This is a genomic window from Robiginitalea sp. (assembly GCF_982776155.1).
Genome location: NZ_CEXZKX010000005.1, coordinates 171,013 through 228,683 on the forward strand (window position 1 = coordinate 171,013; position 57,671 = coordinate 228,683).

At 57.3% G+C, this 57,671-nt stretch carries 37 protein-coding genes and 1 tRNA gene (1 of these 38 running past the window's edge); 21 read left to right on the forward strand and 17 right to left on the reverse strand.

Annotated features, from left to right (window positions below; genetic code table 11):
• The first annotated feature begins 195 nt into the window (after positions 1-195).
• Positions 196-618 (forward strand): DoxX family protein, encoded by a 423-nt coding sequence (locus AC3DKS_RS10350; protein WP_015753393.1) that lies wholly within the window; start codon positions 196-198, stop codon positions 616-618.
• Positions 619-730: 112 nt separating this feature from the next.
• On the opposite strand, the gene mce is transcribed toward AC3DKS_RS10350, so the two are convergent.
• Positions 731-1,132, reverse strand: coding sequence for a methylmalonyl-CoA epimerase (mce, locus tag AC3DKS_RS10355; protein ID WP_474731667.1), 402 nt, complete (start codon positions 1,130-1,132; stop codon positions 731-733).
• A gap of 51 nt (positions 1,133-1,183) precedes the next feature.
• Here mce and rbfA point away from each other — a divergent pair, with 51 nt between their 5' ends.
• Both rbfA and AC3DKS_RS10365 read left to right on the forward strand, forming a co-directional pair.
• Complete coding sequence (rbfA, locus tag AC3DKS_RS10360; RefSeq protein WP_041326951.1) at positions 1,184-1,576, forward strand: 30S ribosome-binding factor RbfA; 393 nt, start codon at positions 1,184-1,186, stop codon at positions 1,574-1,576.
• 2 nt (positions 1,577-1,578) lie between these two features.
• Entirely contained in the window at positions 1,579-2,787 is a 1,209-nt protein-coding gene (locus AC3DKS_RS10365) for an ABC transporter permease (RefSeq protein WP_474731665.1), read from the forward strand.
• Between the two features lie 30 nt (positions 2,788-2,817).
• On the opposite strand, the gene dusB is transcribed toward AC3DKS_RS10365, so the two are convergent.
• From dusB to AC3DKS_RS10380, 3 genes are all read right to left on the reverse strand, one after another.
• Positions 2,818-3,810, reverse strand: a complete 993-nt coding sequence (gene dusB, locus AC3DKS_RS10370) for a tRNA dihydrouridine synthase DusB (RefSeq protein ID WP_474731664.1) — start codon at positions 3,808-3,810, stop codon at positions 2,818-2,820.
• Positions 3,811-3,863: 53 nt separating this feature from the next.
• Positions 3,864-6,269 carry an outer membrane beta-barrel protein gene (locus AC3DKS_RS10375; protein WP_474731662.1) on the reverse strand — a complete coding sequence of 802 codons (2,406 nt, stop codon included), beginning with the start codon at positions 6,267-6,269 and terminating at the stop codon, positions 3,864-3,866.
• A 110-nt stretch (positions 6,270-6,379) separates the two neighbouring features.
• Positions 6,380-7,642, reverse strand: coding sequence for a M28 family peptidase (locus tag AC3DKS_RS10380; RefSeq protein ID WP_474731660.1), 1,263 nt, complete (start codon positions 7,640-7,642; stop codon positions 6,380-6,382).
• Between the two features lie 36 nt (positions 7,643-7,678).
• On the opposite strand from AC3DKS_RS10380, the gene AC3DKS_RS10385 reads away from it, so the two are divergent.
• Together AC3DKS_RS10385 and lepA are read left to right on the forward strand one after the other, a co-directional pair.
• Entirely contained in the window at positions 7,679-8,824 is a 1,146-nt protein-coding gene (locus AC3DKS_RS10385) for a TolB family protein (protein ID WP_041326949.1), read from the forward strand.
• 82 nt (positions 8,825-8,906) lie between these two features.
• Positions 8,907-10,703, forward strand: coding sequence for a translation elongation factor 4 (lepA, locus tag AC3DKS_RS10390; protein WP_015753384.1), 1,797 nt, complete (start codon positions 8,907-8,909; stop codon positions 10,701-10,703).
• Here the strand turns inward: lepA and AC3DKS_RS10395 are convergent.
• Positions 10,700-12,616, reverse strand: coding sequence for a cation:proton antiporter (locus tag AC3DKS_RS10395; RefSeq protein WP_015753383.1), 1,917 nt, complete (start codon positions 12,614-12,616; stop codon positions 10,700-10,702). The genes lepA and AC3DKS_RS10395 overlap by 4 nt on opposite strands.
• Before the next feature lie 156 nt (positions 12,617-12,772).
• On the opposite strand from AC3DKS_RS10395, the gene AC3DKS_RS10400 reads away from it, so the two are divergent.
• The 4 genes from AC3DKS_RS10400 to AC3DKS_RS10415 are packed head-to-tail and all read left to right on the forward strand — an operon-like array spanning position 12,773 to position 18,082.
• Positions 12,773-13,630, forward strand: a complete 858-nt coding sequence (locus tag AC3DKS_RS10400; protein WP_272606955.1) for an MBL fold metallo-hydrolase — start codon at positions 12,773-12,775, stop codon at positions 13,628-13,630.
• The gene (locus AC3DKS_RS10405; protein WP_272606954.1) at positions 13,617-14,570 is read left to right on the forward strand and encodes an SMP-30/gluconolactonase/LRE family protein; all 954 of its coding nucleotides are present in this window, start codon (positions 13,617-13,619) and stop codon (positions 14,568-14,570) included. Before AC3DKS_RS10400 ends, AC3DKS_RS10405 begins: the two co-directional genes overlap by 14 nt.
• 15 nt (positions 14,571-14,585) lie before the next feature.
• A complete protein-coding gene (locus tag AC3DKS_RS10410) occupies positions 14,586-16,223 on the forward strand; it encodes a S8 family peptidase (protein WP_015753380.1) in 1,638 nt (545 codons plus the stop codon).
• Between the two features lie 14 nt (positions 16,224-16,237).
• Entirely contained in the window at positions 16,238-18,082 is a 1,845-nt protein-coding gene (locus AC3DKS_RS10415; RefSeq protein ID WP_272606953.1) for a M1 family metallopeptidase, read from the forward strand.
• Positions 18,083-18,127: 45 nt separating this feature from the next.
• On the opposite strand, the gene AC3DKS_RS10420 is transcribed toward AC3DKS_RS10415, so the two are convergent.
• Both AC3DKS_RS10420 and AC3DKS_RS10425 read right to left on the reverse strand, forming a co-directional pair.
• Positions 18,128-19,360 carry a succinylglutamate desuccinylase/aspartoacylase family protein gene (locus tag AC3DKS_RS10420; RefSeq protein WP_272606952.1) on the reverse strand — a complete coding sequence of 411 codons (1,233 nt, stop codon included), beginning with the start codon at positions 19,358-19,360 and terminating at the stop codon, positions 18,128-18,130.
• Positions 19,344-21,209: a CBS domain-containing protein gene (locus AC3DKS_RS10425; RefSeq protein WP_272606951.1), complete on the reverse strand. Its 1,866-nt coding sequence runs from the start codon at positions 21,207-21,209 to the stop codon at positions 19,344-19,346. The genes AC3DKS_RS10420 and AC3DKS_RS10425 overlap by 17 nt, the downstream gene beginning before the upstream one ends.
• Positions 21,210-21,349: 140 nt before the next feature.
• On the opposite strand from AC3DKS_RS10425, the gene rnpA reads away from it, so the two are divergent.
• The 7 genes from rnpA to AC3DKS_RS10460 all read left to right on the forward strand — a co-directional run bounded on the left by rnpA (position 21,350) and on the right by AC3DKS_RS10460 (position 29,020).
• Entirely contained in the window at positions 21,350-21,736 is a 387-nt protein-coding gene (gene rnpA / locus AC3DKS_RS10430; RefSeq protein WP_015753376.1) for a ribonuclease P protein component, read from the forward strand.
• Positions 21,714-23,348, forward strand: a complete 1,635-nt coding sequence (locus AC3DKS_RS10435) for a S41 family peptidase (RefSeq protein WP_272606950.1) — start codon at positions 21,714-21,716, stop codon at positions 23,346-23,348. The genes rnpA and AC3DKS_RS10435 overlap by 23 nt, the downstream gene beginning before the upstream one ends.
• Positions 23,345-24,292 carry an MBL fold metallo-hydrolase gene (locus AC3DKS_RS10440; protein ID WP_272606949.1) on the forward strand — a complete coding sequence of 316 codons (948 nt, stop codon included), beginning with the start codon at positions 23,345-23,347 and terminating at the stop codon, positions 24,290-24,292. Before AC3DKS_RS10435 ends, AC3DKS_RS10440 begins: the two co-directional genes overlap by 4 nt.
• On the forward strand, positions 24,292-25,167 hold the full coding sequence (locus AC3DKS_RS10445; RefSeq protein WP_272606948.1) for a fructosamine kinase family protein: 876 nt from the start codon (positions 24,292-24,294) through the stop codon (positions 25,165-25,167). Before AC3DKS_RS10440 ends, AC3DKS_RS10445 begins: the two co-directional genes overlap by 1 nt.
• Before the next feature lie 64 nt (positions 25,168-25,231).
• Positions 25,232-27,463, forward strand: coding sequence for an outer membrane protein assembly factor BamB family protein (locus tag AC3DKS_RS10450; protein WP_272606947.1), 2,232 nt, complete (start codon positions 25,232-25,234; stop codon positions 27,461-27,463).
• A gap of 11 nt (positions 27,464-27,474) precedes the next feature.
• Positions 27,475-28,560 carry a Gfo/Idh/MocA family protein gene (locus tag AC3DKS_RS10455; RefSeq protein ID WP_272606946.1) on the forward strand — a complete coding sequence of 362 codons (1,086 nt, stop codon included), beginning with the start codon at positions 27,475-27,477 and terminating at the stop codon, positions 28,558-28,560.
• A gap of 82 nt (positions 28,561-28,642) precedes the next feature.
• Positions 28,643-29,020, forward strand: coding sequence for a hypothetical protein (locus tag AC3DKS_RS10460; RefSeq protein WP_015753370.1), 378 nt, complete (start codon positions 28,643-28,645; stop codon positions 29,018-29,020).
• Positions 29,021-29,036: 16 nt separating this feature from the next.
• Here AC3DKS_RS10460 and AC3DKS_RS10465 read toward each other — a convergent pair whose 3' ends face one another.
• From AC3DKS_RS10465 to AC3DKS_RS10480, 4 genes are read right to left on the reverse strand one after another with little or no spacing between them, the layout of a single operon-like run.
• Positions 29,037-29,489, reverse strand: coding sequence for a GNAT family N-acetyltransferase (locus AC3DKS_RS10465; protein ID WP_272606945.1), 453 nt, complete (start codon positions 29,487-29,489; stop codon positions 29,037-29,039).
• A 1-nt stretch (position 29,490) separates the two neighbouring features.
• On the reverse strand, positions 29,491-30,402 hold the full coding sequence (locus AC3DKS_RS10470; RefSeq protein ID WP_272606943.1) for a cation diffusion facilitator family transporter: 912 nt from the start codon (positions 30,400-30,402) through the stop codon (positions 29,491-29,493).
• A 42-nt stretch (positions 30,403-30,444) separates the two neighbouring features.
• The gene (locus tag AC3DKS_RS10475; RefSeq protein ID WP_015753367.1) at positions 30,445-30,876 is read right to left on the reverse strand and encodes an RpiB/LacA/LacB family sugar-phosphate isomerase; all 432 of its coding nucleotides are present in this window, start codon (positions 30,874-30,876) and stop codon (positions 30,445-30,447) included.
• Between the two features lie 38 nt (positions 30,877-30,914).
• Entirely contained in the window at positions 30,915-31,370 is a 456-nt protein-coding gene (locus AC3DKS_RS10480; RefSeq protein WP_015753366.1) for a nuclear transport factor 2 family protein, read from the reverse strand.
• A gap of 742 nt (positions 31,371-32,112) precedes the next feature.
• Here AC3DKS_RS10480 and rnr point away from each other — a divergent pair.
• Genes rnr through AC3DKS_RS10495 form a run of 3 tightly spaced genes read left to right on the forward strand, consistent with a single transcriptional unit; the run spans position 32,113 to position 35,695 of the window.
• Positions 32,113-34,296 carry a ribonuclease R gene (rnr, locus tag AC3DKS_RS10485; RefSeq protein WP_272606942.1) on the forward strand — a complete coding sequence of 728 codons (2,184 nt, stop codon included), beginning with the start codon at positions 32,113-32,115 and terminating at the stop codon, positions 34,294-34,296.
• 34 nt (positions 34,297-34,330) lie between these two features.
• A complete protein-coding gene (locus tag AC3DKS_RS10490; protein ID WP_049764830.1) occupies positions 34,331-35,023 on the forward strand; it encodes a head GIN domain-containing protein in 693 nt (230 codons plus the stop codon).
• 6 nt (positions 35,024-35,029) lie between these two features.
• On the forward strand, positions 35,030-35,695 hold the full coding sequence (locus tag AC3DKS_RS10495; RefSeq protein WP_041327461.1) for a LysE family translocator: 666 nt from the start codon (positions 35,030-35,032) through the stop codon (positions 35,693-35,695).
• Positions 35,696-35,741: 46 nt separating this feature from the next.
• On the opposite strand, the gene AC3DKS_RS10500 is transcribed toward AC3DKS_RS10495, so the two are convergent.
• The 6 genes from AC3DKS_RS10500 to AC3DKS_RS10525 all read right to left on the reverse strand — a co-directional run bounded on the left by AC3DKS_RS10500 (position 35,742) and on the right by AC3DKS_RS10525 (position 55,167).
• A tRNA-Cys gene (locus AC3DKS_RS10500) sits at positions 35,742-35,812 on the reverse strand.
• 42 nt (positions 35,813-35,854) lie between these two features.
• Positions 35,855-36,214: a dihydroneopterin aldolase gene (gene folB / locus AC3DKS_RS10505; protein ID WP_041327459.1), complete on the reverse strand. Its 360-nt coding sequence runs from the start codon at positions 36,212-36,214 to the stop codon at positions 35,855-35,857.
• Positions 36,215-36,330: 116 nt separating this feature from the next.
• Positions 36,331-37,293, reverse strand: a complete 963-nt coding sequence (locus AC3DKS_RS10510; RefSeq protein ID WP_041326945.1) for a PorP/SprF family type IX secretion system membrane protein — start codon at positions 37,291-37,293, stop codon at positions 36,331-36,333.
• Between the two features lie 17 nt (positions 37,294-37,310).
• Entirely contained in the window at positions 37,311-50,765 is a 13,455-nt protein-coding gene (locus AC3DKS_RS10515; protein WP_272606941.1) for a T9SS type B sorting domain-containing protein, read from the reverse strand.
• Entirely contained in the window at positions 50,766-52,907 is a 2,142-nt protein-coding gene (locus tag AC3DKS_RS10520) for a PorP/SprF family type IX secretion system membrane protein (RefSeq protein WP_272606940.1), read from the reverse strand.
• 7 nt (positions 52,908-52,914) lie between these two features.
• Complete coding sequence (locus AC3DKS_RS10525) at positions 52,915-55,167, reverse strand: T9SS type B sorting domain-containing protein (protein ID WP_272606939.1); 2,253 nt, start codon at positions 55,165-55,167, stop codon at positions 52,915-52,917.
• Between the two features lie 289 nt (positions 55,168-55,456).
• Between AC3DKS_RS10525 and AC3DKS_RS10530 the strand changes: the two genes are divergently transcribed.
• Positions 55,457-57,145: a glutamine--tRNA ligase/YqeY domain fusion protein gene (locus tag AC3DKS_RS10530; RefSeq protein WP_041327457.1), complete on the forward strand. Its 1,689-nt coding sequence runs from the start codon at positions 55,457-55,459 to the stop codon at positions 57,143-57,145.
• Positions 57,146-57,485: 340 nt separating this feature from the next.
• Positions 57,486-57,671 carry the 5' end (the start) of a YtxH domain-containing protein gene (locus AC3DKS_RS10535; protein WP_272606938.1) on the forward strand. It continues 195 nt past the right edge of the window, so only the first 186 of its 381 coding nucleotides appear in the window; its start codon is at positions 57,486-57,488; its stop codon lies beyond the right edge, outside the window.

Consider the following 57,671-nt stretch of genomic DNA (forward strand, 5'->3'; position numbering starts at 1 on the left):
GAAAATCCATTTGGGGACGGTGATTCCGGCTGGGGTCCGCGAGCGAGAACCGACGGTTTCACACGGGTGGATCAGACGCGCTCCTGGGGCGGGATCCTGGCTGTGGTCGGACCTGGTCAGCCGGGGCCGGCGCTTAATTATATTTTTTTATCTCCCTAAACTTCAGTAATTTAAGTAGGTTAAAACAACGTAGCCATGGGAACAATCAAAACTTGGGACAAGTGGGCGGACGCCCACTCCTATTACGGTTTGGATGTGCTTCGGGTGGCCCTGGGGGTATTCCTGTTTGTGAAAGGGGTGAGCTTTATGTCCAACCTGGACCTGTTCATGAGCATGATGCGGCCCTACCAGGACCTGCCGGGAAGCTGGATCATCCTGCACTATGTGGCCGCGGCGCATTTTGTCGGCGGCTTTTTTATCATTATCGGCCTGCTCACGCGATGGGCCGTAGGGTTTCAGATCCCCATCCTTTTCGGGGCGATTATGACGAATTTCCTGGGCGAGATGATTCCCGCCAACCTGATCACGGCCATCATCGTGCTGCTGGTCTGCGTCTTCTTCTTTGTATACGGTTCCGGGAGGTTTTCGCTGGATGCCTACCTGAAGAAGTACCAGTAGGGAGTTCATCCCTAGTTATAACGGATGGAACCCGGCAACCGGATGGAACCTGTAGGTTTGGAACTGCCTCCGGATGTGCCGGTTTGTGCCGGAAGCTTGCACAGGCGAAGCCCTAGCCCATATCCTGGCAGAGTTCCACCAGGACGCCGTGGGTGCCTTTCGGGTGGAGGAAGGCCACCAGTTTGTTGTCTGCCCCTTTTTTGGGCTCCTCATTGAGTACGGTAAACCCCTCGGCCCGGAGACGGGCCATCTCGGATCGGATATCTTCCACGTCGAAGGCGATGTGGTGGATGCCCTCGCCCCGCTTTTCGAGGTATTTGGCAATCGGGCTGTCCGGGGAAGTGGCTTCGAGCAGTTCCACCTTGTTGGGGCCGGAGCGGAAAAATGCGGTGCGCACCCCTTCCGAGGCAACCTCCTCCGTCTTGTAGGCCGGGCTGCCCAGGAGTTTTTCATACAAGTCGCCGGCTGCTTTCAGATCATTTACCGCGATCCCAATATGTTCGATTTTGCGCATTCCCGGGGCGTTTTCCTACGAAAATAAGCCATTTGTGTGTACTTTTGGGCTGTGGAAACGCAACGACAGAAAAAAATCGCCGGCCTCCTCCAGCAGGACCTGGCAGAAATGCTCCAACGGGCGGCCGTCGACGGCGGGCTCCAGGGGATTATCCTTTCGGTGACCAAAGTCCACGTCACCTCAGACCTGTCCATTGCCAAAGTATATGTGAGTATCTTCCCGGTCAAAGAGGCCACGGGCCTGATCAAGGGGATCCAGGCGCAAAAGGCACAATTCCGTCACGAACTGGCCCGGCGCACGCGCAACCAGCTCCGGCGCGTTCCCGAACTGCAATTCTACCTGGACGATTCCCTGGAATACATCGAGAATATCGAAAAGTCGCTCAAGGAAGGGGAAGACCCCATCGAGAACCCGGACCTGCTGCCCCGCCGCAAAAAATCCTGAGCGTGAACTTCCCGCTGTACATCGCCCGGCGCTATGTCCGTTCCAAAAGCAGCCAGAACGCGGTCAATATCATCAATGCAGTCACTTTCGGCGTCATTGTCATCGGCTCCGCTGCCCTGTTTATCGTCCTCTCCGGTTTTGCGGGGTTAAAAACCTTCAGCCTGTCTTTCAGCAACACGTTCGACCCGGACATGCGCATTGTCCCGGCCAGCGGGAAGACCTTTGCCTTTGGCCCGGAACAAACTGCGGGGTTGCGGGACATCCCGGGGATCGCCTCGTATTCCAGGGAACTGGAAGAACGCGTTTACCTCACCCACGACCAGCGCAGCATGATTGCCTATATCAAAGGGGTGGATTCCGCCTACAACCGCACCACGGGCATCGACAGCACCATCTATATGGGGCTCTGGGACCTCAGCGCCCAACAGGCGGTTTCCGGGATCTCCATCGCCTCCCAGCTCTCGCTGAGCGTTCAGAATTACCGCTCCCCCCTCATCGTACTGGTCCCGAAACCCGGAACGGGCAACCTCTCCCCCCAGGGCCTGGGCGACCAGCCCTACAACCAGATGGCGGTGATCCTCTCCGGAATCTACCAGATTGAGGAGGGGCTGGATAAAAAATACCTGTTTGCAGACCTCGGGCTGGTGCAGGCGCTGCTGGAGCGCGACAGCCTGCAGGTATCCGGGGTGAACCTGAGACTCACACCGGAGGCCGATGAAGCAGCCGTGCTGTCGGCCGTGCGTGATACCCTGGGTAGCGGCGTGGAAGTCCGTACCCGTCGCCAGCTCAACCAGACGCTCTACCGGATGCTGAATACCGAAAACCTCGCAACCTACCTGATCTTTACGCTGGTGTTAATCATTGCGCTCTTTAACGTGGTGGGGGCCATCATCATGATGATCCTGGACAAGCAGCTCCATACCCGCACCCTCTATTCGCTGGGGCTCACCGTTAGGCAGCTCCGCCGGATCTATTTCCTGCAGGGGGTACTGGTTACCTGTGCAGGCGGGGTAATCGGGGTATTGATCGGGGTGGCGCTGATCGGGTCGCAACTCGCCTTTGGCTGGCTGATGATCACCCCGTCCCTGGCCTACCCGGTGGCCCTGAGCTGGGCGAATGTGGGGATTGTTCTGGCCACCATAGCCGTGTTGGGGGTCATCGCCGCCCGCATTGCGAGCAACCGCATAAACAAAAAGATGCTGAGCCTGTAGCGGTCCAATCCGGGAACGGGGATCGGGAATTCAGGCAAACTCGTGGGTGGCAAATGCCTCCAGGGCCTCGTCGAAGGCGGCAAATACGTCGGCCGAGTCGTCGCTGGTAACCATCTTCATCCGGTAGGGCTTAAAATTCGGGATCCCTTTGAAGTAGTTCGTGTAGTGCCGGCGGGTTTCAAATACGCCGAGCTTTTCCCCCTTCCAGTCGATGGCCATCTGCAGGTGGCGGCGCGCTGCTGCCACGCGTGCCTCCATGTCCGGCGGCGGCAGGTGCTCCCCGGTTTCGAAATAGTGCTTTACCTCCCGGAAAAACCACGGGTAGCCAATGGATGCCCGGCCAATCATCGCCCCGTCCAGGCCGAATTCGTCCCGCATGCGAACCGCTGCCTCCGGGGTGTCCACATCCCCGTTCCCAAACACCGGAATGTGCATCCGCGGGTTGTTCTTTACCTCGGCAATGGGTCGCCAGTCTGCCTCCCCTTTGTACATCTGCACCCGGGTCCGGCCGTGGATGGCGATGGACTGGATGCCCACGTCCTGGAGCCGTTCGGCCACCTCGACGATCTTAATGGAATTGTGATCCCAGCCCAGGCGGGTCTTCACCGTCACGGGCAGGTGGGTCCGTTTCACCATCGCCTCGGTGAGTTTTACCATCAGCGGGATGTCGCGCAGGATCCCGGCCCCGGCATTCTTGCAAACCACTTTTTTAACCGGGCAGCCAAAATTGATATCGATAATGTCCGGCCCGGTCTCGGTAACGATATCCACAGCCTGGAGCATGGAGTCCAGTTCGGCCCCGAAGATCTGGATGCCGATGGGCCGCTCCTTTTCATAGATGTCCAGCTTCACCACGCTTTTGGCGGCATCCCGGATCAGACCCTCGGACGAAATGAATTCCGTGTACATCACATCGGCCCCCTGTTCCTTGCAGAGCGTGCGGAAGGGCGGGTCGCTCACATCCTCCATCGGGGCGAGCAGCAACGGGAAATCCGGGAGTTCCACTGGGCCGATACGTACCATAAATTGCTGTTTTTGCGCTACAAAGCTACGAATAAGGTGGATTTCCGGGCAAATCAATCCTCCACGATCCGGTCCCGCTCCGTATTCCGCAGGTCGGCTCGCCGGCTTTGCAGGCGGTAATTCCCGAAATTATAGGTGAATCCCAGCCGGATAAAACGGGTTTCGGGGCGGGAGTAAAACGCATTGTCCTGGTTGGCGTACCGGGAGGTGTACGTGGCATTGGCCCGTCCGAGCAGGTCCTCGGCCACCAGGCTCAGGGAGGCCCGGCCCTGCCAGAGCGATTGGCGGAGACCGGCGCTCAGGGCAATCGTTTCCGATCGCTTAAACGACCCGTGGAGGAAGCCGCTCAGGTACAGCAGGGAGACATCCCCGGTAAGCGTGCCGTCCCCCGAAAGCGTCAGTGAATTGTTGAGGTAGCCGTAATACCCGCTGACGCGGTTGGTGTAGGTTTCCTGCTCGCTCAATACGGCGAGCAGCGTCTCCTCCTCGTAAAAAAGAGAATTGTAGGCGTAAACCTGCCACCAATCCAACAGGGCTTTGGATACTGTGAAGTCCAGCCCGTAGGAAATGCTCCCCAGCGTGTTCTGCTTAATTTGCAGTAGGGTCTGGTTTTCGTTGTCCTGGAAGCTGAGCGTACTGATGTACCGGCCGTTATCCCGGTAATACAGGTCTATAAAATACGTGTTGTCCAGGGAGAGGTTCAGGTTGAAGTTGTGGCTGAAATTCGGGACGAGGTTCGGGTTGCCCTCATTGTAGTCGTTTTCATTCAGGAAGAACCGGAAAGGGTTCAGGTCCTGGTAATTTGGCCGCGTCAGCCGCCGGTTGTAGGTTAGCGCCATGCTGTGCTTTTCCCCCAGGGAGCGGCCGAGGTACAGCGTGGGAAACCACTCCAGGTAGTCCTGGTTGTTGATCTCGTCCAGGGTTTCCGAACGGGCCCGCACCTGTGTCTGCTCGGCGCGCAGCCCCAGGCGGAGCGACCAGGCCGACCATTCCTGGTACAGGCTCGTGTAGGCGGCGTAAACTTCCTCGTCATAGGAAAACCGGTCCGTCACGGCAATGTCAAAAGGCGGCTCCATATTTACGTCCAGGTAGTCGATGGCGTTCCGGGATTCGATAAACGAGCCCCGCACCCCGGTTTCCAGGTTCCCCTTGCCGATTGGAACGTCCAGGTCCAGCTGGCCCGTGTAGATATCGATTTGCTGGTCCGCATCCGTGGCAAAGGGAAAGTCCCGGAGAAAGGCCCCGGAAGGGTCAAAGTACCGGCTGTTCCCCTCCTGGACCCGGTCCAGTTCGTAGTACGTATAGTGCGCATTGGCCTTCAGGGAAGCCCCCTTCTCCCCCAGGCTGCGGCGGTAATTCAGTTCAACCGAGGCGTTGAGCCGGTCCTCGTCCAGGACGGAACGGGTTACCAGGGTGGAGTCCGGGCTTCCCTGTCCGTTGCGCATCTCGGTGCCCAGGGTATACGCATGCTCCTGGTCCGGGGAATACAACAGGTTTGCCGTCAGGTTCAGCTCGTCCCGGTCCGAAGGGGTAAAGTCCAGGATCAGGTTGCCCTGCTGCGCCTGGGAACGCGTTATCCGGTCCATCCGGGTTTCCCAGTTGGCAAAGACCGCGTTGCCGGCGTCGATAAAGTTGATGTAGCTGTCCGAGACCTTCAGTTCCTTGCGGGGGGCGATGGAATAGCTGGCGAGCAACCCGAATTTTTCGGTCTTGAAGAACTGGCTGGTGCCCAGGCTGTATTTGGGGAATACCGCCTGGGTATACTCCCCCCGAACACTGCCCTTATACCCGGGGAGGATGTTTTGCCGGGTGCGGATATTCAGCACCGGGCCGTCGCTCGCTTCAAAGCTCGCCGGGGGTAATGGGATGACCTCAACGGACAGGATCATATCCCCCGACAACCCCCGGAGCAATTCCAGCACCTCGTCCTGCCCGAGCTGGACCTTGCGGCCGTTCAGGTAGATGGTGGCCGGTTGCCCCCGCACCTCAAGGGATTCCGGGCCGGCAATGACCCCCGGGGCATTCCTGAGGATGTCCCAGGTGCTGCCGGAACTCAGGACGGTGTTTTCCACCTTAAAGACCACCCGGTCTGCCTGCCGCTCAATGACCGGTCGCTTCCGGGTCACTACCACCTCGTCGAGCTGTTCGGCATCTTCCGACAGGATCAGGGCCCCGAGCCGCAGGTCCGAGCGGACCTCTACGGGGACAGGGCGGGCCGAATATCCAAAGTACTGGGGCTGGAACAGGTAGAGGTCCGGGGCGATGCCGTCGATTGAGAAATAGCCGGATTCATCCGAGGAGGTCCCGCTTACCCGGACGCTGTCCGCGTTGAGCAACAGGATGTTCGCATAGGGCAATGGGGTACCGCCGGTATCCTTGACGAAACCGGAGACCGAGTAGGTCTGGCTGTGCAGGGCGAGGGGGCAAATCCCCAGCAAAAGCAAGGTTCGTAACTTCAATTTCTGTCTGGGCTGGTATAAATCTAAACAATTTACCGGGCCAACCCGCCAAAATTTGGAAGAATTAGACTACCTGCACCCCGGGCGGCCTTACGCCCTGTCCCGCCTGGCTAGAAACCAATCTCTGCGGTTACCCGCTTCCCGTTGCGCGCCACCACCACTGTGGTGCTGTCCCCGGGCTCAAAGGCCGACAGGGCCCGCATATAGCTCATCATATCCGTTACCGTGCTGTCGCCCAGTTGTACCACCACATCCCCTTTCTGCAGGCCGGCCCGCTGGGCGGGTTTGTCTTCGCTCACGCCGTCAATCCGCATGCCGGTACCGTCAAAGAGGTAGTCCGGGACCACGCCGAGTCCCACCTTAAACCGGGGCACTTCCTCACTCTCGTTTTTGGTCTTCCGAAAGGCGATTTCCCGCTGGCTTTCCAGATCTGCGGCTATCGCCAGGATGTAATCCGAAATCTGCGCCATCCCCTCGTAATTGAGTTTCTCCGAATCGTCCGAAGGCCGGTGGTAATCTTCGTGCTGACCGGTGAAGAAGTGGAGTACGGGGACATCCTGCAGGTAAAAGGACGTGTGGTCGGAAGGGCCAACGCCGGATTCCTGGAGTACGAGGCGGAATCCCGGGTTCCGGGAACGGAGCACCTGGTTCCAGATGGGGCTGGTCCCCGTACCGCTGATGGACAGGGTGCTGTCCGGGCGGAGCCGGCCCACCATGTCCAGGTTAATCATATACGCGGGCTTGCCGAAATCGCCGGTGGGGTTCTTGGTGAAATAGTTAGACCCCAGCAGGCCCATTTCCTCCCCGGAGAAGGCAATGAACAGGTAGTTGTCGCGGGCTTCCTGCACGCCTCCTGCCGCGCGTTCAGCCAGGTCCCGGGCCAGGCGGAGCATAACCGCCACCCCGCTGGCATTGTCGTCCGCCCCGTTGTGGATGGCCGAGTCTCCCCGGTGCAGCGAACCTTCGCCCCCCATCCCGAGGTGGTCGTAATGCGCCCCGATCACCACGGTGCGCTCCCCCCCGTTATTGAGCAGGCCCAGGACATTCCGGGCGGTGACCGATCCGTCCGAATGGTCGCCATACGCTACCTCCCCATGCGGGTCCTGCCGGGGGCGGAAGCTGAAGTCCTGGAAATAGCTGCCTTCCTCCCCGGCCGGTTCCAGGCCGATGGCCTCCATCCGGCGCGCCAGGTACCCGGCCGCCAGACGGGCCCCTTCCGACCCGGTGCGGCGGCCTTCCAGGGAATCGCTGGCCAGGATGTGCACATCGTCTTCCAGGCTGGCGGCAGGCGCGGCCGTCTCGGCACAACTCCCGGCGAGCAGCCCAACGGCCCCCGACATCAGAATTCCTGCAAAAAGGTTGTAATACTTCATGGCTTCCTTCTATTTTTACCAAAATTACGCATCTCCATGAGAATCTTACTTTTACTCTTGTTGGGAATTTGCACCATGGCCTGCAAGGACGGCAAAAAGCCGGAGCCCGGCGCGGGCGGGGCTTCCGATCCTGCCGATAACCCGGCCGCTGGAAGCGCTGCCGGCAGCCCCATGGCCGCATCCTCCGACACGCTCATCTACCCGGGCGAGACGCACTTTAAATCCATCCGCCAGGTCACTTTTGGCGGCGACAACGCAGAGGCCTACTGGAGTTTCGACAACCGCCAGCTGATCTTCCAGTCGAATTACGAAAAGTGGGGGGTGGAATGCGACCAGATGTTCCTGATGGATGCCGGGGAAACTTTCAACGGTAGCGTCCCGCCCATGGTCAGCACGGGGATGGGCCGTACCACCTGTGGCTATTTTATGCCGGATAATGAACACATCCTCTACGGCTCCACCCACCTGCGGGACCCGGAATGCCCGGAGGTGCCCCTGCGTGAAAACGGCAAATACGTCTGGCCGGTATACGATTCCTTCGACATCTTCGTGGCCGACCTCCAGGGGAATATCGTCGACCAGCTGACGGACGAGCCCGGGTATGATGCCGAGGCCACCGTGTCTCCCCAGGGCGACCGGATTGTCTTTACCTCCGACCGGAGCGGCGACCTGGAGCTGTACACCATGAACCTGGACGGGTCGGACGTCCGACAGATCACCGACGAGCTCGGGTACGACGGCGGGGCGTTTTTCTCCCCGGACGGCACGCAGATCATCTTCCGGGCCTCCCGACCGGAGACTGAGGCGGAAATTGCCGAATACAAAGACCTGTTGTCCCGCGGCCTGGTCCAGCCCACCGAGATGGAGCTCTTTATCTGCAATGCAGACGGCAGCGACCTGAGGCAGCTCACCTTCCTGGGCAATGCCAACTGGAGCCCCTTCTTCCATCCGGACGGAGATAAAATTTTGTTTTCCAGCAACTTCGAATCCGAGGGCGGCTTCCCCTTCAACCTCTACCTCATCGGCACAGACGGCACGGGCCTGGAGCGGGTTACCCACGGGCAGACCTTCGACGCCTTCCCGGTCTTCTCCCCGGACGGAAAATACCTGGCCTTTTCGAGCAACCGGAACAACGGGGGCACCCGGGACACCAATTTGTTTATCGCCGAGTGGCAGGACTGAACCCGAAGTCCTCCGGGCAGCGCATAAATTCCGGTGCCGCCGAGCGCAATTTGATTATCTTTGCCTCCTATTTTCGGATTGCATGAAGAATATTCGGAATTTTTGCATCATCGCCCACATCGACCACGGCAAGAGTACGCTGGCCGACCGGCTGCTCGACTTTACCGGGTCGGTGACCGAGCGCGAAAAACAGGACCAGCTGCTGGACAGTATGGACCTGGAGCGCGAACGCGGCATCACCATCAAGAGCCACGCCATCCAGATGGACTATATCCACGATGGCGAACCCTATATCCTCAACCTGATCGACACCCCCGGGCACGTGGATTTCTCCTATGAGGTGTCCCGCTCCATCGCGGCCTGCGAAGGGGCCCTGCTCGTAGTGGATGCCGCCCAGAGCATCCAGGCACAGACCATCTCCAACCTTTACCTGGCCCTGGAAAACGACCTGGAAATCATCCCGGTACTCAACAAGGTAGACCTGCCCAGCGCCAACCCCGAGGAGGTGACGGACGATATCGTGGACCTGATTGGCTGCAAGCCCGGGGAAGTGATCCCGGCCAGCGCGAAGACGGGCCTGGGCATCCAGGAAATCCTGACAGCTATTATCGAACGCGTTCCGGCCCCGGCCGGCGACCCGGAGGCCCCGCTGCAGGCCCTGGTCTTTGACTCGGTCTACAACCCCTTCCGGGGCGTGGAAACCTACTTCCGGGTAATGAACGGGGAAATCCGCAAAGGCCAGCACATCAAATTCGTCGCTACGGGTAAAAAATACCATGCAGACGAAATCGGGACGCTGAAACTCAAACAGCTGCCCAAACAAAAAATTTCCACCGGCGATGTGGGCTACCTGATCACCGGCATCAAGGACGCCCGGGAGGTCAAGGTGGGGGATACCATTACGGACGCCGCCAACCCAACTCCCCAGGCGATTGCCGGGTTTGAAGACGTCAAACCCATGGTGTTTGCCGGAATCTATCCGGTGGACACGGAGGATTTTGAAGAGCTTCGCGCCTCCATGGAAAAGCTCCAGCTCAACGACGCCTCCCTGGTTTTCACCCCGGAGAGCAGCGCGGCCCTGGGCTTCGGTTTCCGCTGCGGCTTCCTGGGGATGCTGCACATGGAGATCATCCAGGAACGCCTGGAGCGGGAATTCGACATGACGGTCATCACCACGGTGCCCAACGTGAGTTATTACGCCTACACGACCAAGGACCCGGAAACGCCCTTTATCGTCAACAACCCCTCGGATTTGCCCGACCCCTCCACCATCAGCCGGGTGGAAGAGCCTTTCATCAAGGCCACCATTATCACCAAGTCGGATTTTGTGGGGAATGTGATGTCGCTCTGCATCGACAAGCGGGGGGAGATCACCGGGCAGACCTACCTCACCCAGGACCGGGTGGAACTCACCTTCGACATGCCCCTGGCCGAGATCGTCTTTGACTTCTACGACCGGCTGAAAACCGTGTCCAAGGGGTATGCCTCCTTCGATTACAGCCCCATCGGCATGCGGACTTCCAAGCTCGTGCGTGTGGACATCCTGCTGAATGCCCAGCCAGTTGACGCGCTTTCCGCCCTGGTGCACTTCGACAACGCCTACGACATCGGCAAGCGGATGTGCGAGAAACTCAAGGAGTTGATCCCCCGCCAGCAATTCGACATCCCGATCCAGGCGGCCATCGGCTCCAAGATCATCTCCCGGGAAACCATCAAGGCGCTCCGCAAGGACGTGACCGCCAAGTGTTACGGGGGGGATATTTCCCGGAAGCGGAAACTCCTCGAAAAGCAGAAAAAAGGGAAAAAGCGCATGCGCCAGGTAGGCAACGTGGAAATCCCCCAGCAGGCGTTTATGGCCGTGCTGAAGCTGAACGATTAGGCGTCCTGTTCGCCTGGCGAGCCGTTCTTATCGGCTTGCGCGTGCTGCTTGCCGTTCTCCTTCCCGACCGGCTCATCTTCTTCCTTGTCCAGGTCAAAAACCTTCCCGAGGTACACGAGTTTAAAGCCCTCGGTGATATCCGTGAAATCCTTGGAATAGGACGGGATGATGATCAGGTCGCCCTCCGGGTCCTTGAGGAAGAGCGGGATGATGTCGTCCTCGGCCTTGGTAATCTCAATCAGGCCTTCGTAGTGTTGCCGGTCCTTCAGGTCAATTTCGTGGATGGCCGGATAATGGCGGGTGGCCTCCATCAGTTTGATAAAGTCGTCCGTGTGCGAGAACAGGCCTTCCTTCGGGTTGTTCTCCGGGTCGTTCATCTCATCCGCATCCACCAGGCGGAAGGATCCGTGTTCCCCGAACTGGTTCCGGAACTTTTCAATGGCGTACTTGTTTACCACCGAGCTCGGCGTAAGCGACATCAGGTAGCCGATATCGCTCAGCTCAATATTGTCGCTCAGCGTATCCGAATAGATATCGGCGGTGAGCGCCTCCAGCCCCAGGTTCCGCGATTTTTCCACATTTGTCTGGTTGCTGTCTATCAGCACAACATGCCGGTTGTTCTTCATCAGGTACTGGCCAATAAGACGGGAGGGCTTGGCGGCCCCGATGATCAGGATGCCTTCGGATTTTTTCAGGAATACGCCCACGAGCTGTGCGAACAACCGGGCGGTGGTTGCGTTCAGCAGAACCGTCCCCAGAACGATCACGAATACCAGGGGGGTGATAAATTCTGCCCCGGGCACCTCCTGGTCAATCAGCTTGGAACCAAAGAGGGACGCGATACCGGCTGCGACGATCCCGCGCGGACCCACCCAACCGATAAACAGCCTTTCGTTGATGCTCAGGTGGGAGCCCAGAGAGGATAAAAACACCCCCAGCGGCCGGATGAGAAACACGATAATGGCAAATAACAGTGCCGTGTTCCAGTTGTAAATGAGCTGCAGGTCTACCAGGTCGATGTTGGCCGCCAGCACGATAAACAGGATGGAGATGAGCAGCACGCTCAGGGATTCCTTGAAATACAGGAGTTCCTTGAGGTTGGGGAGCTCCGTGTTCCCCATCACCATGCCCATGACCACCACCCCGAGCAGGCCGGATTCCTTGGCGAAAATATCGGACATCACAAAGACCCCCAGCACCGTGGAAAGGGCCACGACGTTGAGCAGGTAATGGGGGATGAAATTCTTCTTAATGACAAACGCCAGGGCATGGGCAAAGGTAAACCCGAAAGTGAGGCCGAATAGCAGGATTTTGCCGAATTCGATCAGGGCGGTTTTCGTATACGCCCCCCCTTCGGCCCCGACGCTGATAAACTCGTATACCAATACGGCCACCAGGGCACCGATTGGGTCGATCAGGATGCCTTCCCATTTCAGGACGGCGGAGACGTCTTTTTTAAGCGGGATGTTCCGCAGGATGGGGGTGATTACCGTGGGGCCGGTAACAATTATCAGGCCGCTGAACAAAAAAGAGATCTGCCAGGAAAGCCCGAAGATAAAATGTGCGGCGATGCCCGCGCCGAAAAATGTCACCAGGGTCCCCAGGGTGATAAGCTTGGTAATTACCGGCCCGACGTTCGCCACCTCGGAGCGCCTGAGCGTCAACCCGCCTTCAAAGAGGATGATACTGATGGCCAGGGAGACAAAATAATACAACCCCTCCCCGGGAAACAGGCCCTTGCTGCCGTTCCAGATCGGCTCGATCAGTTTCGCGCCATCCTCCGTAAATAAGGTGGAGATCGGCCCCACCAGCAACCCAATCAGGATCAGGGGCAGGATGGCGGGCAGTTTGAGCCTCCAGGCCACCCACTGCGCCACAATCCCGAGAATGACAATACCCGCCAGCTCTATCATGTGTTGGTTTTTGCGTTAAAGCCAAAAATAGGGAATCTCCCCAGTTATGAAACCCCGGCGACCCCGGCAATTTGCAGGAAGATGCCAAAATCTTTGTTAATCGCCTCGCTAATAGGGCCCCGAATTCGTATTTTGCGCGATCAGAAAACTACCTGGATGACCCTTTACCCCATCGAAACCGGGAATTTTAAGCTGGACGGGGGTGCCATGTTCGGCGTGGTGCCCAAATCGCTCTGGTCCCGTACCAACCCGGCGGATGCCAACAACATGATCGAGATGGCCGCCCGGAGCCTGCTGATCGAAGACGGCGACCGGCTGATCCTGATCGATACGGGCATGGGCGACAAGCAATCCGAAAAATTCTTCGGCTACTATTACCTCTGGGGCGACCATTCCCTGGACGCCTCCCTGGCGGCAGCCGGGTTCCACCGGGACGACATCACGGACGTCTTCCTGACCCACCTCCACTTTGACCACTGCGGCGGCAGTATTCGCTGGAATAGGGACCGGACGGGATACGAGCCGGCTTTCAAAAATGCGACCTTCTGGACGAATGAGGACCACTGGAAATGGGCCACCGAGCCCAATGCCCGGGAAAAGGCCTCCTTCCTCAGCGAAAATATTATGCCCATGCAGGAAAGCGGGCAGCTGGCCTTTATCCCGCGGGGGGCGGAGACCTTCCAGGAGGAAAGCCCCCTGGGTTTCGGCATCCTGTTTGTAGACGGGCACACGGACAAGCAGATGATCCCGCACATCCGCTATCAGGGGCAGACCCTGGTCTTTATGGCCGACCTCCTGCCAACAACCGGCCATATCCCCCTGCCGTACGTCATGGGCTTCGATACGCGCCCGCTGCTAACCCTGAAGGAAAAAGCGGCCTTCCTGGACCGGGCCTACCGGGAAAACTACGTGCTTTTCCTGGAGCACGACGCCCACAACGAGTGCTGCACGCTCAGGGAAACCGAAAAAGGCATCCGCCTGGACAAAAGTTTTGACTTCCATGCGCAGTTTTAAAATTTTGGTTTGTCCGGCGCGTAAATACCCCGTTGCCGAAGCAAACGTGCGGGATGTTTTGAAATGCGCCGCCCTGCCGGTGCTCTGCGGCACCCTGTTCCTGCTTGGGGCTTGCGGGACACTGCCCGATAGTAACGACCTGCTGCCGGAGGGGACCTTTACCCCGGGAATTGAAGGACCGGCCACAGACGGGGCGGGCAATGTTTATGCGGTGAACTTTGCAGAAGAAGGCACCATCGGCCAGGTGACGCCGGACGGGCAGGCCCGTCTGTATCTGACGTTGCCGGAGGGAAGCGTCGGAAACGGCATTGCCTTTGGCCCGGACGGGCACATGTATGTAGCGGATTACGTCAGGCATAGGGTCTACCGGGTCCCGGCGGGGGGCGATGCCCCGGAGGTGTGGGCGGAAGACGACCGGATGAACCAACCCAACGACCTGTGCGTCCACCCGGACGGCAGCGTCTATCTGAGCGACCCGAACTGGTCCGACAATACGGGCAACCTCTGGCGCGTGCGCCCGGACCGGACCGTGGAGCTGCTCGAATCCGGGATGGGCACCACCAACGGGATTGCGCTGAGCCCCAACCAGCGCTACCTGTATGTAAACGAATCCGTGCAGCGCGCAATCTGGCGCTACGACATGGACCCGGGCGGCGGTGTCCGCAACAAAACGCTATTCCACAAATTTGAAGATTTTGGCCTGGACGGGATGCGCTGCGACCGGGCGGGCAACCTTTACGTGGCCCGTTACGACAAAGGCACAGTAGTTGTATTGTCTCCGGACGGGGGCGTGTTAAAAGAATATCGGCTTTCGGGTAAGAAGCCAAGTAATCTTACTTTTGCCGGGCCCGACGGCAAAACGGTCTACGTGACCCTGGCAGACCGGGGGTGTTTTGAGGTTTTCGAAGCCCCGCATCCCGGCGCCGCTTTTTCTGAATAAACAAATAAACCAAACATGAAGCAATTGAATGCAATGATCCGTCCGCTGGCCTGGCTGGCACCCGCCATCCTCCTCTGGGGATGCGGAGCCACGCAGCTGGTGAGCACCCCGGTCGAAAACATCGACCACGTGGTACCCAAAGTCACCGAATTGAGCGAGGCCGAGGCCCGATCCTGGTCACATGCCGACCTGGTACGCGATTCGATCCCCGGCATGAGCGTAGACCGGGCATACACTGAAATTTTGGGATCCCTCCGGGGGGAAACTGTCGTGGTAGCCGTACTGGACAGCGGGATTGACCTGGACCACGAAGACCTGGACGGCGTACTCTGGACAAACCGGGACGAGAAACCGGGCAACGGGGTGGACGACGACAACAACGGCTACGTGGACGATGTGCACGGCTACAACTTTTTGGGCGAATCCTACAACGAACAACTCGAGGCGGCCCGCATCCTCCGGCTGAACCTGGGTGATGCCGCCCTGCAGGAGCGCGCCCGCAAAAAGCTCGAGGCCGAATCTGCCGAGGCAGCTGCCAACAAGCAGCGGTACGAACAAATCCTCCAGGCGGTGAAAAATGCCGACGCAGCCGTCAAAGCCCACCTGGGCCGGGACAATTATACCAAAGCCGACGTAGCCGGTATCGACACCCAGGACCCCCAGCTGATGCAGGCCGTAGCCATTCTGGAGCAGATGTACAGCTTTGAGGACAGCATCGACGCGGTCATGGAGCAATTGCAGGAAGGCATCCAGTATTTTACCGAGCGGCTGAACTACCACTTCAACACCTCCTTCAACGGACGGGAAGTGGTGGGCGACGACCCCTATGACATCGACGACCGCAATTACGGCAACGGCAATCCGTCGAACCGGGTGGAAGACGAATCCCACGGCACCCATGTGGCCGGCATTATTGCCGCTGAGCGCAACAACGGCATCGGCGTGGACGGGGTAGCCGACAAGGTTGAAATCATGGCGGTGCGCGCCGTTCCCAACGGGGACGAATACGACAAGGACGTGGCCCTGGCGATCCGCTATGCGGTAGACAACGGGGCCCGGATCATCAATGCGAGTTTCGGAAAGCCATTCTCCCCGAACGCCCAGTGGGTGTATGAGGCCATTAAATACGCCGCAGCCAACGATGTGCTCATTGTACATGCGGCCGGCAACGATTCCCAGGACCTGGACCTCCCGGAAAATGCAAATTACCCCACCGACCAGGAAGGCACTGGGCCGGAAATTGCAGACAATGTCCTGACAGTAGGGTCTTTGGATAGTTCCTACGGCTCGGAGATGGTGTCGTCCTTTTCAAATTACGGCAGGAGCCAGGTGGACGTCTTTGCCCCGGGGGGGAACATATATTCCACCATGCCCGGGAATGCCTATGACTTCCAGGGCGGCACCTCCATGGCCGCGCCGGCCGTCGCCGGGATTGCCGCGGTTATCCGCTCCCGCTTCCCGGACCTTACCGCCTCCCAGGTAAAGAAAATCATCATGCAGTCCGGATTGCCCGTAAAGTCTCAGGTAATCCTGGGCGGCAACCCGGAAAATGCGCGTACGCTTGCAGATGCCTCGCGCTCCGGGCGGATAGCGAATCTGTATAACGCCCTGATCCTGGCCAGCCAGGTTAGCCGGGGCAATGCACAACCTTAAAATTCAATTGAAATATGACACGTCTCTTTTTTCTTATCCTGCTTGCAACCGCCACGGCCTATGGCCAGGGCAACACCGCCTACTGGCAGCAACATGTGGACTACCGGATGGAAGTGGATATGGATGTGGAAACTTACCGCTATACCGGCACGCAAAAACTGGTATACACCAATAATTCGCCCGATACGCTGAACCGGGTATTCTACCACCTGTATTTCAACGCTTTTCAACCCGGCAGCGAAATGGACATGCGCCTGCAGGCCATTGAAGACCCGGACGGGCGGATGACCGAAGACGGCAAAAGCCGGATTGCCGGGTTATCCCCGGATGAAATCGGCTACCTCCACGCCACTTCCCTGACCCAGGACGGCACAGCGCTGAGCTACCAGGAGGAAGGTACCGTCCTGGTGGTGGAGCTCGCTGAGCCCCTGCTTCCCGGAAGTAAAACGACCTTTGACATGGAGTTTGAAGGGCAGGTACCCGTACAGATCCGCCGCTCCGGGCGCAACAACCGCGAAGGGGTGGCCCTGTCCATGAGCCAGTGGTACCCTAAACTCGCCGAATACGATTTTGAGGGCTGGCACGCCGACCCGTACATCGCCCGGGAATTCCACGGGGTATGGGGAGACTTTGACCTGAAGCTGACCATTGACAAGGACTACACCGTGGGCGGAACAGGGTACCTGCAGAACCCCCAGGAAATCGGGCACGGCTACGAGAAACCCGGCACCTCCGTCCGCACCCGGGGCAAGACGCTGACCTGGCATTTCAAAGCGCCCAATGTCCACGATTTCATGTGGGCCGCCGACCCGGATTACCTCCACGATACCCTTCGCCTGGACAACGGGACGCTACTCCACTTCCTGTACAAGGACAACCCGGAAATCCTGGAGAACTGGAAAAATCTGCAGCCCAAAGCTGCGGCAACCATGGAGTTTTTCAACCGGAATATCGGGCCTTACCCCTACGACCAGTACTCCATTATCCAGGGGGGCGACGGGGGCATGGAGTACGCCATGAGCACGCTCATCACCGGGGAGCGCTCCTTCGGGAGCCTGGTGGGTGTAACCGTCCACGAAATGGCGCACTCCTGGTTCCAGCACGTCCTGGCCACCAACGAATCCCGCCACGAGTGGATGGACGAAGGCTTCACCTCGTTTATCTCGGCTCTGTGCATGGATGCGGTTATGGAGCGGCAACGGGAGAACCCCTTCGCCGGGTCCTACAACGGCTACCGCAGCCTGGCCGCCTCGGGGCGGGAGCAACCGCTCACCACCCATGCGGACCGGTACGACTTTAACGGGGGGTACGGTATCTCCGCCTATAGCAAAGGGGCTGTATTCCTGGCCCAGCTCGGATACGTGATCGGGCAGGACAAGCTCATGGAGACCATCCGGCGCTATTACCGGGAATTCCAGTTCAGGCACCCCACGCCGAACGATTTTATCCGGGTGGCCGAAAAGGTCAGCGGGGCGGAGCTCGAGTGGTACCTGAACGATTTTACGCGCACGGCGAATACAATCGATTACGGGGTGAAAAGCGTGGAAGCCGTGGAAGGCGGCACCCGGGTTTCCCTGGAGCGCATCGGCCTGATGCCGATGCCCATCGACTTGCTGGTAGCCCTGAATGACGGGACCCGGAAAACCTATTACCTGCCCCTGAGGATGATGCGGGCCGAAAAGGAGAATCCGTACGCCGGCTTTGAACGGGAAGTAAAAGCGGACTGGCCCTGGGCGCAACCCGTCTACGACCTGGTCCTGGATATCCCGATAGACGAAATTCAGGCCATTGCCATCGACCCGTCCGGCCTCATGGCGGATATCGACCTGGAAAACAACATCTGGCAGCCCGGGCAATAATCGGGTTGCCCGAGTACACTTTCGGACCCGGCTGCCCCCTGATAATTACCGCAGACGACCCGGCCGCTTGAGGCTGAACCAGAAAGTATCCCGGTAATCCGCATTCCGGGCCGTGCGTTCCCGGTTGGTCAGGAGCAGGTGGGAGCGGCCGCGGTGGCGGCTTCGGAATCCCAACAGGTGGAACAGCGGCTTGCTGAAGAAGCGGGCAATGCGCAGGTTAACCAGGAGCGTGTTGCCGTCCGCCCAACGGATCCCCGGCAGGAAGGCCAGCCAGTCCTGGAACCGGAAACGCCGTAACCAGGCCGAAAGCTTCAGGGCCCAGGGCGCTATGCGGCGGATCAGGAAAAACCCCTCTTCCCCCTGCTCCTGATAGAGCGGCATAAACAGGATGCCCTTGCGTTTGAGGAACACCGGTTCGTCCCGGTCGTGGGCCAGCAGCGTGCCGCCCGGCAGGGGCTGGAAGCTCTTCAGGCCGCGTACCATGCGAAATTCCCGGGCGCTTTGCAGGGCATGGCGGTAGTACACCTCGTAAAATGCAGCGTCCCCTTTTGCCGCCTCCCGCAGGTTGGCAAGCCGGCTCCGCGTTTCCCTCCCGCCCGTATCGGATAGCAGCCCGGCAAAGATCAGCGCAAGCCTGACAAAGTCCACAGCGGAGTCTGCGGCCGACGGCTCCTGGTGCTGCCCGGATTCAAAGCCCAGGGAAACATAGCCCAATTCGTTGATATAACTCAATAGCGGCCCGTCCAGGTATTCTTCAATCCCCAGGATTACCGGGACCGGGAAGAGCTGTGCAAACTTCCGGTTGATGACCGCGTCGTTCATGGTCACAAATGGCAGGGTGGGGCTCGAAGTGGTGTGCAAATCGATAAAATAGAACGGGGGCTGCCCTTCCTCCAGGAGTTCCCGGAGCCATGTGAGGATCTCGGCGAGCTGGTGCTCTTCCGTAGACCGCTCGCCCGGGGCGGTGGCACACACCTGCCCGATCCGGGTCCGCGTCCAGATCCGGTTCAGGTCCTGCTCCAGGTAACGCTTGCTCCGCCGGAGGGCGGGGAGGTTGCCACGCACCCCGATAAACCGCCCGGCAGACAGGGGCTCCTTTGCGGATTCCAGCTGGCGGAAAACTTCCTCCAGCGCCAGGATACCGGCCGGCTCGTTGCCGTGGATTCCGCCGAAACAAATCAGCGTAGCCCCGGGCTCCGGCCCGCGAATATCGCCGATGATCCGGATCCCGGTATCCCTGATTTCGCGAGGTGCGTCAGATTCAGTCTTCGTTATCAATGTCTGTTGAAGTAAGCAGGCCTATCAGTTCCCGACCCGAGACGACGGGAAGACAATGGATCCCGTAGGAGGCCATCAGTTCCCGGGCCGATCGAATGGATTTATCCGGGCCTGTGGTTATCAATTCCGTTTTCATCAGGTCGGCAATCCGCATATCGTATATTTCGGGACTATCCGCCAGTTCCCCGACATCCTTCCAACTGAGCAGGCCAATCAATTCCTGCTTTCCGTCCAATACAGGAAGGTGGTGGAACCCGTTCCATTTCATCAGGTGCACCACCAGGGCTGCGCTGTCGTTTTCATGGGCCGTGATGATCCGGGTACTCATCAGGTCGCGAACACTCGCGGAACGGCGGCCGCTGAACACCTCGTTGCAGGTATACTTTTTCCAGGTGGCTACCGGATACCCCTTGAGTGAACGGTTGTACAGGCTGGCGGTCAGTACGCGAAGCGCATCGGGCTGGCGAAGCTCTTTCCGGAGTTCCCGGTAGGTTCTTATCTTCCATTCGGCTCCCGATTGACTCCGAATCCGATTCTCGATCAGTTTTAAGTATTTGGTGATGTCCGCACCGGCCACCTGCATCCGGGAAAGCCCCCGATAGGCAATGGGCAGGAAGAAATCCAGCAGGAGTTCCCGGGCCGGGACATCTTTTCCCTGCCAGCGGAACTGGGCGGACATACCGTAGCGGGCGGCATGGAAAAAGTTCTTTTTGGCGTCCCGGAAATCCATTTTCTTGCGGATGTCGTCGAACTCGGAGGGGCGTCCCGTCATGATCCCCGTCCAGAAAGCCAGGTTGGCGATCTCATCGGCCGTTGTAGGTCCGGAAGGCAGGTAGCGGTTTTCGATCCGCAGGTGCGGTTTCTTTCCGCCCCGGCCATAACAGAGGCGGTTCCAGGGGTAAACCGTACCATTGTACAGGCTCAGTGCGGTCAGGGCGGGGGCCTGGCCGCGGTTTACCTGTTCCAGGCTGTCCGACGCCTCAAAATCCGTTGATATCAGGCTGCGGTATCGCGCCACGGACCGCTTAAAAAAATCTGCGGCACTGCCGGTCTCCCATTCGGATCCGAAGCCTACCCGCGGCTCGCGCTCATTGAGCCGGAAGGTACTCCTGCGGGTGTCCACGCTCTGCGAAAAAAGGGCAATCCGGGTTTCCTCCCAGAGTTCGCGTCCCATCAGCAAGGGCGAATTGGCACATACCGACAGGACGGGGCCGGCGATGGCCTGGGCCCAGTTATAGGCGCTTGAGAAATCCTCCGGGTCTATCTGGAGGTGGCTCTGGAAGCTCGTGTTGCACCCTTCATACATGATGGAGTCGTGGTGCAGATTCACCTCGTCCACCCCTTTGATATGCATTTCCAGGTCGGAATCCCGGACGTGCTTCACGGCTTCATTCAGGATGCGGTAGCGGTTGAGCGGGGCCATATATGCCTGGCTTAGGTGGCGGGTACTGATGGTGGGCAGGACCCCGGTGAGGATAATTTTGTCGCCGTGCCTGGCCGCCGCTTCTTGAGCGCGGCCGAGCAGGTCCCTGAGCTGGTTGTGCATGTCCGAGAGGCAGGTTCCCTGCAACCGCCTCGGGTCCAGATTGATCTCCAGGTTATACCGGGTCAGTTCGGGCGTAAAATGCGGCTCGTTCAGGTCGCTGAGGATCTTGGGGGCGTTCATGGAGGGCTCCCAATCCGCATTTACCAGGCAAAATTCCTGTTCCGCGCCGATGTGCATTTCGTTCCGCTCAAAAAAGCCGTCTTCGAGCATCACCTCCAGGGCCGCGATATCTGTTAGCAATTGCCGGTAGTATTGCGCCCTTTCCAGGGAGGTGTCCAGGGTCTTTACAGCTAAATTTCCCATAGAAGGTAGTTTCTAGATAAAAGGTGATTTCGTGCAGGGGGGGATCCCCGGTTTATATCCGGCAAGTTAGGGCCTGGGGGGCCTGGAATATATGATATTTGTCATCCGGGCTGCCGGGGGATTTATTCCTATTTTTGGACATGGTTTCTTTTCGATTCCCCAAACGGGAAAAACTGGCGCACCGGAAATTGTGGGAGGAGGTTTTCCGCAAGGGTCGCACGGTTAAAGCCTACCCGCTTCTGTTGTACTACCTGGAAACACCCCTCCCGGAGCCCGTGCCGTTCCAGGCCGGATTTGCCGTGCCCAAGCGCTCCTTCCGGAAGGCCGTGCAACGCAACCGGATCAAACGGTTGATGCGCGAGGCCTTCCGCCTGGAAAAGCCCGGGACTTTTAACAATACAAAGGGAAGCTTTGCGTTCGTTATTTTATACATTGGAAGGGAAATGCCCGATTTTGAGGGGGTTTCAAAAGCCACGAACATCCTGCTAAAAAAATTCGATTCCCATGAAGCAGTTACTGAAGACTAAGGTTGTTGTCCCGGTCCTGGCCATTGGCCTGTTCCTGACGACTACGGCCTTTAAAAGCGATTTTTTTGAGATCGCCAAGCAAATCGAAATATTCACCACCCTGTTCAAGGAACTCAACATGAACTACGTGGACGAGACGAACCCTGCAGAACTCATGGATTCGGCCATTAAGAACATGCTCGAAGAGCTGGATCCCTACACGGTCTTCCTCAACGAACAGGACGTGGAGGCCTACAAAATCAACAATGCCGGGGAATACTCCGGCATCGGGGCCCTGGTGCGGTCCTACGAAGACCGCCTGGTGATCGTGGAGCCTTACAAAGGGTATCCGGCAGACCGGGCCGGCCTGAAAGCGGGGGACGAGATTGTCACCATCGGCGATATCTCCGTTGCGGATTTCAAGGACGACGCGGCCGAGCTGCTGAAAGGGGCCAACAATTCGTCTGTTTCCGTGAGCTTTCTGCGGCAGGGGAAACTGCAGTCCACAACCGTGGAGCGGAGCGCCATTGAGGTGGACGCCGTGCCCTTTTACCGGATGGCGGATGATAAAACAGGTTACATCGTGCTCTCCCGCTTCAACTCCAAGGCATCCTCCCAAACCGAGGAAGCGTTGCTGGACCTCAAGGAACAGGGAGCCGAACGGATTATCCTGGACTTGCGCGGCAACCCCGGCGGCTTGCTTTCCGAGGCGATCAACGTGACCAACCTGTTTGTGCCAAAAGGCGAATTGATCGTCACCACGAAATCCAAAGTTGCCAAATTCAACCAGGAATACGAGACCCGGAAGCGGCCAGTGGATACGGAAATCCCGCTGGCCATCCTCGTGGACGGCCAAAGTGCCTCGGCAAGTGAAATCGTATCCGGCGGGCTGCAGGACCTGGACCGGGCAGTGATTATCGGGGCGCGGAGTTTTGGAAAGGGACTCGTACAGCGGCCACTGAAACTCACCTACGGCACGCAATTGAAGGTAACCATCAGCAGGTATTACACCCCTTCGGGACGATGCATCCAGGCACTGGACTACTGGAACCGGGACGAATCGGGGAACGCCGTGCGGAATACGGAATTCCAGGAATTCAAAACGCGGAACGGCCGGAAGGTGACCGACGGGGGCGGGGTCCAGCCGGACATCCCCATCGATGAGCTGAAATCCAACGAACTCATCCGGGCCCTGGTCCAGAACCACGTCATTTTTGATTTCGCCACCAAATACTACTACGATCACACCCTGGACAACCCCGCAGAATTTGAACTGACCCCTGCAGTCTACCAGGAGTTTACGGACCACGTTACCGGCAGCAGTTTTTCGTTTGAAACGCGGACGGAGAAGGCCCTTGAAAAGGCCCTGACCGACCGGGAGGAAGTCATTTTCACGGAAACCATCGAAAACGACTTTAAAACGCTCCTGGCGGACATCGAGAAAAGCAAGCTCCGGGCCCTGGACACCTATTCGGACGAAATCACCCGGCAGCTGGAGGACGAAATCATCAAGCGTTATCTCTACCGGGAAGGGCTCTACGAATATTATCTGGAGAAAGACGCGGCCATCCTGACCGCCCGGGAAGTCCTGGGGCAGCCCCGGCGATACAGCGAAATCCTGCAGGGGCCGTGAACCGGTTGCTTGGGATACTCCTTATATGTATTCCGGGATTCATCGTCTCCGGGCAATCTGTTGCGGAGAGCCAGGATGCGGGGGTAACCCTTGTTGTCCTGGGCACGGTGCAGGACGGGGGTTCCCCGCACATCGGATGCGCTCGCTCATGCTGCGCCCCCTTGCAAAAAACGCCGGACCCGGGCCGCATGGTCGTCTCCCTGGGGATTTCCGATGCGCGCAGCGGCAAACGCTACCTCTTTGAGGCTACCCCGGATATCAGCCGGCAACTCCACGATTTGGGCCGCGTGGGCAGGGCGGAGCCCGATGCGGTCCCCGACGGAATTTTCCTGACCCATGCGCATATCGGACACTACACGGGCCTGATGTTCCTGGGGAAAGAGGCCCTTGGAGCCCGGCAGGTACCTGTATTTGCCATGCCTCGAATGCGCTCCTTCCTGGAGGAAAATGGGCCGTGGAGCCAGTTGGTGGCCTCGGGAAACATCCGTCTGGAGCCGCTGCGCGCAGGAGCGGTCGTCACCCTCGGGGAATCCCTGGAGGTGACCCCGCTGCAAGTCCCCCACCGGGATGAATATTCGGAGACCGTGGGCTTCCTGATCCGCGGTCCCCGGCAAAAAGTCCTTTTTATTCCGGATATCGACAAATGGGAGCGCTGGGAGACCCCTATTGAACGGCTGCTTTCCGAAGTAGACGTCGCATTTGTGGACGCTACCTTTTACGACGCTGCTGAAATCGGTTATCGGGATATTTCACAAATCCCCCATCCGTTTGTGTCCGAAAGCCGTAGGCGCTGGGACAACCTTCCCGCCGCGATGAGACGCAAAGTGCATTTTATCCACCTGAACCACACGAACCCGCTCCTGGACCCGGATAGTGCCGCAAGCCAATCCACCCGCGCGGCCGGATACCGCATAGCGCGCCGGGGCCAAAAATTCCGGCTGTAATGGCTTCCGTATCCCTGCATGAGGCCCTGGCCTCCCAGCTTGGAAAGCGCATCCTGTCGGTGACCCCGGTACGGGGTGGGGATATCGCCTCGGCTTACCGCGTGAAAACCCCGGGGGAAATGTTCTTCGCAAAAACCATGGAAGGGGAAAGCGGGTTGCAACAAATGCGGGCCGAGGCGGAGGGCCTTAGCGCCCTTTCCCGGACAGGCACGATCCGGGTTCCGGTAATAGCCTGCGTTTTCCCGCTGGTAACGGGGGGTTGCCTGGTCCTGGAATTCATCGAATCCCGGCCCGGGACCCCGGGGGAATACCGGGCCTTCGGAATCCAACTGGCCGAACTGCACAGCGAGCCGCAGGAGCACTTTGGCTGGCCTGGCGACAATTTCATCGGCAGCCTGCCCCAAAGCAATACACCCGGGCCGGACTGGGCGGATTTTTACGCCACCCGCCGGCTGGCGCCTCAATACGAGCGGGCCGTTTCCAGCGGGCTGCTGGCGCCGTCGGAAATCCCAAAGCCGGCTGCCGTGGCGCGCTGGCTGCGGACATCCGCCGGGGAGGTACAGCCCGCCCTCCTGCACGGCGACCTGTGGGGCGGCAACCACCTGATTGACCGAGCGGGCAGGGCTGTGCTCATAGATCCTGCTGTTTACGCCGGGCACAGCGAAGTGGACCTGGCGATGAGCCGGCTCTTCGGCGGGTACCCCCCTGATTTTTACCAAGGATACCACAGCGTGCTGCCCCCGGCCGAAGGGGAATCCCGCCGAAGGGCCATATACCAGCTCTACTTCCTGCTGGTCCACCTGAACCTGTTCGGGTCCTCATACGCTGGCGGTGTCCGGGAAATTGGGCGCGATCTTTTCGGGACAGGGCACTAGCCGGGCAGGATAAATCGTCATCAGCGGTAATTCCTTAATTTTAGTTCCTTTAATTTTAATTATTATGATACGGAGCTATTGCCCACGGTATCCCCGGTTGAAAACCCATAGCCTGCACCTGCGGGCCATCCTCTGCACGGTTTGGATAGCCGCCCTGTTCAGCGGCTGCGGGGAAGAACCGGATACATCGTTCACCCATGCGGCCGATTTTACCACCTGGAAGGACTACCTGGGCGATCCCGGAAGAAGCCATTTCAGTACGCTCAGCCAGTTTAACAGGGAAAACGTCCGCGACCTGGAAGTTGCATGGGAATACCGGGCGCCGGACAGCGGGCAGATGCAGATGAATCCTTTGGTGGTGGACACCGTAATCTACGGGGTAACGGCCGCCCTGCGCGCCTTTGCCCTGGACGCCCGTACGGGGGAGGAACTCTGGGTTTTCGGGGATACCCTGAACGCCTGGCATTCCACGAGCCGGGGGGTCAGCTACTGGGAGCGGGGGGATGACAAGCGCATCCTCTATACCGTGGGCTCGGACCTGTATGCGCTGGACGCCCGTACGGGAACCCCTGTTGAAGGTTTTGGCTCCGGTGGAAAAATCGACCTGCGCTCCGGGTTGCCGGCTTCGGCAGCGGATAAATTCGTGATCTCCAATACGCCCGGAACGGTATTTAAAGACCTGATCATCATGCCCCTCCGGATCTCGGAAGGGCCGGGGGGCGCGCCCGGGGATATCATCGCCTTTAACGCCATCACCGGGGAGGTGGCCTGGGTTTTCCACACCATTCCCCTGCCCGGGGAATTCGGAGCGGACACCTGGGAAGACCCGAACATACGGGAAAGCCCGGTGGTGGGCGCGGCCAACAACTGGGCGGGTATGGCGCTGGATGCCCGGAACGAAATCCTGTACGTCCCCACCGGGTCTGCAGCCCCGGATTTTTATGGCGGAGACCGACGGGGTGCCGGCCTTTTTGCCAATACGCTCCTGGCCCTGGATGCCAACACGGGGGAGCGGCTCTGGCACTTCCAGTTTACGCATCACGACATCTGGGACCGCGACCCGCCCGCCCCGCCGAACCTGCTGACCGTCATGCGGGACGGAACCCCCGTCCCCGCAGTAGCCCAGGTTACCAAACAGGGCTATGTATACCTGTTCCACCGAATCACGGGGGAACCCCTGTTCGACATCGAGGAAGTGCCCGTCCCGGCTTCCACCCTGCAGGGCGAAGTCGCCTGGCCCACCCAGCCCATCCCGGTAAAACCAGCACCCTATGCCCGACAGGCCCGCTACCTCACCGAAGCGGACATCAGCCCCTATGCCCCGGACCGGGACTCCCTGCTGGCGCTGTTTAACAAATCCGACAAGCGGCTGTATGCGCCGCCTTCCACGGACCCGGTTTTCCTGCTGCCCGGCTACGATGGGGCCGCCGAATGGGGCGGGGCCGCGGCAGATCCGGAAAAGGGCATCCTGTATGTGAATTCCAATGAGATGGCCTGGATCCTCTCGATGAGCGAGACGCAGGTCCCGGACGAGGACCTGCCGGCCGGGCAACGCATCTATCTGACGTATTGCGCCCTTTGCCACCAGCCGGACCGCAAGGGGGTGGCTGCCAGCGGATACCCGTCCCTGATCGGGGTGGGTTCAATGTATACCCCTGAAACATTTAAAACGCTTATTTCCAAAGGCAAAGGCATGATGCCCGGTTTTCCCCAGCTCACGGAAGCCGAACAGGACGCGCTGGCCGCCTACCTGCTGGAACTGGACGCGGCGGAATACAACACGGGTGCGGCAGGAGACCACAAGGCCGCGCCGGGAGACAAACAGGAGGTCGTGGCAGGGGAGCCCGGGGAGGAAGGCAGGCCCCTTCCCTACCAACACGACGGATACCATAAATTTCTGGATGCCAACGGGCTGCCCGGCATTGCCCCTCCCTGGGGAACGCTGCACGCCATCGACCTGAACACCGGGGAATACCTCTGGCAGGTTACCCTGGGGGATACGGAATTGCTGAAAGCCCGCGGGGAACGCCCGACGGGGACCGAAAATTACGGCGGGCCGGTAGTCACCGAAAACGGCCTGTTGTTTATCGGGGCCACCAAGGACGGTTTTTTCCGCGCCTTTGACCGGGATACCGGCCAGCTGCTCTGGGAATACCGGTTGCCGGCAGCTGCATTTGCCACCCCGGCAATTTACGAAGCAGGCGGCCGGCAATACATCGCCCTGGCCTGCGGGGGCGAAAAACTCGGGACGCCTCCGGGAAATTCCATCATTGCTTTCTCGCTGAAAACCGAATAAAACAAACGGACATGAAAAATCCAACGCACATGAACGACCCGATCCGCATCGTAGTAGTGGGTTGCGGCAATATGGGTACCAGCCATGCACGGGCCTACCACGCCATGGAGGGCTTTGAAATTACGGGTTTGGTAAGCCGATCCCCGGAAAGCCGGGAAAAACTGTCTGCAGAACTCGGCGGCTACCCCACCTTTGCAAGCCTGGGAGAGGCGCTGTCCGACACCCCGGCGGATGCCGTATCTGTCAACACCTATCCGGATACGCATGCAGCAATTGTCCGGGAGGCCCTGGATGCGGGTTGCCATGTTTTTGTGGAGAAACCCCTGGCACTTACCGTGGAGGAAGCCCGGGAACTTGTGGACCTCGCCCATAAAAACCGGTTAAAGCTGGTGGTTGGATATATCCTGCGGGTACATCCGGCCTGGTCGCAGTTTGTGGAAATTGCCCGAACGCTTGGAAAACCGCTGGTGATGCGCATGAACCTCAACCAACAGAGTTCCGGGGCCACCTGGTATACGCACAGGCAACTGATGCAATCCATGTCCCCGATTGTGGATTGCGGGGTACATTACGTGGATATCATGTGCCTGATGACGGGGTCCCGCCCCGTAAGCGTCAGCGCCATTGGCGCCCGCCTGAGCGACGAAATAGACCCGGAGATGTATAACTACGGCCAGTTGCAGGTGCGCTTTGAGGACGGGTCTGTTGGCTGGTACGAAGCCGGCTGGGGGCCCATGGTTAGCGAAACCGCATTTTTTATAAAGGACGTCATGGGGCCAAAGGGGTCGGTTTCCATCCAGGACACCGCGGCGGGCGGTTCGGACGACGTGGAGGGCCACACCCAAACCGGGAGCCTCAGGCTGCACCACAGCGCCACGGGCCCTGACGGCGAATTCCTCAGGGAGGACGAAATCATCAGTACTGCAGACGAACCGGACCACGACGGTCTTTGCCGGCTGGAGCAGGAATTTTTCCTGGATGCGATCCGCAACGACGCCGACCTGGGGGACCACCTCCGGGATGCGGTGAACAGCCTGCGGATCGTTCTGGCGGCCGACGCTTCCTATAAATCCGGAAAAACGGTTGCAATCGATTGATTTCCGATCGCTAAAACCTTATGATTATGTTAATTAGCCTCCGGAATTTGGCAGTTACAAAAATTCGTCTATTTTACTAGTTATGATCAAAGTAGAAAAGAAAGAAAATCAGGAAATTCTGGAGAAGTCCATCCAGCATTTGGAGGCAAGAGGATTCAACAACATCAAAGCGGATATGGAGGGGTTTGAATCCCCGAAATCCTATATCAAAAAAAGCACCGGAAACCCGGTCACGCCGGATATAACGGCCACCAAAAACGGCAGGAAATACCTCTTTGATATCAGCCTGAAGTCGGAAAAGCCCACCATGCTGAAATCCAAATGGGTCTTCCTCGATACGCTGAGCCGGATGAAGTCGAACCGGTTCCGGATTATCACCTTCCGCGGACATTACAAATTTACCGATACGCTCCTGCAGGAGTTGAACCTCGGGAACAAACAACCCATCAAGGTTACGTGAAAGGCGTGGTAGCCGGTTAACCGGATTCAGCCCGCCATAACATTTTGATGTGGGGAATGCCGTCTTCCAGGTATTCGTCCCCGGAAATCTCAAAACCGAAATCCGCATAGAACTGCCTTAGGTAGACCTGGGCGGAAATGGCTACTTCATTGCATTCCAATATATCCACAACGGCCTCCAGGGAGGCCTTCATTATTTCACGGCCATACCCCCGGCCGCGGCAGGCTTCCGCAACGGCAACCCGGCCGATACTGGCCCGGTCCATGTAGTCGCCCGGGGCAAAGATCCGCGTATAGGCTGCCAGCATATCGCCCTCATAGCCCAACAAATGGTAAGCCGGTTGGTCCTTCCCGTCCGGATCCAGGTAGATACATTCCTGTTCAACCACAAAGATTTCCGACCGCAGTTTCAATACATCGTAGAGTTGCCGGGTGCTCATCTCCTCAAAGCGAAAGAGTTTTATATCCATATCAGTGCTGGGCGATAATTTGCTTGCTGTCGCATTTGCCGAATTCCGGCTGGATGCTCAGGTGGTTGATCCCGTAATCCCGGAGCATGTTTTTTTCGATTTCAGACAGGATGACCTCGAATTCCGACAGGAGGATGTCGCTGTGAAAGTCGATGTGTGCCTCCAGGTGGATGGAGTCCTCGTTGAGCTGCCACAAGTGGACGTGATGCACGTTTTTCACCGCATCCAGGGCGCTGATACTCCCTACGATTTCCTGCACCCGGATATGGTCCGGGCTAAACAGCATCAACACCCGCGTGGCAGAACGGAGCAGGTCGTACCCCATATAGATCAGGTAGAGCGCAATGGCGATTGTCAGGGCCGGGTCGATCCAGAACCAATTGAAATAATACATCAATATGCCCCCGGTAAGGACAGCTACCGAAGCCATCATATCCGTGAGCAGGTGCAGGTAGGCGGATCGCATGTTCATGTTTTTCCCGGAATCCTTCCGGATGAGCAGCACGCTGAACCCGTTGGCCAGGATGCCGAGGAGGGAAAGCCAGATAACGATGCCCGAATCGATGGATTGGGGTTCGAGGAATCGCTCTACAGCTTCAATAATCAGAAAAACTGCGATTACGATCAGGGAAGCCGAGTTTACAAAGGCGGCGATAATCTCCGCCCGCTTATAACCAAAAGTCTTGCTGGTTGAAGGTTCCCGCCGGGTGAGTACATTGGCGATATAGCTGATGACCAGGGAGAGTACGTCACTCAGGTTGTGCAGGGCATCCGATAGCAGGGAAAGGCTGCCGGAAAGGAAACCTCCCACAGCCTGGGCAATCGTAATCAGGATATTGAGGACGATGGATATCAACAGGTTGCGACCGCCTGTGGTGGGATGATGGTGGTGGTGATGGTGGGAGTGTCCCATGGATCCTCAATTCAGCTGGCACTTACGCACAAACCTCCTGGTTCAGTAACAGGGTATTTTTTCGATTCGCCTCTGGTGGCGGCCGCCTTCAAAAGGCGTATCCAGGAAAGTTCGCACCATCTCAAGCGCCTGGGGAATGGCCAGGAACCGCGCCGGCAGGCCCAGTATATTCGCATTGTTGTGTTCCCGAGCCAGGGAAACGATTTCCTTGTTCCAGCAGAGGGCCGCCCGGATCTCCTGGTGCTTGTTGGCAGTCATACAGGCACCGTTCCCGCTGCCGCATACCACAATCCCCAGGTCTGCCTCCCCGGAAGCGACATCCGTGGCAACCGGATGGATAAAATCCGCATAATCCACTCCGTCCGTACCGTCGGTGCCGTGGTTGATTACTTCGATATCCATGGATTTTAGCAAACCCACAATGGCCAGCTTGTACTCGGTACCCGCATGGTCGTTTCCAATGGCTATTTTCATTTCATTCTATTTAAACCGTTAGATACAGTTTTTTTGCGTTACCAATATTCAAAAATTCGAGATATTTTCCCGTCCCTAAATTCAAAAAGAGTCATTTCTGGTTCTCCCTCTTTGATTTCACCATCTATAATTTCTACAAAACACTTTTGTGTCACAACAGCGTTAAGTCCTGTGATTTTATTCAGTATTTTAATATCTGTAACTTTTCCATCATAACCTCCATTTCTTTGATTCCTTACATATCCGTTGTATAAATCTTCTCTGGTGTATGTTCCACCATATTTTGGATGAACGTATGTAAAGTCCTCTGTAAAAAGTTCAAAGGTTTTGTCGATATCATCGATTGTGGAATTTGCTTGAAATATTTTGAGGTTTAAATCATAATATTTCTGAACAATTGTTTCTAATGAGTCTTTATGGGCTTTTGTGGCATGCTGTGAAACAACTTGATTGATTGCCGAAAGCATTAAGAAAACAAAGACTAATGACTTCAAACTTGATTTAATATTCAATCCTGGTAGTTTTAAATTGTATCTATCGTTTTGTGTATGAGTAGTAGCAGATTCCTACTCACAAACCATTCGGTTTTACACGGAGTCTTACCTAATCCCTACATTTTCGTTGATCACTGCAGTCGCTATTTCTTTTACACCCCTGTAAAGTTACAAAACCAAGCCGGCTTGGAGCCGAACCCGGGTAATTAACAGCTGCTTTTTACAATAATTTCAACTGCTTTATCCTGAGCGAAGTACTGTGCTGCCATATTGTTGAAAACCCGGGGCACAATTTGTGACAACCCAATTTTGTTATCCTGCATAAAAATTGCATTGGACTTAAAATCTCGGATATTCAAGGGGTAACTGTCATTTTTTGTCATGGATTATCCGCTGCGATCGATGCCCTAATCAACACACATCCGCTGTTTATTTATCCAAAAATTCCTGTTAACAGCACTTATTAAACAACGTTGATAACCTGTATAACCCATTGATTCTACCCATTTCTGCTTCATATATCCTGTCGATAAGTTCTTAGCATTGAATCTCACAAGGAAAACGATGTTTTTTTATCCCCTGAATTAACAGCCTATCATATCTATTATCATCTTTTTATAAAATCAAATTAATAATAGAATATGTTGTTTAAATTGTTAATTGACCGAATCGCTTAATAGACAGGGTTCCGGGGCCTTCCTCGGAATATTATTCGTAATTTGCGGCGAAATTTAAAATGTACATGTCGAAAAGAAAGAAGCGGGCAAAGAATCACCTTATCAACGAAATTACCAAAGGAATCTTCAGTGTATTAGAGTCCGACCCTAAAAAGAACTTCAACTACAAACAAATAGCCGGTAAACTGCAGATCGGCGATACCGAAGGCAGAAACCTTCTCATCAAGCGCCTGGGCCAGCTGGCCCAGAAAAATCGGATTAAAGAAGTATCCCCGGGAAAATACCAGGCCATCCATAAGGTGGAGGTGCTGACCGGGCAGATCGATATCAATTCTCAGGGGAACGGATACGTGGTGATCCCGGAATTGGAGAAAGATGTATTTATCACCTCCCCGAACCTGGGTAGGGCCTTCCACAAGGACACCGTAGAGGTACAGTTGTTCCAAAAGAAAAAGGGAAGCAAGCCGGAAGGTAAAGTGGTCCGGGTAGTGGAGCGCCGTAAAAATGCATTTGTGGGCATTGTGGACCAGTCCAAATCTTTTGCTTTTGTCCGGCCTACGGACTCCCGGATGTATACCGATATTTTTGTCTCCCTGGACGACCTGAACGGTGCCAAAGACAAGGAAAAAGTACTGGTGGAAATCAAGAGTTGGCCGGAGGATGCGGATTCCCCCTATGGAAAAGTAACCCAGGTTTTAGGGGTGCCCGGCGAACACAACACGGAGATCCATGCAATCCTCGCCGAATACGGGTTGCCGTATGAATTTCCCGCCGAGGTGGAGCACTACGCCAATTCCCTGGATACCCGGATCCATCCCAATGAGGTTTCAAAACGTCGGGATATGCGGGACACCCTGACGTTTACCATCGACCCGAAGGATGCCAAGGACTTTGACGATGCGCTGTCGTTCCGGGAACTCGACGGGGGCGATTACGAAATCGGGATCCACATTGCAGACGTTTCACATTATCTGAACGAGGATTCCATCCTGGAGGAAGAGGCCTATAACCGGGCAACTTCGGTGTACCTGGTAGACCGCGTGGTGCCCATGTTGCCGGAGATTCTTTCCAACAACGCCTGTTCGTTGCGGCCGCACGAAGACAAATACACGTTTTCTGCTGTTTTTATCATGGACGACCAGGCCCGGTTAAAAGACCAGTGGTTCGGTCGGACGGTGACCCACTCAAACGAGCGTTTTGCCTATGAGGAAGCCCAGCACGTGATTGAGACGGGACGGGGTTCCATCCCCGCCGATATTTCCATCCGGGGCAAGGCCTACCAGATTTCCGGGGAAATCGTCAACGCCATCTACACCATGGACCAGTTGGCAAGGAAAATGCGGAAGCTGCGGATGCAGCACGGGGCGATTTCCTTTGACAAGGTGGAGGTGAAGTTTAATCTGGATGAGGAAAACAACCCGGTAGGGGTATTTTTCAAGGAAAGCAAGGACGCCAACAAACTCATTGAGGAATTCATGCTCCTGGCCAACCGGAAAGTGGCTGAATTCATCGGGAAGCAGCAGCCTAAAAAGACCTTTGTATACCGCGTACACGACGAACCCGATGAGGACAAACTCATTGCCCTGAACGGGATTGTCAAACGCTTTGGCCACCAGCTGAATTTCAAGAACAAGAAAAATCTGAACCATTCGCTCAACCAGCTGCTCGAGGATGTGAAGGGCCGGAAGGAGCAGAACCTGGTGGACACCCTGGCCATCCGCAGCATGAGCAAAGCTTCCTATACCACGGACAATATCGGGCATTACGGGCTGGCATTTGATTATTACACGCATTTTACCTCCCCGATCCGGCGATATCCCGATGTAATGGTCCACCGGCTGTTGCACCAGTATCTGAACGGGGCCAAATCGGCCCCCGAGACCCTGTATGAGGATAAGTGCAAGCACTCCTCTGAAATGGAAGCCCTGGCGGCCCAGGCGGAGCGGGATTCCATCAAGTACATGCAGATCAAATTCATGCAGGACCACCAGGACCAGGAGTTTACCGGGGTGATTTCCGGGGTGACCGAATGGGGGATCTATGTGGAAATCATCGAAAATAAGTGCGAAGGGATGGTGCGGATCCGGGATATAAAAGATGATTATTATACCTTTGATGAAAAGCAGTACGCCCTCGTTGGCGAACGCAGGGGCAAGGTATACCAGTTGGGCGATGAGGTCCGGGTGATGGTTAAAAACTCCGACCTGATCAAACGCCACCTGGATTTTTCCCTGATCGGGAAGGCCTGAACCCGGAAACCAAGTTGTACCAAAGTACCCCAGGATGCGTCAATGTAAATTTCTGTTTCTCTGGATTGGTTTGGCAGGGCTGACGGCTGCGGGGCTCCGCGCGCAGGATGCCCAGGTGACCCACGATACCGGGCCTTTCCGGGAAATCAAAGTATTTGACGGCATTTCCCTCAACCTGATCCGCAGCGACAGGAACCAGGCCGTGGTGCGGGGTGAAAATACCCGGCAGGTGGCTGTTGTGAACAACGACGGAATCCTGAAAGTCCGGATGGAGATCACCAAGATTTTTAGCGGATATCGCACTTTTGTAGACCTGTATTACACGGATCCCCTGTTAATTATCGATGTAAACGAGGATGCCCGCATCGAATCCAGGGACGTGATCCGGCAGGATGTCCTGGAGGTTAAAGCCCAGGAAGGAGGGGAAATTGTCCTGGAGGCGGAAGTAACCCAGTTTCTGGTCAAGGCTGTAACCGGCGGCATTATTACGGCCTCGGGGAAATCGAAGAACCAGGATGTTCAGATCAATACGGGCGGCATCTATCAGGGCAGGGACTTCGCTACCGGATTTTGTACCGTTAACGTCAATGCGGGTTCCACAGCGGAAATCCACGCCTCGGATTACGTAAAGGCCACCGTGAAGGCGGGGGGCAAGGTGTTCGTTTACGGCGACCCGGACAAAATGGAAGAAAAAACAGTTTTTGGCGGAACGATAAAACGCATGTAGCAGGTGATTTGGGATGACATTAGCGCGGCACTACCCCTGGGCTTCTTTTTGAGCTTCATGATCGGCCCCGTGTTCTTTGTCCTTCTTGAAACCAGTGCTACAAAAGGCTTCCGCGCAGCCCTGGCCCTGGACCTCGGCGTGGTGCTGGCGGACATCCTCTTCCTGGTTATCGCCTATTTCAGCAGCTTCCAACTCCTGGAAAACCTCAGCAACCAACCCGGCCTCTATGTGTTTGGCGGGGTGATCCTGCTGGTGTACGGGCTTACAACGGTTTTCCGGTCCGATTTCAAGGAAAAAAAACCGCATATCGTAACCCGGTCCTCGGATTACTTCGGCCTGTTCGTCAAAGGATTTCTGCTGAATTTTATCAATATCGGCGTACTCGTATTCTGGCTGGGCGTGATCATTATCGTGGGCCCAAGCCTGGACAACCAGCCCAACCGCATCCTCACTTTTTTCTCGGCCATGCTGGCCGCCTACCTGGTCACGGATATATTCAAGATCCTTCTGGCCAAGCAATTGCGCAAAAAACTCACCCGGGAGCGGATCTTTTGGGTAAAAAAAGCCCTGGGCATCATCCTGATTATCTGCGGGGTGGTGTTGATTGTCAAGGGGTTCCTGCCCAAGGACCAGTTATCCATCGAACAGGGAATCGACCTGATACGGGAATAGGTGAAGGAATAAAAAAACCCCGGATTTTCCGGGGTTTCTTTTTCAGAGGCATCGAGCGGATTCGAACCGCTGTACAAGCTTTTGCAGAGCTGTGCCTAGCCACTCGGCCACGATGCCCTCAGGGGGGCAAAGTTAATACATTCCCCGCATCCAAAAAACTCAGCCTCTTTTTTTGTGCAGGCAGACAGTCACTTGCTGGACATCCCCGCCGATGGGCGGGTTGATCTTGGAAACGGCAATTTCCGCTTCTACGACCTCCCCGAGCTCCTCCAGGACGCGGTCCAGGATACGCCCGGCTACGGTTTCGATGAGCTTGGTGCGTTTGGCCATCTCCTCCCGGATGATGGTCTGCAGGTGGACGTAATCCACGGTGTCCGACAACCGGTCGGAAGCGGCGGCCCGGGACAGGTCGGCAGTTACCTCGAGGTCCACGCGATAATCCGATCCGATCATCTCCTCTTCCTTCAGGCACCCGTGGAAACCGTAGAGCCTGACATTTTCCAGTCGTATTTTACCCAGCATGCAATTTGTTTACCGCAAAATTAGGAAAAAATGCGCCGGCGCCGGATGCAGCTATGGAGTCCGGCCACCAGTAATGGGGCCCAGTGAGAAGTAAAGGGATGCAGAAGGGGCTTTTAGTAGGTACAGCGGCAGTTGCTGAGGCCCTGGAACAGGTCCATCCCGACGGTGATTACGTGCGTCCCGTAGCTGTAGGCCAGGATGTCGTTCAGGATCACCTGCACGGAATAGCCAAAGTAAAAATTGTTCTTTTTCAGACCAATAAAGGGGGCGATGTACAGCGGTTTCCCGATCTGGTCGTTCAGGAAGCGGTAGTTGATGCCCCCGTAGTAGTAATCTTCAAAATCGTACAGGCGGACCTTGACGTTCAGGTCGGTTTCGGACCGGCCGTCGCTTTCAAAGATCTTGTAGAGGGCCGAGGGCTCTATTTCCACCCGGCTGTTTTTGTTCTTGGAATACCGGAATCCCGTGTATACGTAGTAGTTCCGAAGGTGGTTCGGCTCAAAGATCGGGTTAAAGCTCGTCAGGTCCTTATCGAGCAGGTTGGAGGCGTTCAGGGCCACGTAGAACTTGTTGATCCGGTACATGATCCCCACGTCGAAGTTGTGGTTGCTCGTGGAGCGGTCGTCCGTGACATTCGGGTCGTTGGTGGGCACCCCCGGGGAATCGCGGAACTCCTCGATATTGATGCGGAACTGGTTAAAATTATACGATATCCCGAAGGAGAGGAATTCGTCCTCATACCGGTCGAGCGTCAGGTGGTGGGCAAACGAGAGCCGGGCCCCCTGCTGGCGCGTATATCCGTTTTTATCGTTGTAGAGAAAGATCCCGAGGCCGGATTTGTTGCCGATCCGCGCATCGGCAGCCAGGGACTGGGTCTGTGGGGCATCCTTGATCCCCACCCACTGGCTGAGGCCGTTCAGGCGGATCTTCACGTGGTCGCCGATCCCCGCATAGGTGGGGGCCAGAACAAAGGGGTTGTCTGCCAGGTACTGGGACAACTGGGGCGAATTCAATTCCTGCGCGCGAACCCCAAGGTTTCCCAGCAGCAACATCCATAATATTATTCTCCAGCGCATCGTGTTGTAGGTTATCGTTAGCGGTACAGGGTAAAATGCCCGACGAATTCCCGCTCGTCGCGTTCACCGTTCAGTTTGATTACGTACCAGTAATCTCCGGTGGGTAATTCCCGACCTTCATATGTCCCGTCCCAACCCTGGAATCCATAGGCGAGTTCATCTACCACTCTACCATAACGGTCATAAATTTTGATTAGTATTTCCGGGAAGCCCTCCAGGTTGTCGGGAATCCAGAAATCGTTGTTGCCGTCCCCGTCCGGGGTGAAATAGTTGGGTATTTCGATGTCGATGAACTCCATCTCGATCTGGGCCACGGCCTCGCAACCGCTCTGGTCTACCACGCGTACGGTATACACGCCGGATTCGGTGATATAGTACGTGTTGTCCTCCCCGTTGTCGTCATCGTTGAAATAGAACGTATAGGGGGCTACGCCGCCTTCCGCCAGGGCCGTAATCTCGTTGATGTTCCGCTGTTCCAGGATCAGGGTCAGGGGCTCAAAACTTTCGATTTCGAAATCGATGGTCTGTACGCAGCCGTTGGCGTGCGAGATGGCCAGGTAATGCGGGCCGGGGCTCAGGCCGGCAAAATCAGCATCCAGCTGCATGTCGGCCGGATCCGTGGAATCCAGGGCGTACATGACGTCATTTTCAACGGACGGGTCTTCCAGCGCCACCTCCAGGTAGTTATCCGGGATGTTGCCGGTACACTCGTATACAGGCGTTACAACTGCATTGAGGTTTACGCCGGGCTCGATTTCCACGATTACATTGGTTTGGCAATCCTGGGCGTCCCTTACAAAGATCACATACGTGCCGGCAGCCAATCCGCTGAATGTGGACTGGGCAGGTCCGAAATCGGCATCTGCATTCGAGTTGAAGGCCGTCCGGTAAGGCGCTGTGCCGCCGCTGATCGCAATATCGATCATGCCGTCCTCGCTGCCCGCGCATACCTCGGGGGTTGCCTGGGCATCCACCGTAATCGACGCCGGTTCGGAAATGGTGAACTGGAAGGTCAGGAAACAGCCGTTCTCGTCCTGGGCAATTACGTCATAGACGCCGGGCGCCAAGTCGGTAAAGACGTTGTTGTCGTCAAACTGGTTCAGGTTCGGGCTGATGGCGTAGAGGATGTTGCCGGTGCCGCCGGAAACTTCCACGGTGATCGTACCGTCGTCCTCCCCGTTGCAGGTGACGTCAGTGAACTCCTCCCGGTCGATTTGCAGGGGAACGGGCTCCGTGATGATCAGTTCATTGGAAACCTCCTCGCAATCCTGGCTGGTGACCCGGATCCAGTAGCTGCCCACACCCAGGCCGCTAAACGTGCCGTTGGCCTGCGGACCAGACAGGAGGCTTGTCAGGGCGGCATCGCCGTACAGCTCATATTGGTAGCTGCCCAGGCCGCCGGTGGCGGTAGCCCGGAGGCTCGCAGTCATTTCGCCCGTACAGTTGATCACGGCCGCGCTGGTGTCGATGTCGAGCATCAGGGGCGGGATGGGCTCAATGCTCACCTGGTTGGAGATATCCGCCTCGCAACCAAAAGAATCGCGCACATAGTACTGGAACGTGCCATCCGTCACGCTGAAGGTATGGGAGTTTCCGCCTGACATGGGCGAATAGGTGGTGCCGTCCGTACTGTATTCGTACGGGCCGTTGCCTCCGGTTGCGGTCAGGTATATCTCTGCGTCGGTGGTACACGTCATGGATGCCGTCTGAATGAGGTTGGCTTCCACTTCGGTGGGCTCGGTGATGGTTACCTGGACGGTTTCCAAATCGCAATTCCAGCCATCGGATACCGTGATGCTGTAGATGCCGGCTCCAAGCCCTGTAAATACGGGGCTTGCCTGGAATCCGGATGAGAAGGCGATAGTGGCGCCGGCCGCGTCGTAATAGTTCAGGCTGTACTGGTAGCTGCCTGAGCCGCCGGAGACACCCGTGGCCGTAACTACCCCGTTTGTGTCGCCATAGCAGGCGAGGACGGCGGGGGCCGCATTGATCCCGGCCGCAATGGGCGCCGGCTCAACCAGGTCGATCGTATCGTTGTAGACGCAGCCATTGGCATCCGTAACGGCAACCGTAAAGGAACCTGCGGAAAGCCCGGCAAACACGCGGGATTGGACGTTGTTGGCCGTATAGGCCTGCCCGGTGGTGGTATTGGTAAGGACGATGTCATACGGTGCGTAACCGCCTGTGGGATCCACCAGGATTTCCCCCTGGTCGTTCGTACAGGTAACGTCGGCTACCTGGCTGACGACAGCCGTCAGCGCCATATCCGGGGAGATAATGGTTATGATGTTGGAGTCTTCGGCACAGAAAGGCGAAGCAGTCTCTGTAATACGGACAAAGTAGTTGCCGCCGCTCAGGCCATTTACGGTGAGCGGGTTCGTGCTCGTATTGGCACTTCCGACCACGCCGGTAGAAACCCCGGCTGCAGTAAACACCTCGTAGTCGTAGGCTCCGGTATACCCGGTAATGTTCACCGAGAGCGCGCCGTCCGTATCCCCAAAACAGGTAACGGGGTTAACAGGTGCGGCTGCAACCTGGATCAGGTCGTACGGGGGCACCTCGTAGGGAGCGGTCTGGATATAACACCCGGTGGCATCGTCGGTAATCCGGAACACATACGTGCCGGGGACGGTCAGGTCCCAGGTGGTCTGCGTATTGGAAACCACAGTGTTCAGGGAGCCGTTCGGGTTGCCCGGGGGCAATAACTCCACCGTGTAGGTGTTGGCCGGGTTGCCGTCATCGCTTACGGAAACGAGGACTTCCTCCGGGTTTGCACAGGTGATGGCGATATTTTGCGTCACGGTAGCCGTGAAGACGTTCAGCGGGTCCAGGGTAACCGTGTCGGTAGCCGGACATCCGTTGGCATCCCGCACATAGACCGTCAGGTTCTGTACAGCACCGGTATCCGCCACCTCAAAGGTGTTCGACGCCTGGAAGTTGACATTGTCCAGGCTGTAGAGGTACGGGGCTGTTCCCGCACCACCCGGCACGGTTACCGTAACGGTTGCCGTGTTTACCGAATTGTCCGGGGCGCAGGCAAAGGCCGTGGCCGCAGCGGTGACGCTCAGCGGGGTGGGTTCTGCAACTGCCTGGGCCAGGCTGGCTTCACAGGCCCTGCCGGAGAGCACGCGCACCGTGTAATTGTCTGCTGCCAGGCCGGTAAACAGCGGGCTGTTTTGGGGGCCTGCCACGAGTGTCATCGTCCCGTCGTACAATTCGTAGGTATAGGGCGGGTTGTCCTGGCCGGCATCGAGGGTCACCGTGATGGAACCGTCGGCACCCCCGGCACAACTGACATCTTCTGCGGCGGTGGTAAAGGATACCGGTGTGGGGGTTTCCAGCGTTACAGGCGCCTGGGCATCACAGCCGGTGCCGGAGGTATCGTATACGATGGCCGTATAGGTGTCCGGGGCCAGGCCTGTGAATACATTGGAGGCCTGGGGTACCCCGCCAATGACGCTCACCCCGCCGCCGTCCAGCAGGTCGTATTCATAGCTGCCGGAGCCACCCTGGGCTGTGACGGTGATCTCCCCGTCATTCAGGGCACAGGTGGGCTGTACCGTGGGCTGGGCAGTCAGGGCCAGGGGCGGCAGGATGGTTATCGTATCCGTAGCCGTACACCCATTGGCGTCTCGGACAGTTACCGTATAGGTGCCCGGGGCGCTTACCGTAAAGGTCGGGGAGGCCTGGAAGCCGGCACCTACGCTATAGCTCAGGGGTGCAATCCCGGATCCTGCAACGGTAAAGGTGTAGCTGGAACCGTCCGAGGCGCACTGGTCTGCGGCGTAGGCCGGGGCGGCAACAGTGGGCATCGGGTCCTCGTCCACAGTTACGGTGATAAAGGTGAAACACCCGTTGCTGTCCATAGCGTACACATCGTAGTCGGCCGGATAGGTGGCCGGGTTCAGTACCGCTGTGGCACTGGGCGAATAATCGCCGGGCACGGGGATATTTCCGGTGGGCACAAAGGCATAGGTATATCCGGGGGTGCCGCCGCTGGCAGCAACCGTTACCTGAGCGCCCGTGTTGCAATTCGCATTGATATTGGCGGTTTCCGCCAGGCTCACAGCCGCTGGCGGGGAGGCGATGGTCACGGTGTTTGAAACGTCGTCGCAGAAAGGCGTATCCGTGGCGATGACTTCTACGTAATAGTTGCCGCCCGCCAGGCTGCCGATGGTCCGGGGGTTCACCGAGGTGTCTGCAGGCACGACCCCGGTTACCGGGGTGCCCGCACTGTCAAATACCTGGTAGGTGTAATTCCCGGCGTAGTTGTTAACCTGGAGGGAAAGCTCCCCATCCGTATCCCCGAAACAGTCTACCGGGGTGATTGCTGTGGCTACAGCCTCAATCAGATCGTAGGGTGCCACGGTATACGGGGTAGTCGTAAAGTAGCATCCCGTGCCATTATCCGTAACCCGGAATACATAATCGCCGGGGGCGGCCAGGTTGAAATCGGCTGTGTAGAAACCGGCACCCGGGGATTGGGTGGGAGCCGACCCCAGAGGGAGCAGGTCAAAGTCAAAGTCGCCGGAACCGCCGGTAACGGTAACCCGCACAACTTCGTCGTTGGAGCAGGTAATGGCCGTAAGCTGGCTTACGTTCACATCCGTGATGACGGGCATCGGGCTGATACTGATGTTGTCGGTTTCCTCGCAGCCATTCGCGTCCCGCACATAGGCCGTAAAGTTCTGCACGGCACCTGTGTCGCTGATGTTGAACGTGTTGGAGCTCGTAAAGTTCACTCCGTCCAGGCTATACAGGTAGGGTGCGGTTCCGCCCCCACCGGTTATTGTAACTACCGCCTGGGTCACGGTGTTGTCCGGGGCGCAGGCAAAGCTCGTGGCCGTTGCAGATGCGGTTACCGGAGTCGGTTCTGCCACCGTAACGACATCATCTTGCTGGCAGCCGCGTCCGGAAGTTACGCGCACGGTATAGTCGCCGGCGGCCAGGCCGGTAAAGACCGGGCTGGACTGTACGCCGGTAACCGGCAGAATGCCCAGGGCGTCAAAGAGCTGGTAGGTGTAGGGCGGGTTGTCCTGACCCGGGTCCAGGGTTGCGGTGATGACCCCGTCCGAACCGCCCGTACAGCTCACGTCGGTGACGTTGGTGGTAAAAGCCACGTTGGTGGGGACGTTCAGCACAATACTTGAAGATGCTGCACAACCAACGGCCAGGCTGTCGTATACAAAAGCCGTATAGGTGCCCGGCGCCAGCCCTGTAAACAGGGGAGATGCCTGGGGCCCTCCCGTGACGCTGACCGCGCCGAGGAAAAGTTCATAAGTGTATACCCCGGAGCCACCGTATGCCGTCAGGAGAACCTGCCCGTCGTTCAGGGCACAGGTGGGTTGTACCACGGCCTCAGCGGTCAGGTCGGATGGCGGGAAAATATCCAGGGAAACGAGGTTGCCGCAAGAATTCGAATCGCGGACTTCCACGGTGTGCGTCCCGGAGCTCAGGCCAGTGAAAACATGGGTATCCCCCGCATTCACCAGGGAAGTGGATTGAAAGGCCCCACCGTCCAGACTTAGCATATACGGGCCGACACCGGCAACATCCAGGGTAACGGTAATTTCAAAATTGCCTTCGGTGGCGGAACACTGGTTGGCTACTGCGGATATCACAGGTTCCGGGTCCGCGGTAATTGTAATGTCCAGGGGCGGCGTCATACAGCCGTTGGCATCCATGGCATAGGCATCCCAGTCCGTGTTGACGGCCGGGTCCAGCTCCGCATAGCTGCTGGCGGAAAAGTCTCCGGGAACCGGGGCGACCCCGTCTTCCACAAAGGCGTAGGTAAACCCGCCGGAACCGCCGGTAGCCTGGACGGTAACCTGGGCATCCTCGTTGCAATTCGCGTTGTTTTGGTCTACCAGGTTAAACGTAATGGGCGAAGGCTCCAGGATCCGGAAATCCCAGGTATTCGAACAGAACGGGCTGGTGGCTTCCTCAAAATAGAGGACGTAATCGCCCGGGGGCAGGTTGTTGACCGTCTCCAGGGGAGTGGGGCCGCCCATGGGCCCGCTTACTGTGCCGGAGAAGCCCGTCGGGTTGTTGGTGAGCGCCTCCAGGATACTGTAGTTGATGTCGGCAACCGTGCCGTCAAAATTCTGGAATTGGAAGGCGATGGAGCCGTTTGTGTCGCCAAAGCAGGTCACGTCGTTAACCGCCGGAGTGGGTACCACCTCGATACCGGAAAGGGCCGGAATGTCCACCTCCACGTAGCTCGTACACAGGGTTACGTTGTCGATAGCTTCAAACACATAGGACTGGCCGGCATTCAAACCCTGAAAAACGGCCTGTTCTTCATTGGCTCCCGGGCCTGCGGTTTCCGAGTTTGGCGGGGTCCCCGGGCCGTAGATGCTAAAGCTGTAATCGCCCGAACCGCCATCGGCGGAAAGGGTCACCGTGCCGCCCGTGGCACAATCCACGATCGCCTGGGAATCCAGTGTCAGGAAGGGGTTGGCCAGGACGCGTACCGGGTTCTGGTAGAATTCGCAGCCGTTGGCATCGATGATCCGCACATAGTAGTCGCCAAAGTCCAGGCCGTCAAAGGAGACACTGGTTGCCGCTGTGTTTACGATGGGGTTCGACCCGGTTACGGGAACGATATTGTTCATCTGGTCGTACAGCGTATAGGTGAAATTCGGGGTCCCCCCGCTGATGATGGAGATGTCGATGCGGCCCGGAATGTCGCCACCCCCGGGAGCCCCGCTACAGGACACGTCCGTCACGGTAATGCTGGCGTCAAACAGGGGCGGGTCTGTCAGCGTGACGCTGTCGGTAAACGTACAGCCCTTGTCGTCCCTTACCGTGTAATTGTAGGTGCCGGCAGGCAAGCCGGAGTAAACTGTCTGGTTGCTATATCCCGCTCCGTTAAAGTCTACTTGGTAGGGGGCTTGCCCAAAATTCGGGTCGATATCGATCTCGACTACCCCGTTGGAGTCGCCGAAACAGGTCGGGTCGATGGTGGTGGCCGTGGCCTGGGGGTCTACGGCCGCCGTAACCGTAACCGTGTTGGTCAGGCCCACGCAGCCCTGGCTGTCCGTGACCCGGAACTGGTAGGTCCCGGGGGTTGCCGTGGTGTAAGGGAAGCCTCCGGCATAAGGCGTAAAGCCGCCGCCGTTAACTTCCACCTCATAGGTGTAGGGGGCATACCCCCCGTTAACCGTTACATCCAGGATGGCATCCGGGGATACCGTACAATCGATGTCCTTGGTCAGTACTGCATTACCCGTAAGCTGGGGCTCGACGGTAAAGGCTACCGTATCGGAACACCCGTTGCTGTCCCGGACCGTGAATGTATAGTTCCCGGGCACCAGGCCGGCAAACGTATTGGACGTCTGGGTAGCCCCGCCGTTCATGCTGTAATAATAGGGCGCCGCGCCGCCGGAAGCTCCCACCACTACGGTGGCCCCGCCGGAGGGGTCGTAGCAGACATCCGAAGATGCGTCGATGCTCGCCACCGGGTTGGCCGGCGTGGTGATGTCAAAGGTGTCGGTTACCGCGCAGCCATTGGCGTCCTCCACGGTGATCGTATAGGTGCCCACCTGGGAGAGGCCGGTAAACGTATTTCCGGACTGGGGCCCGAGCACGCTAGTGTCGGGTTGCTCCAACTGGTAGGTATAGGCGCCCCATCCGCCGGTGGCCGAAATAGTCACGGAACCGTCTGCCGCGCAGGTCAGCGGGGTAACGGTAAAGGTAAATGCGAGGGGCAGGGCCGGCTCGCTTACCGTCACGGTGTCCGTAGCGGTACAATTGGTGGTTTCGTCGGTAACCACCACCGTATAATCGCCGGCAGCCAGACCGGTGAGGTTAATGACCGCGCCGCTTTCCCCGGTGCCCGAGAAGGTTGCCGGGCCGGTTACCGAATAGGCATAGGTGGTGGAGAAGCCGCTGACGGCAAAATCCACAGCGCCATCCGATCCGCCTACACAGCTTACATCCTGTACCAGGGAACCGGCAACCGCGATGGGCGTTACCGGATTGATCGTATAGGCTTCGTCATAGGAACACCCGTTGGCATCCGTTACCCGGAAGGTATAGGTGTCGGGGGCAAGTCCTGTAAATACGTTGTTGTTGCCATTGTTAACGGCAGCGGGCGCGATAATCTCATAGGTGATGGCCCCTACCCCATCCGTAACAGTCAGGGTAACGTCGGAGACTTCGGCCGGGCAGTTCGGCGGGGTGGCGCTGAAGCTGATGTCGGAGGGCGGGTCCAGGGGTGGAATCACCACGGAGGCTGTTACAAACGTGCAGCCTGCGGAATCCCGCACGGTAATGGTGTACGTGCCGTCTGTCAGACCGGTAAAGGTGTCGGAGGCCTGGAAGTTGACCCCGTTGATGCTGTAGGTGTAGCCGGGTGTTCCCCCGGTAATATTCTGCGCCTGGATGCTGCCGTCCTGCAGGCAGGTATACCCCTGGACCAGGACCGCGTCGGCTGCAATCGGGGCCGGGTCTGTAAGGGTTACCGAGCCGTTGTACAAGCAGCCCTTGGCATCCTGTACGGTGTAGTTGTAGGTGCCGGCCGCCAGGTTGCTGAATACCGTCTGGCTGCCGAAGCCGGCCCCGTCAAAATCCACCTGGTAGGGGGCGGTTCCGAAGTTTGTGTCGATCAGGATTTCCACCTGACCGTCCGATGCCCCGGCACATGCGGGGTCGGTTGCGTTGTGCGTGGCCACCGGGTTGGTGATGGGATCGACCACCACGGTGGTTTCAGCCGTACAACCTTCCGCGTCGGTAATCGTAAACACAAAAGTACCGTCTGTGGCGGTGGTATAGGTAAAGGCATTGCCAACAACCGGGGTGGAGGCCCCGCCGTTTACCTGATAGGCAAAGGGGGCGTACCCGCCATTGATGGTAACGTCGATAACCGCATCCGGGGAAGCGGAGCAATCGAGCTCCTTGGTGAGTACCGACGTGGCGGTCAGCTGGGGCTCAATGGTGACGGTACCCGAAGTAGCCGTACAGCCGTTCATGTCCGTAACCACCACCGTGTAATTGCCGGGGGTCAGGTTGTTGAAGGTGTTGCCGGATTGTCCGGGGCCTCCATTGAGGCTGTACGAGAAGGGGCCCGTACCCCCCGAAACAGTGGCCGTAAGGCTCACGCCCGAGGCCGGGTCGTAACAGAGGTCGGTTACCGGGTCCAGGCTCACCGTCGGGTTGGACGGGGCGGACAGGGTGAAGGTATCGGTTTCCACGCAGCCGTTGGCATCCTCAACCGCAATGGTGTAGCTACCGAGCTGCGTCAGGTTGTTGAAAGTGGCGCTGCCCTGCGGCCCGAGCACTGTGGCATCCGGCTGGGTGAGCTGGTAGGAATAGCTGCCCCAGCCGCCGCTGGCCGAAATGGTAACTGAGCCGTCGCTGACACAAGTGGGTTGTACGGCGCTGAATGTAAAGGCCAGGGGGCTGGCCGGCTCGTCGATGGTTACCGAAGCCGTATCCGTACAATTCGTATCCGTATCCGTAACGGTGATGTCATAGGTGCCCGCAGCCAGGCCGGTCAGGTCGATGGTTGCATTAGTCTCCCCCGTGCCCGAGAAGGCGGCCGGGCCGGTTACCGCGTAGTCGTAGGAAGTGGCAAAACCGCTTACGGTGTAGCGGGCCTCCCCGTCGGATCCGCCAAAACAGCTGACAGGCGAAACCTGAACGCCGGAAACCGTAATCGGGACCACCGGATCTATCGTGAAGTTTTCTTCATAGGTACACCCGTTGTCATCCGTGACGCGGAAGGTGTAGGTGTCCGGGGCCAGCCCGTTAAAGGTGGCCGTGTTCCCGGAGGAGGAATCGGCGGCCTGGGCGGCAGGCGCGATGATTTCAACCACAAAGGGCGCCGTGCCGTTGCTGACCGTTACCGTGACGTCGGAGACCAGGGCCGGGCAGGTGGGCTGGGTGGCCGCGAATGTAAGGTCGTCCGGCGGATTCAGCGGGTCGATGGTGATTGAATTCGTTACCACGGTACAACCCGCGGCATCCCGGATAGTGATATTGTAAGTTCCGGCAGTCAGGCCGGCGAATGTATCGGAAGCCCCAAAGGAGACCCCGTCGATGCTGTATTCGTAAGGAGCAGTACCTCCGGCGACGTTCTGCGCCTGGATGGTGGCATCCTGCAGGCAGGTGTACGGCTGGGTGAGCGCGGCATCACCGGCAAGGCCGGACGCGGGCTGGGATACGGTCTGATATTCAAAATAGTCGCAATCTGCACTCCCTTTCCGCTGGTTGATTACGATGGCGTAGTCGCCAGCGGGCAATCCTGCAAAAACCCCCGAGCCATTCGTGGCGATGGCATCCCCATAGTTGAAGTTGTCTTCATCGAACCCGGCGGCATTGAACAGGTAGTACGTTAACTGATATCCATTGCTGCTTACAAGGTTGAAGCGAATTTCACCCGTAGACTCTCCAAAACAAAGCACATCAACCACGGAAGTAGCATTGTAGTCGGCTGCCGGGACAAATTCGATTTCAACCGTATTCGAAATGGAGAAACAGTTGTTCCGGTCTACGACGACAAAGGTATACTGGCCCGGGTCCATGATGTCGAAAATCTGGCTCGTCTGAAACTCAGAAGCCGGGATATCGGCCGGGGTCGCATAGGAAATCTGCGTTACGCCCCCATCGTCTACATATTCCCAGATGGCATAGGTGTGGGGCGTTCTCCCCCCGTCCGAAGACATGAGGATGTTTCCTTCTTTACAGCTAATGTGTTGGGAGACGCGGGCCTCGAGTTCCAGGTCGGATAGGTCCACGATGGTTACCTGCTCGGTATGCAAACACCCGTCGTCTGTGGTTACCCGTACGTCGTAGGTGCCGGCGTTGATATTGTCGAAACTGTAGTTGTTGTCGGTGCTGGGGCCGAAAGTGTCCACCACGGTGCCCCCCTGGGAGATCTCGTAGTAGTACTGGGGCTCTACATTCAGCACGGAAATATCGATTGCGCCCAGGCCGTTGCAATCCACGTCGGAGGTGGTGACATCCACCTGGAAGTCCCGGGCCAGTACCCCGATGTTTTCGAGGTAAAAGACGCAGCCGTCCACCACGCCCACCTGCCGCATTTCTACGGTGTAGGCGCCGTTGGTGGCGATGTCGAAGCTCGGGCCGTTATTCGCGCTGTAAGGCACCAACACGTTGCCGCTCACGGCATCCAGCAGCTGGTATTCGTACTGGGCCGGCATGTTGGTGACCGTGATATTCCCCGGCGTGCTGCAGATAATATCCGTCACGTCGTATTGGGGGTCCAGCGGGTTCTTGAATATGTTGAAATAGAAGCGTGTAAAGCAACCGTTCTGATAGTTGACCACTACGCGGTATTCGCCGGCATCGGCCGCCAGAAAGTCGTTGCCCGTGTCTACCTGGTTCCAGGTGCAGGCGGAGTTCTTGTTGGCGCAGTCGTCCCCGGAATCCGCACAGCTGGCCTCGTCCAGTTGTTCCCAGATAATGCTGGTCGCATCCGGGATGTTGATTTGGATAAGCTCCGTGTCGTTCAGGCCGCAGAGGAAGATCTTGGGCAACAGGTCTCCGTCGTTGGCACAGGTTACCACCTCGCCTTCCACGGTATTGGAGGTGTCGTTGATCAGCGTGACGATCGGGTTTTCCTGGGTGACACCGGGAAGCGTAACGGTGATGATTTCCTGGAAGCCCTTGCAGGGGTCCGCCACAATCTTGTCCACGATGTACTGGCCGGTCTCCGTTACGCGCTGGGTACTCGGATCGTTATCCGGGTCCCCGTCGTCAATGACCGTGTCGCCGCCGTCAATCAGGCCGTCCCCGTTGTTGTCCCGGTACCAGATATACTCGTCAAAGTTGTCGCCGGCATCCAGGACCACGCTGGTCCCGCAAAGCTCCACTTCCCTTGAGAAATCGCAGTTTTCCAGGTCGTCCAGCAGGAAGTTTGTTGCCCCGGGCGTTACAAAGCCGCAGGTATCGAAATCGGAGACGCTCGGGTCGTCCGAAATTACGGCAGTATTGATGACGCCCTGGTAGGTGGAATAGGCCAGGTTCTGAATCAGGTCTGTACAGGCGTCGATAAAATCAAAGCAGTTTTCGGCCACCTGCACCCGCATGCGGATGGAAGATGCGGGGTCGCCTTCCTCGATAAGGTTGTCCGGTATCGAGAAGATCACTTCCCGCGTCCCCGGGTCGTAGGTATAGGTTACCCCGGGTGGCAGCGTGAGGTTCGATTCATCCAGAGCGACGTTGATTGGCAGAATGTCCCGGATCGTATAGTTGGTGGCGTCGTCATTCCCGAGGTTTTCAAACGTCAGCACGTAGTCGAGCAACTGCCCCAGGTTGACCCCGGCCCCGGTTATATCGTTCCCGGCGATGTCTTCTACCCGCTTCTCGAGCACGATGTTCGGCTCGATGATCTCCACGTTAAAGGAATTGAAGAATGGGTAATACTGGTCGCCGTTGGAGGTAAAGCGAAAAGTGGCGGCTGTTTCGTTGTTCGGGATGACCGAATTGAGCGGGTTGTTCAGGATAAACATATCCGTGTCGTACCCCAGCGTATTGACGCTGTTCGGATTTCGCGTGTTTACAATTGCCCCGTCCTCGCTGATATTGCTGTTAAAGAAGTTATTGGACGGGTTGGCCCCGTTGCTGATCGTCGTAAATCCCGGAATCGTGGCCGAGCTAATTTGCAGGCGGTCGCCGGTAATCCGGTTGTCCCCTTCAAGCGCGGCTACTCCAATGTCCGCAATTACAGGGCCTGCCGGGATGGTGTTGAAGCCGGTGTAGTTGATATCCACCGTGGGGTTGGCGCTGCGCACGCGGGCAAAACCGTCAAAAGTGGTGATGAGTTTCCCGGTGAGATTCGGGTTTTCGTAGGCGATGACCAGGGTCCAACCCCCGGCTGCCCCGCCTCCGGGAGAGAGGGATCCGACCACGGAGCGGATATTCGCCACCGTATATTCCCCCTGCGGGTCGGCCAGGGCCGTCACAAGTGCCGTAACGTCCGCATAACAGGCATACGGGCTGTTCTGCCGCATCGAATTGTCGCCGCTGGTAAATCCGTCGTAAAGCACCTCATCGGCCGTTACGTCCACGTAGGCGCCGCCGGGGACCCGGAATTTGACCTGGTTGAAGTCGTTTTGCCGGTTGGTTCCCACGGCCTGCCCGGCCTGTTCGCTCGGATAGGTGGCAGACCAGTACAACCCGGCGTACCGGATGAGGTTACAGTTGGCGTCGTCGTAGGCAAAGGTGGCCGAGCTCGAGCTGAAAGTGGATGGGTCGGAATCCACGTCGATGTACTGCATATTCAGCCAATCGTTGTACGTGGAAGAGTTGCCAGTGGCATTATACGGATCTTCCGGGTCGTTGCTTCCGGATTGCCGGTTGACGATATTATTGGCTATAAATGTCAGGTCTCCCCGAAGATTCGCCTGGTAGCGGACATCGAAGGAGTTGTATTCCTGAGCAAGGCCTCCTATTGTGGTCAGCAACAGACAGGCCAGAAGAAGTCTTCTGAGTCTGGTTGGTTTCATCTAGGCGATCTGGTTGGGTCTCACACGCATGATCCACATTTTGTCGTCGTACGTGTTGTTGATTTTTGAGTAGTAGGAGATCAGTGCGCTGTTCCAGTTTTCGTGCCGCTTCAGGTAAACATACCGATAGTTATTATCCGGGTTGATAAAATAACTGGCACTGAGCCCCAGGGAATTCAGGTAGCGTACAAAGCGGTTGGCATTCCCCGGGTTGGCAAAAACGTTGGCAATCAGGTAGAATTCAGTACCCCCCTGGCCCATCAAGGCCTCTCCGGCTATTTCGCCTGCGGAGGTCTTGTCGCGTTCCACCACGTTCTTCTGCAGCACATCACTTTCATACTGATCGGATTTTTCTTCAATGCGGCGTGAATTGGCGGCATAAGCTTCGTTGCTGTATCGGTTGGCTACCTGCATGACCCAGAGGTCGCCCTGGTAGCGGCCGTCCACTTTGGAGTTTACGGCCCGTGCGGCATCTTCCCAGTTGTCATACCGGGTGAGGTATACGTATTTCAGGCCGTTGTTCTGGTTATCGATATAGTCTGCGCCGATACCGTCGGCTTCCAGGCGGTTGATAAACTTGTCCAAATAGGTGGTGCCCTTGTAGACATTGGCTACCACATAGTAGCCGTCCTGTACACCCTGCAGGTCGCGGAATCTCCGGCTTTTAACCCGGGAGGCTTCCGGTTGGGTGGCAGCATTTGCTGTCTGGCTTTTGGCCGGCTCCCCGGCATCGGCAACCGCTGTCCGGTCCCGGTCGCGGGCGATGGCTTTTTCAGCGCGTGCCCTGCGGGCAGTTTCTGCAGCCCGTGCGGCTTCTTCTTTGCGCGCAGTATCTGCGGAGGCGGCCAGGGCGTTGTTGCCCGGTTGGTCTTCAGTGTTAATACCGAAAGGCATGTTGCTTGAGTCCCGTCCGGTTCTCGTGGCGTCGTTGTTGACGAAATACACCTGACGCGCCTTGTCTTCCAGGTCAGGGCGTTCCCCGCCGGTTTCCTGCCGCACCATGCGCATCACCATCTCAAACCGCTGTTCCAGTTCGCGCTGGCGGCTGTTTTCAAGGGAATCCTGACGGAACATCAATTCGGCAAGGATTGCATCGTTTTCGGCTAACCGCCTTTTAAGTTCTGCGATTTCGGCGTCCTTGTCGGTTACTTCTATATCGTCGTCATCTGCATCTGCCAGGGAATCCTCATATCCGTTTTCCAGCATCACCCGATCTTCGGTCAGGTTGGGCGTAAAGGAATAGGCAAAGGAGATCTCGTGGGTAAGCCCCAGGTTGTCCTGCGTGTCCGAAAGGCCTTTTTCCATGGTGTATCCGATGGAAAGCCTCCGGTTGATGTTGAATCCTATCCCGGCTGAGGCACCGTAAAAACTGTCGTAACCGCCCTGCAGCCAACCCAGTTTGGGCAGGTCAAGGATCAGGTTCCCCCCCAGGACGGTTTCGTCTTCTCCTACCTTCCGGACCCGCGCCAGGGGCATCAGGCGACCTTCTTCAAAGATCCCCGTTGCAGCCGGGAATTGGTGGGTATATTGCAGGTGGCCCGAGAAGGTTTTATCCTTGAATTCGGTTATGAAGTCACTTGTCTTCAAATTGTAATCAATCAGGTTCTCCGCGTACACCCCAAAGTCAAAGGGGCCGTAGGAAATGTTGAAACCCGGCTGAAACGTCAGCAGGGAACTGTTCTGAAAACCGCTCAGGAAGGGGTCGTCTTCCACGGGGTTTGCCAGGCTTTCGTCAAAACCGCTGCTGTAATACGAGAGGTTGGCTCCAAAGGTAAAATTGCTTTTGTCGCTGAGCTTCACCCCGTAGGCGTAGTTGGCGAGTACCCCGTAATTGCTCAGGGTCCCTTCCCGCTGCGTATACAGGCTCAACCCCAGGCCCGAGCGGTCCCCGATTCGACCGCTGTAACTCAGGAAGTACATCTGGTTGTTATCGTCAAAAGATACCGACTGGTTTCTATGAAGCAAGTTAATGTAGGACTTGTCCTCCCGCACCGTGGAAAAGGTGGGGTTGATCAAAAACCGGTTGTACTTCAACAGGTTCTGGGACGGCACTTCGTAGGCGAGGATCGGGTTCTCCTCCTGGGCGCGGGCCAGGGGGCCTGCAGTGCACAACACCAGTACAAACATTACTATGCGTTTCATGGTCGGGTTAGCGTATTACGGTAATGGTACCTTGTTTCAGGACTTTTTCAGCATCCCGGATCTTGTAATAGAACACCATGTTCTGTTTCGGGAAGCTGGAGGCAGAGGAGGGCCAGTTGTTCTGGTAGCTGTTTTCATTCAGTACCTCCTCGCCTTTTTCGTTGTATATAATCACATTCACCTCCGGGCGGTTGGAATAGGTATTCGGGATAACCCACTGGTCGTTGATGCCGTCCCCGTTCACCGAAATCACATTCGGCACCCGGAACGTGTCCAGGTAGGATACGGTCACCGACCGGGCCACTTCGCATCCGCCGATGGTGGCAATCAGCAGGTAATCACCCGCTTCCGTAAAGGAATAGGAAGACGTACTGCTGATTTCAATATTGTTGCTGTCCATCCAGCGGTAGGTCTCCCCTCCGGAGGCCGTAACCGTACGGGCGCTGCCTTCCGGGATTCGGATATCCGTTCCGGGGTCCAGGGTAATCAGGTTTTCATCCAGGCTGTTGAGAACCAGGTTGTTGGACGGCACCGGGCAGCCGCTGCGCATCACCACCAGCTGGTAGGTGCCGGGGGTGGTGGCATCGATGGACGGGGTGGTCAGGTTCAGGTTGACCCCGTCGCGGAACCAGTCAAAACTCGCCCCGGTCAGGTCGGTAGTGGTGCTGATGGTAACGGGATCGGACGGGCCGCATACAGTGGTCTCGCTGCCCGAAATAGTAATGAGTTCGTCTACCCGCAGTTGGACGCTCAGCGTATTGGATGCGGGCGAATAGGAGGAAATACTCCCTTCCACATGGTAGGATCCGTTTTCCGAGATATCGGCCAGGCTGATGGCAGATGCGGTAGAACCGCTGATTGCCGTTCCGTCGCGGTACCACTGGAAGGCCAGGTCGGCCATCAGGTCGGCCGTCACGTCCGTGCTGCCGCCGCTACCGTCCAGGGCGCGGATGGCGGACACCTCCAGCACGATGTCGGTATTTGTACAGGCGGCGTAGGCCCCGCTGTAGGCAATGTCCATTTCCAGGGAGGCGGGCACCACAACGGAGGTGGGGTCCGAGTCGATGGAAGTTGCCGAACAGGCTCCGCCGGTCAGGGATACACGGGCAAAATAGTTTCCGGTATCCGACTCGGAAACCGTCAGGGTTGTTGCGGTAGCCCCGGAAACCGGGCTGCCATTGCGGTACCACTGGATATCGGCCCCGGAGGCGTCCGTCGTAATAGACAGGTCCTGGGTCTGGCCCGGCAACACCATTACGGTTGCCGGATTCGTCCGGGTTACGGTGAAGTTGCCGGCATTCGTAATGGTTACGGTTGCGGATTGTTCCACGCAGGCACCGTCCCCAAAGATTTCCACGGAATAATCCCCTTCAAACCCGGCGATACCGGCATCAACCGTATACGTGTCGTCATCTACTGTAGGCGGGGTGATCGGGTTGCCGTCCCGGAACCAGGTATAGGTGAGGCCCTGGCCGGTGATATTCGCGGTCAGGTCCATGGTTTCACCCGGGCAGAGGGCGTTCTTGGCCGGGGGGTTGATGGCAATCCCCAGGCTGCTGCCGCTGGTCACGTCAATCAGGTTCGACAACGTGTTCCCGGACCCCGAACAGGATCCGTAATCGATTTCGGCGTTGTACATACCCCCCTGGGTCACGGTAATGCTGGAGCCCTTATCGGCCAGGAGCGTGCCGCTGCGGTACCAGTTATACTGATAGGTATCCGGGTTGGTTACATTGTATACTTCCAGGGTAATCGAATTGCCGTCGCACACCTGTGCGGTGCCGTCACCCATATCGGCCTGTCCCTGCGGGCGGATATTGATCCCGCTGTTGACACCCAGATAATACATGGGGTATGCAACCGACGCAGGGCTGGTCATCGCTGGGCTTGTACTGCGTACGCGCATGCGATAACCCTCGCCCTGTGTATCGGTTGGCAAAGAGAACTGGAAATAAAAGTCAAATGTGGTATTCATGTCATCCACCCGGGCGAGTTCCCGGGCGCCTGAAAAGTCCCCGGAAGCGTCGGAGAGCTCCAGGATAAATTCGTTGTCGGCATTCACCAGGGGCGGACTCCAGGTGAAATTGGCCCAATAATCGTTGAAGGATCCGGAGGCGCAGGCTGCGGTCCAGGGGTTGGTTCCCGGTGGCGGGGTTTGGTTTGGGGCGGCTTCGGGGGCATTGAGAATCTGTGCGTACCCGGCCTGGGCGCACATCAATCCCCACAGTAGGGCTGCGGTGATACGTAATTTTAGGTTCATGACACTCCTTTTTACTGGTTAACGACTTGGTTATGCCCTACTTTGCCTGGTTGCTCCGGCGCCCTGCCCATGCCGTTCCCCGCTCCAATTTGAGCAGGTGGCAGGCCACCGCAACCAAACATTGTCTAACAAATATGGCTGTAAGCCCGCCCACAGGGAATTTATTGTTGTCGCATCGACCATATATGTTGTGAAATCACTGTATTTGTATGAATGGCTTGCGGATAAGGGATTTATCAGCATCGATGAACAGCATTTTTTCTACCTTTACGGCCTTAAATTCCCATACATGACAGCCGATTCCCGATCGCTGAATTTTATCGAGCATATTATCGAGGACGATCTCGCCTCGGGATTTCCCAAAGACCAGCTGCGCTTCCGGTTTCCCCCGGAACCCAACGGTTACCTGCATATAGGCCACGCGAGTTCCATCTGCCTGAATTTCGGCCTGGGCCTGCGCTATGATGCCCCGGTAAACCTGCGCTTTGACGACACCAACCCGGCCAAAGAGGAAGCGGAATACGTGGACGCCATCAAACGGGACGTTTCCTGGCTGGGATTTGAGTGGGCGGAAGAGCGCTATGCCTCCGATTATTTCCAGCAACTTTACGATTGGGCGGAGGACCTGATCCGCCAGGGCAAGGCGTATGTAGACAGCCAGAGCTCTGAGGAAATCGCCGCCCAGAAGGGGACGCCCACGGAACCCGGCACGAACAGTCCGCACAGAAACCGATCGGTATCTGAGAATTTAGAACTATTCCGGGGCATGAAGGACGGGAAGTTCGAGGCCGGCGCACATGTGTTGCGCGCTAAAATTGACATGGCTTCCCCAAATATGCTGATGCGCGACCCGGTGATGTACCGAATCCTGCATCGGGCCCACCACCGCACAAATACCGATTGGTGTATTTATCCGCTCTACGATTGGACCCATGGGGAAAGCGATTACATTGAACAGGTATCCCATTCGCTCTGTACCCTGGAGTTCAAGCCCCACCGGCCGCTGTACGACTGGTTTCTCGACGCAGTGACCGAAGCGGGGAAGTTGCGGCCGAAGCAACGGGAATTTGCCCGCCGAAACCTGAGCCACACGGTCGTCAGCAAGCGCAAACTGCTCCAGCTGGTGGAAGGCGGCCATGTATCGGGTTGGGACGACCCGCGCATGCCGACCATATCCGGACTCCGGCGCAGGGGATGCACCCCGGAAGCCATCCGGAATTTTGCGGATACCATCGGGATTGCCAAACGGGACAATGTGGTGGATGTGGCGCTGCTGGATTTCCACATGCGCGAACACCTGAACCAGATTGCCCCCCGGGTCATGGCTGTTCTGGACCCGGTGAAGGTGGTGCTGACCAATTACCCGGAAGGGGAAACCGAATGGCTGGAGACGGAAAACAACCCGGAAGATCCGGGAGCCGGCACGCGGGAAATTCCATTTTCGCGGGAGCTCTATATTGAGCGGGAAGACTTCCGGGAACAGGCCAACCGGAAATTTTTCCGCCTGAAGCTCGGGGGCGAGGTCCGTCTCAAGAGCGGGTATATCATCAAGGCGGAGCAGGCGGTAAAGGATGCATCCGGTACAATCACCGAAATACATTGCACGTACGACCCCAAAAGCCGCAGCGGCAGCGGTACGGAGGAAAGCCGGCGGAAGGTGAAGGGCACCCTGCATTGGGTGTCGGCCGAACACGCCCACCGGGCCGAAGTCCGGCTGTACGACCGCCTTTTTACGGATGCGACTCCGGACCAGCATAAAGACCGGGATTTTATGGAATTCCTGAACCCGGATTCTCTGGAAGTAGTGGAGGCCCGGATCGAACCCGGCCTGGCCGGTGCGCAACCGGGAGAGCGTTTCCAGTTTCAGCGCCTCGGCTATTTTTGCGTGGACCCGGACTCTTCGGAGGACCGGCTCGTTTTCAACCGGACGGTGACCCTCCGGGATACCTGGGCCAAAATCGAACAAAAGGAGGGTTAGTCAGGGCCATAGAAGGCGCTTATCCCTGCGATTGTATCAATCGGTATATTCTATTTAAATTGCCTGTTTCAGGCCCTTTTTAAGGGCCGATCGGAGGGCGGTGCATATTCCCGGACTGCCGCGCCGCATTGAAGCCCTTACACGCGGCCGCAGGCCGTTTTAGTTCCAACAGACCGTTTTTTGCCCGGTATTTTTGCTCCCCCGGATCAAAACCGTGCTCAAAACCTGCACAGCCCCCGAATTAACGACCTGTTAACGCATATTCTGACGAAATTGCACTATACTATTTATGACCGATCGTAACCGATCAAAAACTAAGTTTAACTTCAAATTTCAAATTATGGCATCTAACGATACTGGATCTGTACTCTTGGCGCTTCTGACAGGAGCGGCAATTGGAGCGGGTGTAGGCATACTTTACGCCCCGGACAAAGGATCAAAAACAAGAAAGAAAATCAAGAAAAAGGCCAATCAGGCCAAGGACGACATCTCGGTTCGGGTATCCCGGGCCACTGAAGAGCTGAGC

Excerpts from the sequence above, each read along its gene's own strand:
- AC3DKS_RS10350 (WP_015753393.1), top strand. The coding sequence starts at position 196 with ATGGGAACAATCAAAACTTGGGACAAGTGGGCGGACGCCCACTCCTAT.
- mce (WP_474731667.1), bottom strand. The coding sequence starts at position 1,132 with ATGCGCAAAATCGAACATATTGGGATCGCGGTAAATGATCTGAAAGCA.
- dusB (WP_474731664.1), bottom strand. The coding sequence starts at position 3,810 with ATGGTACGTATCGGCCCAGTGGAACTCCCGGATTTCCCGTTGCTGCTC.
- AC3DKS_RS10380 (WP_474731660.1), bottom strand. The coding sequence starts at position 7,642 with ATGAAGTATTACAACCTTTTTGCAGGAATTCTGATGTCGGGGGCCGTT.
- AC3DKS_RS10385 (WP_041326949.1), top strand. The coding sequence starts at position 7,679 with ATGAGAATCTTACTTTTACTCTTGTTGGGAATTTGCACCATGGCCTGC.
- lepA (WP_015753384.1), top strand. The coding sequence starts at position 8,907 with ATGAAGAATATTCGGAATTTTTGCATCATCGCCCACATCGACCACGGC.
- AC3DKS_RS10395 (WP_015753383.1), bottom strand. The coding sequence starts at position 12,616 with ATGATAGAGCTGGCGGGTATTGTCATTCTCGGGATTGTGGCGCAGTGG.
- AC3DKS_RS10400 (WP_272606955.1), top strand. The coding sequence starts at position 12,773 with ATGACCCTTTACCCCATCGAAACCGGGAATTTTAAGCTGGACGGGGGT.
- AC3DKS_RS10405 (WP_272606954.1), top strand. The coding sequence starts at position 13,617 with ATGCGCAGTTTTAAAATTTTGGTTTGTCCGGCGCGTAAATACCCCGTT.
- AC3DKS_RS10410 (WP_015753380.1), top strand. The coding sequence starts at position 14,586 with ATGAAGCAATTGAATGCAATGATCCGTCCGCTGGCCTGGCTGGCACCC.
- AC3DKS_RS10415 (WP_272606953.1), top strand. The coding sequence starts at position 16,238 with ATGACACGTCTCTTTTTTCTTATCCTGCTTGCAACCGCCACGGCCTAT.
- AC3DKS_RS10425 (WP_272606951.1), bottom strand. The coding sequence starts at position 21,209 with ATGGGAAATTTAGCTGTAAAGACCCTGGACACCTCCCTGGAAAGGGCG.
- rnpA (WP_015753376.1), top strand. The coding sequence starts at position 21,350 with ATGGTTTCTTTTCGATTCCCCAAACGGGAAAAACTGGCGCACCGGAAA.
- AC3DKS_RS10435 (WP_272606950.1), top strand. The coding sequence starts at position 21,714 with ATGAAGCAGTTACTGAAGACTAAGGTTGTTGTCCCGGTCCTGGCCATT.
- AC3DKS_RS10445 (WP_272606948.1), top strand. The coding sequence starts at position 24,292 with ATGGCTTCCGTATCCCTGCATGAGGCCCTGGCCTCCCAGCTTGGAAAG.
- AC3DKS_RS10450 (WP_272606947.1), top strand. The coding sequence starts at position 25,232 with ATGATACGGAGCTATTGCCCACGGTATCCCCGGTTGAAAACCCATAGC.
- AC3DKS_RS10455 (WP_272606946.1), top strand. The coding sequence starts at position 27,475 with ATGAAAAATCCAACGCACATGAACGACCCGATCCGCATCGTAGTAGTG.
- AC3DKS_RS10460 (WP_015753370.1), top strand. The coding sequence starts at position 28,643 with ATGATCAAAGTAGAAAAGAAAGAAAATCAGGAAATTCTGGAGAAGTCC.
- AC3DKS_RS10465 (WP_272606945.1), bottom strand. The coding sequence starts at position 29,489 with ATGGATATAAAACTCTTTCGCTTTGAGGAGATGAGCACCCGGCAACTC.
- AC3DKS_RS10470 (WP_272606943.1), bottom strand. The coding sequence starts at position 30,402 with ATGGGACACTCCCACCATCACCACCACCATCATCCCACCACAGGCGGT.
- AC3DKS_RS10475 (WP_015753367.1), bottom strand. The coding sequence starts at position 30,876 with ATGAAAATAGCCATTGGAAACGACCATGCGGGTACCGAGTACAAGCTG.
- rnr (WP_272606942.1), top strand. The coding sequence starts at position 32,113 with ATGTCGAAAAGAAAGAAGCGGGCAAAGAATCACCTTATCAACGAAATT.
- AC3DKS_RS10490 (WP_049764830.1), top strand. The coding sequence starts at position 34,331 with ATGCGTCAATGTAAATTTCTGTTTCTCTGGATTGGTTTGGCAGGGCTG.
- AC3DKS_RS10510 (WP_041326945.1), bottom strand. The coding sequence starts at position 37,293 with ATGCGCTGGAGAATAATATTATGGATGTTGCTGCTGGGAAACCTTGGG.
- AC3DKS_RS10515 (WP_272606941.1), bottom strand. The coding sequence starts at position 50,765 with ATGAAACCAACCAGACTCAGAAGACTTCTTCTGGCCTGTCTGTTGCTG.
- AC3DKS_RS10520 (WP_272606940.1), bottom strand. The coding sequence starts at position 52,907 with ATGAAACGCATAGTAATGTTTGTACTGGTGTTGTGCACTGCAGGCCCC.
- AC3DKS_RS10525 (WP_272606939.1), bottom strand. The coding sequence starts at position 55,167 with ATGAACCTAAAATTACGTATCACCGCAGCCCTACTGTGGGGATTGATG.
- AC3DKS_RS10530 (WP_041327457.1), top strand. The coding sequence starts at position 55,457 with ATGACAGCCGATTCCCGATCGCTGAATTTTATCGAGCATATTATCGAG.